Raw genomic sequence first — 56,007 nt, forward strand, 5'->3', positions numbered from 1 at the left:
TCGGCGATGGACAGCGCCGAAGACACCAGCAGGTGATCGTAGGAACGGTTCGCCGCGCGCTGACCGTAGTCGCGCGCGGCGAACAACAGTGCCACCGCGAACACCGCCAGCAATGCACCGAGGTACAACAGCAGCGTGCGCCGCAGCGAGCCCGGTGCCGCGTTCGCAGCGCCTACGTCAGCCATCGGCGTCGGCACTGCCATCACTGGCTTCCAGCAGGTAGCCGACACCGCGCACGGTGGTGATGCGCAGCGGTGCGCCCGCCAGTTTCTTCCGCAGGCGACCGACGTACAGTTCGATGGCATTCGGACCGGCTTCGTCGTCGAAGCCGAACAGGCCGTTGCCGATCTCGTCCTTGCCCACGACCTGGCCCATACGGCCGACCAGGATCTCCAGCAGGCGGTATTCACGGTTGGGCAGCTCGATCGGTTCGCCGTCGAGACTGACCCGGTGCGCCGCGTTGTCGAACTGGAAACCACCAACCTGCATCACCTCGCTCGCCTGGCCACGCGCACGCCGCAGCAGCACGCGGCAGCGCGCTTCGAACTCGCGGAAATCGAACGGCTTGCCCAGGTAGTCGTCGGCGCCGACATCCAGCGCCTGCACGCGGTCCTCGATGCCATCGCGTGCGGTCAGCATCAGCACCGGCGTGCTGTCGCCGCGCTCGCGCATGCCGGCCAGCACGCGCAGGCCGTCCAGCTTGGGCAGGCCGATATCCAGCACCACCAGGTCGAAGCTCTGGTAGCGAAGCACGCTGGCAGCGGCCAGGCCGTCGGCCTGCCAGTCCACGGCATGGCCACTGCGACGCATGCGACGGATGATCGCATCGGCCAGATCCGGGTTGTCTTCGACCAGCAGCAGGCGCATGGGCACGACGGTGGGAGGGGAAGCGAATGCTACCGCATGACGCCGGGGCCGCCCGCCGGGCCATGCCTGGCGACCATTTACGCTGCACCGCACAAACCGCTGACAGGACGATGACAGCTACGGCGACCCAGACTGCGGCCGCGCACCGTCCGGTGCCCACGATTGCCGCGCGCCTGGCGCGCACCTGGGAGGGTTTGTGGAATTCACGTTTGCCTGGCGGCGTCCTGCCGCCATGATGGCGCTGGCTGCCCTGTCGGCGCCGGCCTTCGCCGCCGAAGACGACCGTCCGGTCACCGCCACCCTCGGTGGTCGCCTGCACCTGGACTTCGCCACCTTCGATAACGACAACCGGGGCACCCCGAACAAGGACGACACCGAAATCCGCCGTGCGTGGGTTGACGTGTCCGGCAAGTTCTTCGTGGTCGACTACAAGCTGGAAGCCGATTTCTCCGGCGACCGCGTCGAGGCCAAGGACGTGTACCTGGCGCGCAGCTTTGGCAAGGCCGGCAAGCTGACCGTCGGCCAGTTCAAGCAGTACTTCTCGCTGGATGACCGCACCAGCTCCAACTACGGCAGCTTCCTGGAGCGCGGCAATGCCGGCACCACGCTGGCGCCGCTGTACCGCCTGGGCGCTTCGTGGCAGGCCAATCCGGGTGACTTCACCTGGGCTGCCAGCATCTACAGCCTGGAAAGCATCGACGCCTGGCAGGTGAAGGGTCGCGCCGCCGGTGGCCGCGTCACCTGGGCACCCTCGCCCAGCGATGGCGACGTGCTGCACCTGGGCCTGTCGCTGGCCCGCGAGGCCTACGACAACCCCGGCGCCAACGGCGTGCCCGGCCTGCGCATCCGCCCACGCCCGGCCGGCCATCTGTCCGACGAGAGCCGCCTGACCCTGGTCGACTTCTCCGCCGGCCGCGATACCGATGTCAACAAGTGGTCGCTGGAATACGCGCAGGTGCGCGGCCCGCTGTCGTGGCAGGGCGAGTTCAGTGGCGCCACCTTCGATGACGGCGCCCAGCGCGGCGACGTGATGGCCGCCTACGGCATGCTCAGCTGGTTCGTCACAGGCGAAAGCCGCGCCTACGACCGCAAGACCGGCCGCTTCGCGCGGGTGAAGGACATCCGGCACAAGGCCGGCGCCTTCGAAGTGGCGCTGCGCTACGACCAGATGTGGGGCGCGCAGCATCTCGATGGTGCGCCGGACCTGCGCCGCGGCAGCACCGAGGCGTGGACGCTGGGTGGCAACTGGTACCTGCGCGACAACCTGCGCTTCATGCTCAACGTGATCGAAAGCCGCAACCGTGACCGCCTTGCCGGGGTAACGGTCGACCGCACGCGCGCGGTCACCGGCCGCCTGCAGTACGACTTCTAAGTCCGAATTCCCGGGCATGCCGCCCGGGCCCCTTCCACTCCCCCACATCCTGTTTTCGCAAGGAGTCCGCAGATGATGCTGAGCATCCTCGGCTTTGGCATGGTCATTACGTTCATGTACTTGATCATGAGCAAGCGCCTGTCGCCGCTGGTGGCCCTGATCACCATCCCCATCCTGTTCGCGCTGATCGGTGGCTTCGGTGCCGGCATCGACGAGATGATGCTGGAGGGCATCAAGAAGATCGCGCCGACCGGCGTGATGCTGATGTTCGCCATCCTCTACTTCGGGGTGATGATCGACGCCGGCCTGTTCGATCCGCTGGTGCGGGTGATCCTGCGCTTCGTCAAGGGCGACCCGATGAAGATCGTGCTGGGCACCGCCGTGCTGGCGATGCTGATCTCGCTCGATGGCGATGGCTCGACCACCTACATGATCACCGTCTCGGCGATGCTGCCGCTGTACCAGCGGCTGGGCATGAACGCGCTGAACATGACCTGCGTGACCATCCTGGCCGGCGGCGTGATGAACCTGACCCCGTGGGGCGGCCCGACCGCACGCGCGGCCACCGCGCTGCACGTGGACCCGGCCGATGTGTTCGTGCCGCTGATCCCGTCGATGGTGATCGCCTGTGCCGGCGTGCTGCTGCTGGCCTGGTACCTGGGCCTGAAGGAACGCCGCCGCCTCGGCGTGGTGACCCTGCCCAAGGGCGGCAGCTGGATGGACAGCAGCGTGTCCGACGACAGCAATGCGCTGCCGACCGTGGAAGACGCCGAAGACATCAAGCGCCCGAAGCTGCTGTGGGTGAACCTGGCGCTGACCGTGGCGCTGATGACCGCGCTGATCATCGGCGTGCTGCCGATGCCGGTGCTGTTCATGGTCGGCTTCGCCATCGCGCTGGTGATCAACTACCCGAACCTGGCCGAACAGCGCCGCCGCGTGGTCAACCACGCCGGCAACGTGCTGTCGGTGGTGTCGCTGATCTTCGCCGCAGGCATCTTCACCGGCATCCTCAACAACACCGGCATGGTCGAGGCGATGTCGCACAGCTTCCTGGCCGTGATTCCGGAATCGTGGGGCCCGTACCTGGCGGTGATCACCGCCGTGGCATCGATGCCGTTCACCTTCTTCATGTCCAACGACGCCTTCTACTTCGGCGTGCTGCCGATCCTGTCCGAGGCCGCCAGCAACTACGGCATCACCCCGGTGGAAATGGCGCGCGCCTCGCTGGCCGGGCAGCCGGTGCACCTGCTCAGCCCGCTGGTGCCGTCCACCTACCTGCTGGTGGGCCTGGCCAAGGTCGAATTCGCCGACCACCAGAAGTTCACCCTGAAGTGGGCCATCGCCATCTCGATGCTGCTGATGATCGGCAGCCTGCTGTTCGGCCTGTATCCCCTCGCCGCCTGACCCTTTGCCAAGGAGCCTTCTGCAATGACGCTTCGAATCGCTTACGTCACCAGTGGAATGGGCAGTGTCGGCACTGCCATCTGCCAGAGCCTGGCCCGCAGCGGCCACACCGTGGTTGCCGGCTGCGCGCCGAACTCGCCGCGCAAGTCCAACTGGCTGCGCGAGCAGCGCGAACAGGGCTTCGACTTCATCGCCTCCGAAGGCAACGCCACCGACTGGGCGTCGACCAGCGCCGCGTTCGCCAAGGTCCGCGCCGAAGTCGGTGAAGTGGACGTGCTGGTCAACAACTCCGGCGGCAGCCGCGACCTGCTGTTCCGGCAGATGACGGTGGAGGACTGGAACGCGGTGATCGCTTCCAACCTCAACTCGCTGTTCAACCTGACCAAGCAGGTGGTCGACGGCATGGCCACGCGCGGCTGGGGTCGCATCATCAACATTGGTTCGGTCAGCGCCCACAAGGGTCAGATCGGGCAGGTGAACTACGCCACCGCCAAGGCCGCGATGCATGGGTTCAGCCGGGCGCTGGCGGCGGAAGTGGCCTCGCGCGGAGTCACCGTCAACACGCTGTCGCCGGGCTACATCGCCAGCCAGGCGATCAGCAGCTTCCCGCCGGATGTGCTGGACCGGCTGGCGGCGTCGGTGCCGGTGCGTCGCCTGGGCCGCCCCGAGGAAGTGGCCGGCCTGTGCGCGTGGCTGGCCTCGGACGAAGCCTCGTACGTGACCGGCGCCGACTATCCGGTCAACGGTGGCCTGTACATGGGTTGAGCCCGTCTCCACGCAACGCGTGGACCGCCTCCCCCACGGAGTGCGCGGGGCCGGTGAACCTTCGCTTGTGAGGGTGATCCGGCCCCTTTTTTCATTCGGCTGCCGGACCTGCGCCGGTGCCCTGCACCGTTCGTTGGTTTTTCGTAAAGAAGGTTTCATGTTCCGTTCGCATAGTGGCCAAGCACCGCGCACGCGTGCCGGTGACCACCCCCAATGCAACGGACCACCATGCAGACCCGACACCTGACGATCGCCGTGGCGATCGCGCTCTCCGCCGCCAGCGCCCACGCTGCCACCACCGCCGATACCGGCGCCAGCACCGATGCCGCGCTGAGCGCGCAGACGCTGGATACCGTCTCCGTGATCGGCCAGGGCGAGACCCGCCAGGTGCAGCGCATCACCACCGTCGACAAGCAGGTGCTGCCGCCGGGTACCAGTGGCCAGAAGATCCTCGACCGCCTGCCGGGCGTGTCGGTGCAGTCCAACGATGCCTTCGGTGCCAACGAGGAATCGCAGACCATCAGCCTGCGTGGCTTCGACAAGAGCCGCCTCGGCTACACGCTGGACGGCATTCCGCTGGGCGACAACAGCTACGGCAACTACAACGGGCTGAGCATCGCCCGCGCAATCATCGCCGAGAACCTGGCCGGCGCCGAACTGTCGCAGGGCATCGGCTCGCTGGGCGTGGCCTCGACCAGCAACCTGGGCGGCACCATCCAGTATTTCTCGATGGACCCGTCCACCGAATTCGGTGGCCGCGCCAGCGTCACCGTCGGCGACAACAACCAGCGCCGTGGCTACCTGCGCGTGGACACCGGCGACCTCAACGGCTTCTCGGCCTACGTGTCCGGCGTGCACCAGGACCAGGACATGTGGGCCGCGCCGTACCAGAACCAGACCACCCGCCAGTTCAATGCCAAGGCGGTGTGGAATGTCGGCGACCACCGCTTCGGTGCGTTCGTGGCGACCTCGCGCGCCAGCCAGGCCAACTACGCCTACCTGTCCAAGGACATGCTGGCCCGTGGCCTGGGCTATGACTGGAACATCTATGCGCCGGACTGGGATCGCGCCGTCGCCGCCGCATACTGCGCGCCGGGCACCTACAACAAGGCGCGCTGCGCGTTCAGCGGCGGCGTCAACAGCATCGACGATGCGTACTACCAGAGCCGTGCGCTGCGCGATGACAACCTGTACTCGGTCGATGCCGACCTGCGCCTGGGTGAGCAGGGCCGCCTGAAGCTGCTGGCCTATCACCACGACAACCGTGGCCAGGGCCACTGGTGGGCACCGGGCCAGCCGTCCTACCCGGGCACCGACAAAATGCTGCCGATCTCCATCCGCAGCACCAACTACACGATCAACCGCGATGGCCTGACCGCCGCACTGTCGTGGACGGTGGGCATCCACGAACTGGAAGCCGGCCTGTGGTACGAGCAGAACGACCACAACGTCTCGCGCAACTTCTACTACATCAGCGGCCCGTTCCTGGACGACCTGTACCTGAAGAATCCGGACCGCCTGCTGTTCAACCAGGACTTCGACATCCGCACGCGCCAGTTCTACGTGCAGGACCGCATGCGCTTCCTGGACCAGCGCCTGACCGTGGACGTGGGCATCAAGAGCCCGAACACCCGCATGCGCGCCACCGCCCAGCCGGGCGTGGAAACCAGCATCGCCTCGGGCACGCTGACCGCCAAGAAGTCGGTGCTGCCGCAGGTGGGCCTGGGCTTCAAGCTCAACGCCAACAACGAGTTGTTCGCCTCGTACGCCGAGAACATCGCCGCCTTCGTCGGTGGCGGCAGCGGTGGCCCGCTGCAGGTGTCGCCGGAATCGTTCGCGGCCAGCGCCGGCCTGGAGCCGGAGAATTCCAAGAGCCTGGAAGCCGGCTTCCGTACCTTCGGCGAGAAGTACCAGGCCTCGATCGCCGCGTACAACGTGAAGTTCGACAACCGCCTGCTGTCGCTGAACCCGTGTTCCAGCATCGAAGTCGGCACGCGTCCGGAGTGCGTGACGCGCTTCATCAACGTCGGTTCGGTGAAGAGCCACGGTGCGGAGCTGACCTTCATCCTCAAGCCGATCGACGGCCTGCAGTGGTACAACGCGCTGTCCTGGAACAAGACCACCTACGAGGATGACTACACCTCGGGTGGCGCGATCGTGCCGGTGGCCGGCAAGATCACGGTGGATACGCCGCAGCGCATGGCCTCCAGCGAGATCAGCTGGAATCGTGACGGCTTCTTCGCCAGCCTGCGTGCCAAGTACACCGGCAAGCGCTACTACACCTACACCAACGACCAGTCGGTGCCGGGCGTGACCACCTTCGACGCTGGTGCGGGCTACGACTTCGGCCCGGGCCTGGGCCTGCGCAACGTGCGGGTGTCGTTGAATGCGACCAACCTGACCAACAAGCGCTATGCGGGCCAGCTGAGCTCGTTCGCACCGACCGATCCGAAGGGCACGCGCTATGCGATCCATGCCAGCGCGCCGCGGCAGGTGTTCATGACGGTGGCGGCGGAGTTCTAAGTCAGAAGCAGGCGCTGCGGCGCATTGAGTATTCCTGCATGGCGCGGGTAGGCAGGCCCATGCAGGACACGCCGTAAACCCGTCCTTGGGGGCTCGATGGCGCCATCCATGGCGCCAACGGTCCTGCATGGGCCTGCCTACCCGCGCTCGACAATTCCCCGCGCCGGCGCGGAGGCAATGGAAAGCAAGAGCAAGAGCAAGAGCAAAGAGCCGGGCATTGCCCGGCTCTTTGCTTTTCAAGCGCAATCCCTTCGGCGCGGTGATGTGTTGCCGCCCGCGCGGGAATCTGTCTGGCGGCGGTGGGGCACCCTGGCCAGGACCGTGAGGCGCATGGATGCGCCGATCGAGCCCCCATGGATGGGTTTACGGCGTGTCCTGGCCAGGGTGCCCCACCGCCGCCCAGCGATATCAATCAAGGCGCCAGCGCTTCATCCCGCCAACGCATTTCATTCCGGCGCCAGCTGGTCCATCCGTATCCGGTTGGCGAACAGCGAGAACGCCAGCATGCCAGCCAGGCCGTTCGCCCGGCTCACCCAATGCGGCAGCCAGCGCGGCGGCTTCAACACCCCCGCCTCGAACAGCGGCGCGAACGCGATCGCATCGGCCAGGCTCATCTTGCCGGCGAACAACCAGCGGCAGACCTGCAGGCGGTCCTCGGCCAGCATGTGGCGGAAGAAGGTGTGCACCGACACCAGGCCGCGCAGATACACCGTGTCCTTGGTGAACGCCAGGCCGCCATTGGGCGGCACGCCACGGAACACGCGCTGTGCCGAAGCGAAGCTCTCTTCCGCGTTCTGCCCGGCATCGCAGAAGTAGCGGAACACCTCGATGAAATCGGCACCTTCGCGCGCCATCGCAATCGCCTCGGTACGCAGGCTGATGCGCTTCAGGCGCTCGATGTCGATGCTGCCGGTGATCTGCTCGGCGAACGTCGCCAGCCCCTCCTGGGTTGCCGTCACCCGTGGCGAGGACAACGCCAGGCTCGGCAGCACCGGCTGTTCGCGGCCATTCAAGGCGGTCAGCGAATGCACCAGCGCTTCATGGTGGAACAGCTGCGCACGGTCGTAGGCACTGAAGCGCGCGCTGGTGCGCAGGCGGATGCGGGTCGGGCCGGCGGCGGCCTTGGACACCAGCTCCGGATCGAGCTGCACCTGGATGATGCGCGATTCGAAGAACGCATCGAGGTCATTCTGCAGCTGCAGCTGCAGGGCAATAGCCGAGACCGGCACCTGCTCTTCCGGCGCCAGCAGTTCATGATCGAGTTCGGCAGCAATCTGGATGAAGTGACGCGCCGCTTCGCGCGTGCTTGGGCCATTGCCAGGCAGCGGCTGCTCGGGGGCGCCGAACAGCTGCACCGAACAGGTATCGACCGCAGCCGTGCCCAACCCTTCCAGCAGCTGTGCGGCCAGGTCCCAGCTCTGCGCCGACTGCCGCACGTAGTTGCCCAGCGGATGAGTGTCATCGCAGTCGGCGGCGATTGCGGCAAGCGCACGGCGCTCCTCGCTGAAATCCAGCCTCGGGTAGTCCACCTTCGGCAGCACCGGTTGCCCACGTGCCACGCTGTCCAGGAACGGTGCCTGCAACGTCGCAGGCCAGCTGGTCAGTCCCAGCAGGCGGATGCCTCCCACGGCCTCGACCAGGCGCGCATCGAGCGCTGCATGGTGGGCCACGTCACGGTCCAGCGTCGCAGTCGGTTCCATGCGCGGACTATAACGCCCTGCCGTGTCCGGCGCCGTGCACCGCCGCCCGAGCATCGGCTCGGGCGCTACAGGGAATGATTCCACCGCGAACCAAGTGTAGAGCCGAGCCCATGCTCGGCTGCCTTGTTACCGCCTACGCGGCTTTCCGACCGGGCGGAACTGCTGGCCCTTGCCCTTCCTGCCACCACGCTCCTGCGCGGTCTCGGCCTGGCGCACGGCCAGCTTGGCAGCGGCGGCGGCCACTTCTTCCTTCAGCTTGAAGTAGTTCAGCAGCCGGCTCTCTTCGATCTCTCCGGCCTCGATCGCCGCACGCACGGCACAGCCCGGTTCCTGCTGGTGCTTGCAGTCGTTGAAGCGGCACTGTGCGGCCAACGCTTCGATATCGGCGAAGCCACCTTCGGACAGCGTCTCCTCACCGGTCGGCTTCAGCTCGCGCATGCCAGGGGTGTCAATCAGGCAGGCGCCCGTCGGCAGCGGCATCAGCGCGCGATGGGTGGTGGTGTGCCGTCCTCGCGAATCATTGGCGCGCACCGCGTTGGTCTTCATCCGCTGCTCGCCAAGCAGCGTGTTGGTCAACGTGGACTTGCCCGCACCGGAAGAACCGACCAGCACCACGGTGTGGCCCGGGCCGAGCCACGGCTGCAGCACCGCAACGCTGTCGGCATCCAGGCCGTTGATCGCATGCAGCGCGATGCCCTGCATCTCCAGCTCTTCCAGTACCGCCAGTGCGTCTTCGCTGTACTCGGTCTGGTCGGCCTTGGTCAGCACCACCACCGGTTCGGCACCGCCACCGCCGACCAGCAGCAGGTAGCGCTCGATGCGGCGCGGGTTGAAGTCGGCATCCAGCCCGCAGACGATGAACACCGTATCGATGTTGGCCGCGATCACCTGCTGGTGGTAATGCTCGCCTGCCGCACCGCGCTTGATCGCGGTACGCCGCGGCAGCAGCGCGACGATGCGGATGCCGTCGAGCAGCACCCAGTCGCCCACTGCGGGCCGTTCATGGCTGGGGAAGCGCGGGCGCTGCCATTCGGGCAGCGACTCGGCCTTGATCGAGGCATCCGGGCCATCGGCCACCACGTAGTGGGTGCGGTGCTGTTCGATCACCCGTGCCGGGCGGGCCTGCGGGTGCGCGGCCATCGCGGCCTGCCAGTCGGCCTGCTGCGGCGGGCCCGGCCAGGGCCAGCCGATGGTCTGCAGGGCGATGAAATCGGGGGTCTGGGTCATCGCCGCCATTCTACCTGTGCCAGCGCCCTGCCAGCCCAGCAGTGACGGGCCCGGAGCCCTTGCCATGCATTGCAGCAATTCCGGTAGGATGGAAGCCCCATGCCTTTCGACGGCCCAGCTCCCATGTCCACCAACTCGCCCAAGCCCCTGGCCATCCGCGAGCGCCTTTCCGAAGTGCGCTACGAAATCCGCGGAGAACTGGCGCGGCGAGCCCGGGAGCTGGAGGCGCAGGGCCGCAAGCTGATCAAGCTCAACATCGGCAATCCGGGTGCTTTCGGTTTCCGCGCGCCCGAGCACCTGCAGCGCGCGATCGCCGACGACATGGGCCGCACCGACCCGTACACCCACCAGCAGGGCCTGCCGGTGGCGCGCGAAGCCATCGCCAGCTACTACGCCCGTCGTGGCGCGCCCGATGCACACCCGGACCGCGTCTTCCTCGGCAACGGCGTCAGCGAGCTGATCGACCTGTCGCTGCGTGCGCTGCTCAACCCGGGCGATGAAGTGCTGGTGCCCTCGCCCGACTACCCGCTGTGGTCGGCTTCGACCATCCTCAACGATGGCCGCCCGGTGTACTACCGCTGCGCGCCGGAGAACGGCTTCCAGCCGGACCCGAGCGAGATCGAGACGCTGGTCTCTTCGCGCACCCGCGCCATCGTGCTGATCAATCCGAACAATCCCAGCGGCGCCAGCTACCCGCGCGAACTGCTGGAGCGCGTGGTCGAGATCGCGCGCCGCCACAACCTGCTGCTGCTGGTCGATGAGATCTACGACCAGATCCTGTACGACGACGCGGTGTTCCAGCCGGTCGCGCCGCTGGCCGGCGACCATCCGTGCCTGACCTTCAGCGGCCTGAGCAAGGTGCACCGCGCCTGCGGCTGGCGCGTGGGCTGGGCCCACCTCAGCGGCGACGATGCGCGCCTCGGTGACTTCCGCGCCGCGCTGGACCTGTTGGGCGCGCTGCGCCTGTGCGCCAACGTGCCGGGCCAGTACGCCATCGAGGCGGCGGTGAACGGCCCGGACACCATCTCCGAGCTGTGCACGCCGGGCGGCCGCCTGTATGAAACCCGCCGCGCGGTGATCGAGGCCTGCGAAGCCAGCGAGCACCTGTCGCTGGTCGCGCCGGCCGGCGCGCTGTACGCGTTCCCGGCCGTGGTCGGCGCCGCTGCCAAGGGCTTCGACGACCACAATTTCGCGCTGGACCTGATGAACAACGAAGGTGTGCTGGTGGTGCCGGGCTCAAGCTTCAACGTGCCCTACCGCCATCATTTCCGCGTGACCCTGATGCCGGAAGCCTCGGTGATGCGCGATGTATTCGCCCGCATCGACCGTGTGCTGGCGCGCCGTGCCGAGGATGCGACCAAGGTCGTGCCGCTGAAGCCGCGCCGTTCGGTGGCCTGAGCCGTGGCGTTGTCCTACCTGGCGCTGGGCGATTCGTACACCATCGGTGAAGCGGTTGCAGTCGAAGGCCGTTGGCCGCACCAGCTGGCCGCCGCGCTGCGCGCGCAGGACGTGGCGATGGCCGACCCGCAGACCATTGCGACCACCGGCTGGACGACCGACGAGCTCGATGCGGGTATCGACGCGGCTGCACCGCAGGGCCCGTTCGATTTCGTCAGTCTGCTGATCGGCGTCAACAACCAGTACCGCGGGCGTCCGCTGGACGAGTACCGCAGCCAGTTCCAGGCCCTGCTGCAGCGGGCGATCGGCTTTGCCGGCGGTGATGCCGGCCGTGTGCTGGTGCTGTCCTTCCCCGATTGGGGCGCCACCCCGTTCGGTGCCGGCAGTGGCCGCGACCTGGCCGCGATCGAGATCGAGACCGACGAGTTCAATGCCGCCGCCGAGGTGATCAGTACCCGGCACGGCGTGGCCTTCGTCGACATCACCGACATCAGCCGCGCGCAGGGCGAAGACCCGACGATGATCGCCGAGGACGGCCTGCATCCTTCAGCGCGGATGTACGCGCTGTGGAGCGCGCGCGCGCTGCCGGTTGCCGCGCATCTGCTTGGCGGCACGGACTGAGGCGATGGACGGCATGCCACGGAACGGCCCGCCCCTGCCCTGTGCTCCCCTGACGGCCCCGCAGGCCCGCTTGATCGCCGAAGCGTTCCGCCCGGCGCAGGCCTGGGGCAGCCGCCGCGACTACTACTACACCCGCGGCAAGCTCGGCAGCGATCCGCTGTACGACGGCGTGCTGCAGCATCTGCCTGACGACGGGCAGCCGGTGCTGGACCTCGGCTGCGGGCTGGGCCTGTTCGCCCATGTACTGCGCCAGCGCGGCGGCACCCAGCGCTACCTGGGCGTGGACGTGGATGCGGGCAAGATCGCCCGCGCGCAACGTGCCGCCGTCGAGCTGCATGACGTGCGCTTCGACTGCGTGGACGTGCAGGCGCCACTGCCGGCGCAGGCCGGGCACGTCCTGCTGCTGGACGTGCTGCAGTACCTGGACGCGGACCCACAGCAGGCACTGCTGCGCGCGGCCAGTGCACGGGTGGCCCCCGGCGGCTGCCTGCTGCTGCGCACGCCGCTGGCCACCGGCGATGGCCGCGACCGCACCACGCGGGTGGCGGATCGGCTGGCCTGGCTGGTCGGCTGGATGGGCACGCGGCCGCGCCACTATCCTGACCCGCAGGTCCTGCAGGCGACACTGACCGAAGCGGGATTGCAGGTGGCCGCCCCCCGGCCACTGCACGGGCGTACCCCCTTCAACAGCTGGCTGCTGGTGGCCGAACGCCCCTGACGTGCCTCCCACCCGGGCATCGGCTCGGGCGCTACAGGATGATCACCCCCCCTTGTAGAGCCGAGCCCACGCTCGGCTGCTCTCCGATGTTTTCCGGCGCTGCGCACCGCCGCCCGGGCATCGGCTCGGGCGCTACAGGATGATCACCAGCCCCTGTAGAGCCGAGCCCACGCTCGGCTGCTCCACGCGGCCAGAACCCGGTGCTACGAGTCAGGCAGCTGCGCCTTCAAGCCGCGCTCGTCCAGCGCCTGCAGCACGCGCTCGATGATCGCCAGATTGTGGCCGTGGGCGGCGCCCTCGTGCAGCAGCACGATGGCCCCTGGGCGCAGGTCCGGCAGCAACCGCGCCAACACGCCCTCCGGCGTGCAGCCGACGCCGTCGTAACCGCGGGCACTCCAGCCCACGCGCACCAGGCCCAGCGCCTTCAACACCGGCGCCACGAACGGGTTGGTCATGCCCACCACCGAGCGATACCAGCGCACCGGATGCCCGCTCAGCGCCTGCAGCGCATGCTGGCAGCCTTCGATCTCGGCCCGCATCGCCGCTGGGCCCAGGCGCCAGAAGCGGGCCTGCGGGTGGCTGAGACTGTGATTGCCGAGATCGTGGCCACGGCGCAGGATCTCGGCCACCAGTTCCGGCTGCGCCAGTGCACGGTCCCCCACCAGGAAGAAGGTCGCACGCGCCTGGTGGCGGTCCAGGAGGTCGAGCACGGCACGGGTTTCCGGGCCGGGGCCGTCATCGATCGTCAGCCAGACACTGTTGCCAGCGTCCGGCACCCGGCTCAATACCGGCGCGTAGAAACGGCTGTTGGGCAGGAATATCGGCACCATGAACAGCGCGTGGCTGGCCACCATCAGCGGCAAGCCCCAGTGCCAGCCCGCCAGGGCCCAAACCAGGATCACCGCCAGCTGCGACGCCACCAGCCAGGGCAGCCAGCGCCAGGGCCGGGTCGGGATGCGATGCAATGTTCCTGCGTTGCTCATCCCCCATGATGCCATGGGGGGTAGAATTGATGATTCGAATTCCCGGAACCCCGACGTCCATGTCCCTCGATCCCGCCCTGCGTTCGCGCATCGAATCCATCCTCAACGCCAACCGCGTCGTGCTGTTCATGAAGGGCCAGCCGTCGATGCCGCAGTGCGGCTTCTCGGCCAAGGCCGTGGGCGCGCTGCAGGACCTCGGTGTCGAGTTCGCCCACGTCAACGTGCTGGCCGACCAGGAGATCCGTGAAGGCATCAAGGCCTACGGCGACTGGCCGACCATCCCGCAGCTGTACATCGACGGCGAACTGGTCGGCGGCAGCGACATCGTGCTGCAGATGGCCGCCAGCGGCGAACTGAGCAGCGTGCTGGGCCTGGCCGCACCGGACCGCACCCCGCCGAGCATCACCGTCACCCCGGCCGCTGTGGAAATGCTCAAGGGCGCGCTGGCCGACGCCCCGGGCGCTGCCCTGCAGCTGACCATCGACGCCGGCTTCCAGCCGAACTTCCAGCTGGCCCCGCATGACGAAGGCGCGATCGCTGCCGAGTCCAATGGCCTGCGCGTGCAGTTCGACCTGTCCAGCGCCCGGCGCGCCAACGGCATCACCATCGACTGGGTGGACGACATCCGCGGCAAGGGCCTGGCGATCGACAACCCGAACGCGCCGAAGCCGGTACAGGAAATCAGCGTGCGTGATGCCGACGACCTGGTGCGCGCCGGCAACATCACCCTGGTGGACGTGCGCCCGGCCGACGAGCGCGCCATCGCAGCCGTCGGCGTGCCGTTCAGGAGCTTCGACGGCAACGGCCGTGCGGAGCTGGAAGCCCTGCCGAAGGACACCGCGCTGGCCTTCATGTGCCACCACGGCGGCCGCAGCGCACAGGCTGCCGAGCAGTTCCGTGCACTGGGCTTCACCAAGGTGTTCAACGTCACCGGCGGCATCAATGCCTGGTCCGAAGACGTGGACAACGGCGTGCCGAAGTACTGATCGGCCCCGGCATGGGGTCGACTTGGGGTCGGATCCCTTTCCGCAGGAAAGGGCTCTGGCCCCAGCACAGAAAACGCCGGCATTCGCCGGCGTTTTCTGCATCCACGCATGGCGTGGACCTACCCGGCGAAGCCGCCTTCGGCCAGGTAATCCAGCTCTTCCGCCGTGGGCAAGCGACCGAGCACGGCATTGCGATGCGGGAAGCGCCCGAAGCGGCGGATGATGTCGCGGTGCAGTTCGGCGTACTGCAGGTACTCCTTGTCACCCAGCACGTCGAACATCGCCACCGAACGGTCCTGGTCCATCGGATCCTCGGAGTGCTCGAACGGCAGGTAGATGAAGGCGCGCAGCTTCGGTACCAGCTGCAGGTCCAGGCCTTCCTCGATGGCGCGCATGGCGTAGTGCCGGGCCAGGCCATCGGTGGCGTAGGAATGGGCGGTCCCACGGAAGCAGTTGCGCGGGAACTGGTCCAGCAGCAGCATCAGCGCCAATGCCCCTTCGGCACTGCCCAGCCAATGCTCGCGCGCGCGCGAAGCGGCGGCGAAATGCTCATCCAGGAACAACTGGCGGAACTGCGCGTCGAACGCATCGTCGCGGGCGAACCACTTCGCAGGGCCCGCTTCTTTCCAGAATTCCACCACTTGCGCGGCAACGTCCATCACCTACTCCCCAGGGCCGGCGCGCCGCGCCAGGCCATCATCATCATTCGTCGAAGCGCAGGTGGCGGACCGACTTGCCGTTGCGCCGGATAAGCTTAAGCGCCTCGATACCGATCTGGATATGGTTTTCCACGAACTGGGAGCTGACCTTGGCATCGGAGGCCTCGGTCTTGACCCCATCGGGGATCATCGGCTGGTCCGAGACCAGCAGCAGCGCGCCACTGGGGATGTGGTTGGCGAAGCCGGCGGCGAACACCGTGGCTGTTTCCATGTCGATGGCCATGCAGCGCATCGCCCGCAGCCGCTCCTTGAAGGCCTCGTCGTGTTCCCAGACCCGGCGGTTGGTGGTGTAGACGGTTCCGGTCCAGTAGTCGTGGCCGAGGTCGCGGATCATGGTCGAGACCGCACGCTGCAGCGCGAACGCCGGCAACGCCGGCACTTCCGGTGGCAGGTAGTCACCCGAGGTACCCTCGCCCCGGATCGCAGCGATCGGCAGCACCAGGTCGCCCAGCTGGTTCTTGCGCTTGAGGCCGCCGCACTTGCCCAGGAACAGCACCGCCTTGGGCATCACCGCCGACAGCAGGTCCATGATGATCGCGGCATTGGGGCTGCCCATGCCGAAGTTGATCATGGTGATGCCGTCGATCGTGGCACTGGCCATCGGCCGGTCCAGGCCGATGACGGGCGCACCGGTCAGCTCGGAAAAGGTGTGCAGGTAGCCACCGAAGTTGGTCAGCAGGATGTGCTGGCCGAACTGGTCCAGTGGCACGCCGGTGTAACGCGGCAGCCAGTTGTCGACGATTTCCTGCTTGCTCTTCATGGGCGGTCCGGTACGGCGTGGGGCCGCCATTGTAGGCGTGCACAGGCCATCCCACACCTGGGCCGGCAACGAAGAAGGGCGGCCCTGCGGCCACCCTCCTGGGTCTTCCCGGTGTCCGGGAAGCAAAGGTCAGAAACGTACCGACCAGCGCAGGTTCGCACTGTGATCGCGGCTTTCGTCGCCATACTGGCCGCTATAGCCCAGCTCCAGCTGCTGGCGCGCGGTCAACCATGCCGACAGGCCCAGTTCGGCAACCACCGTCCTGTCAGCAATCGGGGCGCCGCTGACCACGAAGCTGTCGCTACCCGTGGCGAAGGCGAAGCGGGCCGCCGGGTCGCGATCACCGCTGGCCTGGCGGTACCCGACGCCACCGCGCAGGTGCAGCCAGCTGTCCTGTTGGAACGAAGCCTTCAGGCCCTTGTCGAATCGCAGGCCGGCCGTGGCGACCGTGGTACGCAGATCGTCCACCTCGCCCTGCAGTGCGGCAGCGCCACCACGTTCGTTGATACGCTTCATGTCCACTTCCACACGTGCGAGCTGCAGGTAGGGTTCCAGCCCCGCCTCGCGGTCGCCGAAGCGATAGCTCGCCTCGATGAACGCCTGCCGGGTACGGCCGTCATAGCGGGCCGCCAGCGTATCGGTGTAGCCGGAGAAGCCCAGCTCGCGGGTGCTCTTCACCTCATGCTCGCTCCAGGCCAGGCCACCACGCAGGCCGAAGGCGCCCCAGTCGTGACTGGCATAGGCCCCCAGGTGCGTGTTGTCGACCTTGGCACGCGCACGGCGTCCTTCCTGCTGCTTGGCATCGGTACGTCCGGTACCGGCCAGCACGCCCACCTGCCAACCGTTGATCTCGCGGTCCACGCCTACCAGCAGGCCGCTGCTGTTGGCTTCGGTGCGTGCGGTGTTGCCATTGCCGTCCAGCGTGGTGCTGCCACCGATGGCCTGTACCCAGACCCCCGTGGCGGCTTCGCCGTCTGCGCCCGGGGCACGCGCACCGACGCGACGCGACAGCGCGGCGTCACGCACGTAGCGGCTGCCCTCGACCAGGGCCATTGCGGTGGCCGCATGCAGCTCGCCGCTGAGGCCATCCAGTGCAGCGCCCACCTGCTGAGGGAACAGCAGGGTCAGCGGTCGTGGCAGGCCCTGGTTGACCGCCAGGCCGTCGGCCACAGTGGCGACCGCGCGCTGGTTGTCGGTACTGGCGGCACTGGCAAGCGGATTGCCACGGGTCACTTCAATGCGCGCGCCACCCGTGCCGTAGGCCAGGCCGAACTTCAGGAACGGCGAGAACGCACTGAAGTCAGTGGTGGCGAACTGGCCACTGATTCCGCCGTCGGCACGGATGAAGTTGAACTGCTCCCCAAGGTAATAGGTGCCCGCTTCCGGTAGCGCGATCAGGGTGCCTCCCAGGGTCGCGGTACCGGTGACACGCAACTGGTCGCTGCGCCCGCCCGGAGCCAGCTCGGCCTGGTACACACCGGTGGCGGTCTGCACGTAGTTGCCGTTGATGGTCAGCGTACCGATCGAATTGCCCGGTGCAACGATACCGGCCACGGTGGTATCGCCCAGCTGGCCGATGCCCTTCAGCGTGCCCTTCGGGCCAACGAGGGTGTGACCACCGGTCTGCGTGCCGTTGAACGACAGCACGCCGCCGTTGACGGTCAGGTCGGAACCCGCAAGTACGCCGCCCGCGTTCACGCGGCTGTTGCCCAGGCTGGTCAACGTGCTGCTGTCCAGCCTTCCGTTCAACTCGAACGTTCCCAGCTCGGCCACCAGGGTGTGGGCGCCGCGCTGCGCACCGTCGAAGGTCACCACGCCGCCGTTGACGGTCAGGTCCGAGCCATCCAGCACACCGCGGGCATTGATTTGGCTGGTGCCCCCCAGGCTGTTCAGCGCGGTGTTCTTCAACGTGCCATTGAGCAGGAAGCTACCGCCGGCCACGTCCACCGCTCCGGTGAGCGTATTGACGCCATCCAGTTCCAGCATGCCCTCGCGCACCAACGCACCGTTGAAGCTGTTGTCACCGCTCAAGCGCAGCCAGCCGATGCCGCTCTTGGTCAGCTTGCCGGGGCCGCCGATGTCGTTGGTCCAGTTGTCCCAGGCATCGCCTTCCCACACTTTCAGGCCACCTGCACGCTGGTTCATCACCACGTTGGTGTCCACGCGCAGCGAACCGTAACCCTCGATGGCCTTGGCCAGGTTCAACAGGCCCCAACCGTAGATGTCGTCGATGCCGGGCGCGCCCAGATCGGTGGTCGTGGTCAGCAGCACATCGCGCACCTGAGCGCTGTCCAGATAAGGGAAGCGTTCAAACAGCAGGCCCAGCGCGCCGGTGACGTGGGGGGCGGCCATCGACGTTCCACTCAGCAGTGCATAGCCATAGGTAGGCACGCGCTGCTGGATGTCCAGGCTGACGTTGCCGTTGGCGTCGATGCCGATGCTGCCGGACAGGCTGGAATCATCACCATAGGCGGTCGATACGATGTCCGAACCCGGCGCGGCAAGACACCAGTTGGCACTCAGGCCGCACTTGTTGGAGCGATTGCTCAGGGTCAGATTGGTACCGACGTTGACCACGCTCAACCAGTACGGCTCGATGTCGGCGAACGCGCGCGGCAGCGTGGCGTAGAGGCCGGCGATGGGGCTCTGCGCAGGCGTCGGAATGACCGAACTGGTATTGCCGGCCGCCCACACCTGGATCATCCCGCGCGCACGCGATCCGTCGGCAAAGGTGTTCAGGTACTGGCGGTCGTCCGGGTCGTTGTAGATCGCGTCCATGTCCGTCGCTGTCGACGGTTCCGTGACCAGGCCCCAGCTGTGGTTGATGGCACGCACGCCCTGCGCGTTCATCTGAGCATACAGATCCTGGAAGGCGCTGACTTTCGGACCGATCGCGCCCAGCGTCACCACCGAATAGCCCGTCGCGGTCCGCTGCCACTCCCTGATGCTGTCGGAGAACAACCGGCCAACGGTCAGGTCCGAGCCGAAGGACACGCCCTGCATCCCGTTGCCGTCCCGGTTCGCCGCGATGGTGCCGGCAACGTGCGTGCCATGGATCTCGAACTGCATCCCCGGCTGCACATAGGGACCCGACTCGATGATCCTGCGGATGTTGTCGGGGACATTGGCGTTGTAGCCGACATAGCTGATCTGGACGTCATCACCATCACTGGCGAAGCAGGCCGCCGGCCCGCGCACTGCGCTGGTGTTGGTGCAACGCGTGCCGTCGGCCATCAGGTCTGCGATGCGGATGCTGCGGTTGTCCTTGCCGGCGAATTCCGGATGGTCCAGGCCCGTGCCGCTGTCGAACACGCCCAGGCGGATGCCGGCGCCGGTCAGCCCGCGCGCATAGGCCACGTCGGCATTGATCGCGGCCAGGCCCCAGTCGAGGTTGAATTCACTGGTACGCCAGCTCGCAGCATCACCGGGCTTGCCCATGACCGGCTCGACGGAAGAACCGACGCTGGGAGCCAGCGCCGCCACCGGGATCGCTACCGAGGGGGCGATCATTGCAGGAGCAGAGGCCGACACCCTGCCCGGCGCGGCGAACGCCGACTGCAGGCTGCGCTGCAACTGGTAACGGGTCAGGGCGTCGTCACTGTCCTGGGCCAGTACCGGCAGCGCGGTGGCCATCAGCAACGAACCGACAATCGCCGAAGCCAGCGGCGAGGGGAGGAAAGAACGGCGCGAAACGGTCGAACGGCAGAGCTTTGCAGCAGTCATCGGTTGCGTCCTTGATTCCATGAAGAGTGCGGGCCCGACTCCCCCTTGGAGCACGTGTGGGAGCTGGTGCTACAGGTCAGCGCAAGACGTAATCAGCCCATCGCTTCATCCAACGTTAATATTTCCTTCACAAATCCTCCATCAGAAAATTCCTACCCCTACTCCCCTGTCCAAGGTCACTTGGCAAGCCGCATCGACCCCGGCTAGCGTCGGTGGATTCATGTTTCAGGCGAGGGGAACTGCATGGCATCGACGTTGTTGCGCGCCGGGGTGGCCCTGGCGCTGCTTTCATTGACCACGGCACCGGCGGTGGGCGCCTCGCGCTTCGTCGCCGATCCCTACCCCAGCACCTACCAGGCGCATCCCGATGCGCCGGTGCTGATCCAGAATGCCACGGTGCTGACCGGTACCGGCCAGCGCCTGGACAACGCCGACGTGCTGCTGCGCGACGGCCGCATCGTCGCCGTTGGCCGCCAGCTGCAGGCCGATGCGGGCGTCACCCGCATTGATGCACAGGGCAAGTGGGTCACCCCCGGCCTGATCGACGTGCATTCGCACCTGGGCGTGTACCCCAGCCCCGGTGTCGGTGCGCACAGCGACGGCAACGAGATGACCGCACCGGTCACCGCCAATGTCTGGGCCGAGCACTCGGTGTGGCCGCAGGACCCGGGCTTCGCCACGGCGCTGGCCGGCGGCGTGACCAGCATGCAGGTGCTGCCCGGCTCGGCCAACCTGGTCGGCGGTCGCGGCGTGACCCTGAAGAACGTCCCGGCCATCACCTACCAGGCGATGAAGTTCCCCGGCGCACCGTGGGGCCTGAAGATGGCCTGCGGCGAGAACCCCAAGCGGGTCTACGGCGAAGGCAAGGGCGTGGCCCCGGCCACGCGCATGGGCAACGTGGCCGGCTACCGTGCCGCCTTCATCGATGCCGCCGACTACATCGCCAAGACCAAGCCCAAGCCGGCCAAGCGCAAGGGCTGGTTCGGCAGCGACAAGGGCGACAGCGCCGGGGATGCCGGCGGCAAGCGCGATCTCAAGCTGGACACGCTGGCCGGCGCCATCGAAGGCGACATCCGCGTGCACATCCACTGCTACCGCGCCGACGAGATGGCCACCATGCTCGACCTGGCCAAGGAGTTCGGCTTCAAGGTAGCCGCCTTCCACCACGGCGTGGAGGCCTACAAGCTGGCCGACCGTCTGGCCGCCGACGGCGTCTGCGGTGCGCTGTGGGCCGACTGGTGGGGCTTCAAGATGGAGGCCTTCGACGGCATCCAGGAAAACATCGCGCTGGTTGACCGGCCGAAGAACAGCTGCGCCATCGTCCATTCCGATTCACCCGAGGGCATCCAGCGCCTGAACCAGGAAGCAGCCAAGGTGATGGCCTCGGCGCGACGTGCTCGCATGGCGGAGATCACCCCCGAACATGCCATCACCTGGATGACCGCCAACGCCGCCCGGGCGCTGGGCATCGAGTACCAGACCGGCACCCTGGAGGCTGGCAAGATGGCCGACGTGGTGGTGTGGAACGGCAACCCCTTCAGTTCATACGCGCTGGCCGAGCAGGTCTTCATTGATGGCCGCCGGCTGTACGACCGAAGCGCGCCGGCGAGCATGCCGCGTTCCGATTTCCAGCTTGGCCAGGAGGTGCGCTGATGGGCGTGTTGAACAAGCGTCGCCGGGCATGGCCCGGCGCTACCGTGGTGGCATTGCTGTTGCTGGCAACCACGGCATCGGCGCAGGACCTGCTGGTGCGCAACGCGACGGTGCACACCGCCAGCGCACGCGGCAGCCTGCACAACGCCGATGTGCTGGTCCAGGGCGGCGTCATCCGCGCAGTCGGCACCGGCCTGTCCGCACCGGCCGGAGCGACCGTGGTCGAAGCCAATGGGCGGCCGCTGACCCCGGCCCTGTTCGGGGGCATCACCGAGACCGGCATCGAAGAGGTCTCGGGTGAATCGAGCACGGTGGACAGTTCGCTGAAGCTCGGCGAGCAGCCGTTGCGCCCGGAATTCGACGTCACCCTGGCCTACAACCCGGCCTCGGTGCTGATCCCGGTGACGCGGCTGGAGGGCTTTGGCTTCACCGCACTCGGCGCCGCCACCGGTGGCGGCTTCGTGGCCGGCCAGGGCGGCGTGATGCGGCTGGATGGCAGCGTCGACCCGATCGGTCCGCGCGCGCTGTTCCTGCGCCTGGGCTCGGCGGCATCGGAGCTGACCGGGCATTCGCGCGCCGCGCAATGGATGCTGCTGCAGCAGATGGTCGACGAAGCACGCGGCCAGGTCGCTGCGGATTCGCCGCACGCGCTGTTGACCCCGGCCGGGCGCCGCACGCTCAGCCGCTACCTGGCCGGCCAGGGCCGCATCGTGGTGGAGGTCGATCGTGCCTCGGACATCCGCCAGCTGCTGCGCTGGGCCGCGCGCGAGAAGGTGAAGATCGCGATTGCCGGTGCCGGCGAAGCCTGGCAGGTTGCGCCGGAGCTGGCCGCCGCACAGGTGCCGGTGTTCGTTGACGTGCTGGCCAACCTGCCGGCCAGCTTCGATCAGATCGGCGCCACCCTGGAAAACGCCGCACGCCTGCAGCGCGCCGGCGTGCCAGTGTCGTTCGTGCAGCGCGGCGACGCCACCCACAACGCGCGCAAGATGCGCCAGCTGGCTGGCAATGCAGTAGCCAACGGCCTGCCCTGGGCCGACGGCCTGGCCGGGCTGACCCGGGTGCCGGCACAGGCGTTCGGCGTGGCCGACCAGATCGGCAGCATCGAGCCAGGCAAGCGCGCAGACCTGGTGCTGTGGGAGGGCGATCCGCTGGACGTGGCGCACTATGCCGAACAGGTCTGGCTGGGCGGCCGTGCGATGCCGATGCGCTCGCGCCAGACCGAACTGCGCGACCGCTACCTGCAGCGCAACGCGCAGCCCTGACCGCACACGAGGACATACGGATGGCAACGCTGCGCTGGTACTTCGATTTCGTCTCGCCCTACTCCTACCTGCACTGGCAGAAGCTGAAACAGCTGCCGCAGTTCGCGCAGATCCAGACCGTGCCGATCGCCTTCGGCGCGGTGCTGCATCACCTGGGCAACCTGGGCCCGGCGGAAATCCCCGCCAAGCGCCGCTTCGCATACCGCCACCTGCAATGGACCGCGCAGGCCGAGGGCACCCCGATGCGCTTCCCGCCCGGCCATCCGTTCAATCCGTTGTCAGCACTGCGCCTATGCCTGGCTGCCGGGGCCAGCGCCCAGGTGGTGGACGTGCTGTTCGACTGGATCTGGCGTGAGGGCCACGCCGGTGACAGCGCCGAGGCCCTGCGCGAACCGGGTGCGCAGCTGGGTATCGAGGATGTCGCGACCGCCATTGCCGATCCGGCGGTGAAGGAGCAACTGCGGCGCAACACGGAAGCCGCCATCGGCGCGGGCGTGTTCGGGGTCCCGACCCTGGCCATCGACCAGGAACTGTTCTGGGGCAACGACGCCCACCCACTGATGGCCGCCGTGCTGGCCGATCCCGCCCTGCTGCAGCAGCCCGAATGGCAACGCCTGGACAGCCTGCCGGTGGCGGTGCAGCGCAATCGCTGAACAGGGCGTGGCGCGTTTCCCTCGCGCGCCCGGCCAGGTTTTGAGATAGTTTTCACATTTCCGAACCTACAACCGCCCTGGAGGGGGAGCCGCGGATGCGCATCGGAATCGTCGTCGACTCGGCCTGCGACCTGCCGCAGGACTTCATTGCCGAGCACAACATCGTGCTGCTGCCGATCACCGTCCGCATCGGCGAAGCCGTGCTGGCCGATCATCGCGATGAGCAGGCCACGCTGAGTTTCCTGCACGCGCACGTGGCCGAGCATGGCGCTGAAGCGGAAACCATTCCCTTCAGCGTCAACCAGATCCGCGACCTGTTCCTGCAGCAGCTGGTGATCGATTACGACCACGTGTTCTGCATGACCATCACCAAGACCCGCAGCCCGATCCATGACAACGCGCTGCAGGCCAGCTTCGCCATCCTCAATGACTACAAGCCGGTGCGGCAGGCTGCAGGCTACAACTCGCCGTTCGCGCTGCGCGTGCTGGACACCCAGAACCTGTTCGCCGCCCAGGCGGTGACCGCGGTGGAAGCCGTGCGCCTGCGCGAGAGCAACGCCAGCGTGCAGCAGATCCGCGAACGGCTGGAGGAGCTGGCCGGCAACGTGCACGGCTACATGGTGACCCGTGACCTGTACTACATGCGTGCGCGCGCACGGCACAAGGGCGACCGCAGCGTTGGCCTGCTCAGCGCGGCGCTGGGCAGCGCACTGGACATCAAGCCGGTGCTGCACGGCTACCGCGGCGAGACCGGACCGGTCGCCAAGATCAAGGGCTTCGACAACGCCGTGCAGAAGCTGTTCGCGGTGGTTGGCCAGCGCGTACGTGCCGGGCTGATGACGCCGACGGTGTGCGTCAGCTACGGCGGAGAACTGGACGAGCTGCGCACCCTGCCCGGCTACGCCCAGTTGAAGGAGGTCTGCGCCACCCACGGCGTGGCCGTGTACGAATCGGTGATGAGCCTGACCGGCATGGTCAATGTCGGCAAGGGCGCGGTCACCGTGGGCTTTGCCGATGGGCCGCATCGGTTTGAATGAAGGCCGACCGTGGCTGGAATCTGCACATCGATTCCACCGCCACTGTGCCAGCCTTGCCGCACTTCAAGGAGAACTCCATGCCTGCGCAGTACCACATCAGCCTGCCCGATCCCTCCAAGGCCCGCGGCAACGACCCTGACTTGTCCTTCCATTCGCAGGGCGCCGCCGGCTTCGCCGAGGAACTGCAGGACGCCCTGCGCAGCGGCACGCTGTTCGAGCGCTGGAAGGCCAAGCAGCCCGATCCCGATGCAGTGGAAGTGCAGTGGGGCGCAACCGATCCGGAGGCCACCGTGACCGGCGAGCAGAAGGATCTGCGCATCAACCTGGTGGCCACCACCCGCATCGACAGCGACGTGTTCAAGCAGCGCCTGCGCCTGCTGGCCGGCCACCACTGGGAACTGCGCGACGTGCGTTGAGGCCTGGATCTGGTAGTGCCGGCCGCTGGCCGGCAACCGCAACAGCCACGAAGGTGCCGGCCAGCGGCCGGCACTACCCCGACGACTCCCTACCAGCCGCCACCCAAAGCCGTGCGCTGGTAGAGGCGCCGGGCATGGCCCGGCGTTTCCATATCGTTACCAGCCGCCGCCCAGCGCGCGGTACAGCTCCACACGCGCGATCGCGGCCGTGGCCTGGCTGTTGGCCAGCGCTGCCTGGTTGTCCAGCGCGATGCGCTGGGTGGTCAGCACGTCCAGCATGTCGACCACGCCGGCCTGGTACTGCCGGCGCGCCGCACCCAGCGCGGTCTCGCTTTCGTCCACCGCCACGTGCAGCTGCACGGTGCGCTGCTGTTCGGCGGCGTAACCATCGATGGCGTCGTCCACTTCATGCCAGGCCTGCAGCACCGTGCGCTGGAACTGCAGCGACGACTGCTGCTGCTGCAGCTTGCTCAACGCGAGGTTGGCCTTCAGCCGGCCGCCCTGGAAGATCGGCAGGCTGATCGACGGCCCGATGCTGAAGCGGTGTGCGTTCCAGCCATCCAGATCATCCAGCTGCTTGGCCTGGAAGCCAGCGTCGCCATTCAAGGTGATGCGCGGCAGGAAACTGGCCTTGGCCACGCCGATGCCGGCCGTTGCGGCATGCAACGCCGCTTCGGCACGACGGATGTCCGGGCGACGCTCGGCCAGTTCGCTGGGCAGTCCCACCGCCACGGCCGGCAGTGCGGGCCAGTCACGGCGTGCATTCTGAAGCTGCGTATCCAATGCCTGCGGAGGCTGCGCCAGCAGGAACGCCAGTGCATTGCGCAGCTGCGACTCACGGTGCCGCAGCGGCGCGATGCGTGCCTGCAGCGATGCCACCTGCGCGGACGCGCTGGACACCTGCAGCGTACTGGCAACGCCCTGCTGCTGGCGTGCCTCGGTCAGGCGCTTGATGTCGAGAGCGATGCTGAGGTTGTCCTCGGTGATCGCCAGCAACTGCCGCGTTTCACGCAGCTGCAGATAATCACGCGCGGTTTCCGCCAGCAGCGCGATGCGCACTGCATGTGCGTCCTCCTCGGCCATCTGCACACGCGCATCGGCGGCTTCCACCTGACGGCGCACGCGGCCCCACAGGTCCAGCTCCCAGCTCAGGCCGATGCCGGCCTGGAACAGCCCGTAGTCATCACGGCCGCCGTTGCCGGACGGATCATTCAGGCCCACCTCGCTGTTGCGTGCACGCACGCCACTGGCGCTCGCGCTGACGCTGGGCAGGCGATCGGCGGCGGTGATGCCGCGTGCGGCACGGCTCTGCTGCACGCGGTTGGCGGCCAGCTGCAGGTCCAGGTTGGCCGCCAGCACCTGGTTGGCCAGCTGCCCCAGCAGCGGATCGTCGAAACCGGCCCACCAGGCCGCGTCCTGGTCGATGGCATTACCGGCGACGGCCTCACCCTGCCAGTGGCTGGGCAGTTCCGCCTGCGGGCGTACGAAGTCCGGCCCCATCGTGCAGGCAGCCAGGGCTGTGCACAGGCTGGCCGCAACGAAGGTGCGGAACACGATGACTGCGCTCATGCGCCCTCCCCGGCCGCATGGCCCGGACTGTGCTGCACGCTCTGCGCGCGTGCGCGGCTGCCCAGGTCAACGCGGGCTTCCACCGACATGCCGGCACGCAGCTGGTCCAGCAGCGGCTGGCCCGGCTCCAGCACGATCTTCACCGGAATGCGCTGCACCACCTTGGTGAAGTTGCCGGTGGCGTTCTCCGGTGCGACCGCGGCGAAGGTGACGCCAGTGGCCGGCGCGATGCTGTCGATGTGCCCGCGCAGTGGCTTGCCCGGGAACACGTCCACCTTCAGTTCGACCTGCTGGCCGGCCTGCATGCGGGTCATCTGGGTTTCCTGGAAGTTGGCGACCACGAAGGCCCGCTTCAACGGCACCACCGCGGCCACCGCGGTGCCCGGGGTCAGGTAGGCACCGACGCGCACTGCACGACGACCGACCATGCCGTCGATCGGTGCACGCAGCACGGTGTGCGACAGATCCAGTTCGGCGCGGGCCTGCGCCGCTTCCGCGCGTTGCACCGCGGCCTGCGCGGCCTGCACACCGGCGGCCAGGATGTCGGTGCGCTGGCGCGCGGTCGACAGCGCCGCCTGACCCTGCTGCAGGTGGGCACTGGCCACGGCCTGCTTCGACTGCGCCTGCTGCGCGTTCTGTACGGTTCCGGCGCCATCACGGGCCAGTTCGCGGTAGCGCTGCTGGTCGGCGCTGGCCAGGGTCAGTTCGGAACGGCTGACATCGACACTGGCCTTGGCCTGCTCGATCAGCGAATCCTGCTGGGCCAGTGCGGCCTGTGCGTTGGCGAGCTGTGCGCGGGCATTGGCAAGGTCGGCACGCGCCGCCTGCAGTGCCACCTGGTAGTCGCGGTCGTCGATGCGGGCGAGCACGTCGCCGGCCTTCACCGACTGGTTGTCCTCGACTTCCACGGCACTGACGAAGCCGGGAATCTTCGGCGCCACCAAAGTGTAGTCAGCCACCACGTACGCATTGTTGGTGCTCTGGTGGCCAGAGTCGCGCAGCAGCAGCCAGGCGCCGATGGCCAGCGCCAGCACGCCCAGGCCCAGCCCGGTGTTGAGAGTGGTTCGATTGATCGTCATGAGGGGGTTCCTGCGAAATGTTCAGGCCACGGCACGTGGCGGATGGATGCGGGTGGGCATCCAGGCAATGAGCGGAATGAAGGCCAGCGCCACCAGCGCGACCACCCAGTACAGGTCAGCCGAGGTCAGTGCCTGCACCTGTGCATGCAGGCGCGCGCCGAGCTGCGGGCCATCGGCCAGCCACGGTTGCTCGCCCAGGCGGTCGACCAGCACGGTGGAATGGAAATGACGGCGGCCCTGGGCGACGGCGTCGAGCACGCCGCTGGCAAGCACCGCAGCGAAACCCTTGACCGTGTTGAACCACGCCGAGGCGAACGGGCCGTCCTGCGGCGCCAGGCCGCCGGTGGCCAGCATCAGCAGCGGCAGCACCGCCATCGGTTGTGCGAACACCTGCAGCAGCTGCACCCACAGGAAGTTGTCACGGATCCAGGCCACGTCCAGGTGCGAGCCCAGCCAGCAGGCCAGCGCCAGCATCGCCAGGCCGGTGGCCTGCACCCAGCGGCAATCCACCGCGCGGATGTTCAACAGGGCCGCCACCAGCGGCAGCGCGATCACCTGTGGCAGTGCCACCCACAGCAGCATCGGTGCCGTCTGCAGCGGCCGGTAGCCCTGCACGCTGGCCAGGAAGCCGGACGGGATCGAGATCACCGCCAGCAGCACGAACAGCACGCCGCCCAGCGTCACCAGCGAGTAGCTGAGATTGCGGTTGGCCAGCAGCTGCAGCTTGAAGAACGGCAAGGGGTGGAACCATTCATTGATCATGAACAGCACCATCAGGCCGGCACCGCCACCGATCATCAACGTGATCATCGGCGAGTCGAACCAGTTCAGCCGCGGGCCCTGCACCAGGCCCAGCACCAGCAGTACCAGCGCCGGCAGGCCGAGCAGCAGGCCGACCGTATCGAACTGGGCGAAGCGTTCGAGCCGCAGCGGGTCCTGCGGCAGGCCCCAGCCGACCATCGCCATCGCCGCCAGGCAGTACGGCACGATCTGCCAGAACGCCCAGTGCCAGCCCACCTGCTCGACCCAGAACGCAGCCAGCGGCGTACCCATGCTCGGGCCGAAGGTCGCGGTCAGCGCATAGCCGGCCAGGCCATACAGCTTGATGCCCGGTGGCAGGAAGCGCAGCGCCACGCTCATCAGCAGCGGCGGCAGTGCACCACCGCACAGGCCCTGCAATGCACGCAGCAGCAGGAAGACCTGCAGGTTCGGGGCCAGCGGGCACAGCACGCCCAGCACCATGAAGCCACCGATCATCGCCAGCGCGAAACGGCGCAACGAGAAGGTGGCGGCACACCACGGTGCGAAGGCCATCGCGCTGACCGACATCGCGCTGTAGAGGGCGACGATCCAGCTGCCGTCATCGACGCTGAAACCCATCGCCCCGCGGATGTCGGCCAGCGCGACCTTGGTGATGTTCTCGTTGAAGCCCGACACCAGCACCGCCAGCAGCACGCCACACAGGCCGACCAGGACGCGGCGGTCGAGCCCGGGGGCGGCGGCAGGACGGGGCGCTGCAGCGGCCGGGACAGCGGCGGCCGGCGTACTCATCGCCGGGCACCGATCCGTGCAGTACACGGCATGTTGAGGGTCATTGGAATGCGCTCAGTGAAACTCCGGGGAGCGCAGTCTAGGGAGCAGGTACCCTGTGAAAAATGGCGTCGCCGGCATCCCAGGCGTGCGTCCGGCGCACGCCTGCGGCTGTCAGCGGTGGGCGTCCTCGACGCGCTCGCACATGGTCTTGATCGAGCGGCGCAGCCACTGGTGCGCGGCATCGTTGTCCAGCCGCGGATGCCAGGCCTGCACGATGGCCGCGGTACGCACCGGGATCGGCAGCGGGAACAGGCGCAACGGCAGGCGCATGCTGACGATCCGCTCCAGCATCACGCTCGGCATCTGCGGCAGGATCAGGTCTGATTCGGCCGCCGCGAAGATCGCACCGTGGAAGGTCGGGCTGATCAGCGCCACGCGGCGCTGCAGGCCGAGGGTGGCCAGGTCATCATCGATCGGCCCACGTGGCAGGCCACGGCGCGACACAGCGATGTGGTCGCAGGCGGCAAAGCGCTCGGCGCTGATCTCCTCATCGAACAATGGATGGTCCTCGCGCGCGGCGCCCATGAACGAGGTACTGAACAGGTTCTGCACCTTGGTGTCGGGCGCGTGCTTGCCGGCGGTGCTGATGTACAGGTCGATCCGGCCCTGCGCCATCGCATCGTCGTCGGTATCGCCCTCGGGCACGAAGCGCAGCACCGCGCGCGGCGCCTGCTGGCGGAACAGTTCACGCAGGCGTCCGCCGAATCCGCCGATGAAGACATCATTGGCGCGGACATTGAAGGTGCGCTCCAGGGTGCGCAGGTCGATCTCGCGACCGGCATTGAAGACGCGGTGGGCCTGCTCGATCACGTCGCGGACCTGCTCACGCAGCTGCAGGGCGCGCGGCGTAGGCGCCAGCCCGCGGCCGGCACGCACCAGCACCGGGTCGCCCAGGGCGGTGCGGATCCGGCCCAGGGTACGGCTCATCGCCGGCGCGCTCAGGTTCATCCGCCGCGCGGCGGCGGCCACGCTGCATTCGTCGATCAGCACGTCCAGTGCCAGCAACAGGTTCAGGTCCGGCAGGGGCATGACAGTCTCCAGTAAATCAGATGAATCTACGGCACTCCTGGCCTCAGTGGATTGCGTTTGACGCATTCATTGACTGCCGTGCACGGCATGGGTGCGCGCGATGACATCGGCGACCATCCCCGGCCTGCAAAGGAGACATCCATGTTCAATACCCTGCTGGTCGCCCTGGACGGTGGCCCCCAGCACGCGCGCGTGCTGGACCTGGCCGCGGCCATTGCCGGCCCCCGCAGCCGCCTGCACCTGCTGTGCGTGCTCGCCCCCGAGTTCGCGCTGGCCGCCGATGCCAGCGAAGCCGACCGCATCGAGTATCCGGAAGCCGCCCGCCAGCGCTCCCGCGCCGAGGCGGTGCTGGCCGAAGCCCTGGCCGATCTGCGCGAGCGCGGCGTCGATGCCATCGCGCAGATCCCCTCAGGCGACCCCGGCGAAGTCATCAGCGACCAGGCCAGGCGCCTGAAGTGCGACCTGATCGTGATCGGCCACCGCCACCTGTCCCGGCTGGAACGCCTGTTCGAACCCTCGATCGGGCAATGGACCATCGATCACGCCCCCTGCCCCGTGCTGGTGGAAACCCGCGACCCACACCCCTAGCTGCCATGGCTTCCCGTTCCCCCTTGTTTCCCACCCGGGTCAGCTACCGTGCCTTCGGCCGCCAGTTCGGCCGTGGCGAGCAGGCGCTGCTGGCGGCGATACGCCAGCTGCGTGACCCCGATCTCGTGGCCGATGGACTCGCACAGCTGAGCGGCCTTGGCCTTGATCCTGAAGGCTGCGACGCGTTCATCAACCTGCTGCCGCTGCTGGCCACGCCCGCGGCGCCGATCGACCTGCTGCCCGCCGGCTCTCCCTTCATTGCCGCCAGCGAACTGGACCTGCTGGTCTGCCTGCTGCGCATCGCCCAGTGGCGGCATGCACGGCCCCGCGAAGACGACACGCTGGCACCGCTGCGGCAGCAGCTGGCACGCTGTGCTGTGGCCGTGCAGGCAGCGAAGCTGCCGTTGCGGCAGCGATCATTGTCACCTGTCGGGCTGAGGCTGCTCGATCCCACCGGCTGGCTGCGGCAACGATGACCGCTCGGCACCGCAGGTGCGCGATGCCGCATCAGGGCTGATCACGCGTCGCCCTCAGCAATCCATCGTGCCGTGCGTGCTGCCTTCGTCATCGAGCACGTGCGCGTGCAGGATCACCTGATTGCGGCCGGCACGCTTGGCCGCGTACAGGCCGGCATCGGCGTCCGCCAGCAGCTGGTCGGCGCTGGCCAGGGCCGGCGGGTGCAGGTAGCCCACGCCGATGCTGATGCTGACCGAACCTTCCGGCAGTGGCAGTGCTTCCACCGCTTCGCGCAGGCGTTCGGCCAGCGCCAGCACGCCCGACAGCGGGCTTCCGGGCACGATCACCGCGAATTCTTCGCCGCCATAGCGCGCAACACTGTCGCCTGCACGGCCGGCGCTGACCTTCAGGATCGCCGCCACGGCCTGCAGGCAGCGGTCCCCGGCAGGGTGGCCATGCCGGTCATTGAAGGCCTTGAAATGGTCGATGTCCAGCAGCAACAGGCCCAGTTCGCTGCCACTCCGCCGCGCACGGTTCCATTCGGCCAACAGCAATGCGTCGAACTCGCGCCGGTTGGCCACGCCAGTCAGGCCATCCTGTCGTGCCAGCTGGTCCAGCGATGCCTGCCGCTCCATCAAGTCCACCTGCAGCAGGATGCTGCGCAGGCCGAAGCCCAGCGTCGCAACCACGAACCCTGTGACCGCCAGTGGTCGGGCATGGTCGACCACCAGTGTCCCCACCACCAGCAGCAGCAGCGGCAGGATCATCGGACCGGCCGCCTGCACCGTGCGTGCCAGCCGTGGGTGCAGCACGAAACTCGGCGCCGGTGCCCGGCTCAGCGCCAGCAGTGCCAGCAGCAGGAACGGTAGGTCGATCAGCAGGTCGTTGTAGGCACCGAACGACTGCTCTGCGGTGTAGTGGTTGATGTAGTAGGCCACCAGCAGATAGGCCACCGCGTACTTCGCCAGGGCGCGGAAGAAGTTGCGCCGCTCCGGAACGTCGCCGACCAGCCAGCGCACCACAGCGAACGCCGCAATGCACAGGTTCTGGATATCGAACATGCGCTGCATGTTGGCCATTGCATGGTCATCAACGTCGATGCGGGCGGCAAACGACTGCGCGTGCACGAAGAACAGCACACCCAGCAGCGCGGCCATGGCCGCGTCGATCAGACTGATGCTGAGCCGTTCGCGGCGTGCACGGGCCAGGATGAACACCAGCGGCACGCCATAAAGCACATACAGGAACAGACTGACCTGCGGCGTGACGTCGGCACGGCCGGCGCCCAGCGCATCGACCATGTTGAAGGCCATGCCTCCGCCCCACAGCAGCAGGGCCAGCGCGGTGGCACGCCAACCCAGCGCGGCGCCATCGCGGCGGGCCCGCCACAGGCAGGCGGCGGCGGCCAGCAATGGGGCGCCGGTCAGGAACACGAAGGAACCCGCACCGACGGGCCCCGGCCACATGGCCAGGACCAGGCCATGGCACAGCACATACAGCAGCGCCAGCACTACCGGCATGCATCCCCCGATCGGCAAGGCCGTATGGGCGCACGATAGCCCGGGGCGGCGCCACGATGGTGTGATCCATCGCTGAAAAAGGGGATGGAGCGGGTCAGTCCTCCAGCGCGCGGGCGTGGTGAGCGATGTGCTCGCCAATGAAGCTGGCAATGAAGTAGTAACTGTGGTCGTAGCCGGGCTGCAGGCGCAGGGTCAGCGGATGTCCGGCCGCGTCGCAGGCCGCCTGCAGGCGCTGCGGCTGCAGTTGGGTCTGGAGGAACTCATCCGCCTCGCCCTGGTCGACCAGCAGCGGCAACCGCTCTTTGGCGCTGGCCAGCAGCGCGCACGCGTCCCACTGCGCCCAGTCGGCCGGGTTGTCGCCCAGATAAGCCGTGAACGCCTTCTGCCCCCACGGCACGTGGCTGGGCGCGACGATCGGCGAGAACGCCGACACACTGCGGTAGCGCCCGGGGTTGCGCAGCGCGATCACCAGCGCACCGTGGCCGCCCATGGAATGCCCGCTGATGGCGCGCGCAGCGTTTACCGGGAACTGGGCCTCGATCAGTGCCGGCAGCTCCTGCGCCACGTAGTCGTGCATGCGGTAGTGCGTCGCCCACGGCGCGCGGGTGGCATTGAGATAGAAGCCAGCGCCCTTGCCCAGGTCGTAGCCTTCGGCATCGGCCACATCCTCGCCGCGAGGACTGGTATCGGGCGCTACCAGGATCACCCCATGCTCGGCCGCATAGCGCTGCGCGCCGGCCTTGGTGATGAAATTCTGCTCGGTGCAGGTCAGCCCGCTCAGCCAGTACAGCACCGGCAACTTCTGCGCTTCCGCCTGCGGCGGCAGGTACACGGCGAACTGCATGTCGCAGCCCAGCGTGGTCGAATGATGGCGGTAGACGTCCTGCCAGCCACCGAAACAGGCGCGGTGTTCAATGCGTTCCATGGAACTCTCCTGCGTGCCGGCGTCAGCCGTCACGTGTGTTGATCAACTCATCCAGCTGCGACAGCAGGCGCAGCAGCGGCTCGACGCCGCGCTGGCCATCCAGGTTGCGGTACGCGGCCACCGCCACATCGCTGCGCGGTGGCCATCGGCCGTCGGCGCGTGCCTCGTGCAGCCGCGGCAGGAAGACCTGCGCCAGCCAGTGCTCGAACGGCATCTCATCGATGCCGAACGGTGAATCCACCGGCCGCGGTGCACCGACCTCGCCTTCGACCCAGCCCAGCGCGCGCAGCGCCTGCTCGATCGGGGCGACCAGGGCCGCGCGCGGGTCTTCCGCACGCGGCCGGCGCAGGGCATCCAGCCAGCCCATGCCGTGGCTCAGTAATGCACGACCGAACGGATCGACTTGCCTTCATGCATCAGGTCGAAGGCTTCGTTGATCTTGTCCAGGTCCATGGTGTGGGTGACGAACGGGGCCAGTTCGATGTCGCCCTTCATCGCATCCTCGACCATGCCCGGCAGCTGGCTGCGGCCCTTCACGCCACCGAAGGCGGTGCCCATCCACTTGCGGCCGGTCACCAGCTGGAACGGACGGGTGGAGATCTCCTGGCCCGAACCGGCCACGCCGATCACCACGCTCTGGCCCCAGCCACGGTGCGCGCATTCCAGCGCCGCGCGCATCACGTTGACGTTGCCGATGCACTCGAAGCTGTGGTCCACGCCCCAGGTGGTCATTTCCACGATGACCTGCTGGATCGGCTTGTCGTAGTCCTTCGGGTTGATGCAGTCGGTGGCACCGAATTCGCGGGCCAGTTCGAACTTGGACGGGTTGGTGTCCACCGCGATGATGCGGCCGGCCTTGGCCTGGCGCGCGCCCTGGATTACCGCAAGGCCAATGCCACCGAGGCCAAACACGGCCACGCTGTCGCCTTCCTGCACCTTAGCGGTGTTATGCACCGCGCCGATGCCGGTGGTGACGCCGCAGCCAAGCAGGCAGACGTGTTCCGGGTTGGCGTCCGGGTTGATCTTGGCCAGCGAGACTTCAGCCACCACGGTGTACTCGCTGAAAGTCGAGCAGCCCATGTAGTGGTACAGCGGCTCGCCGTTGTAGCTGAAGCGGCTGGTGCCGTCGGGCATCACGCCCTTGCCCTGGGTCGCGCGCACGGCCACGCACAGGTTGGTCTTGCCGCTCTTGCAGAACAGGCACTCGCCGCACTCGGCGGTGTACAGCGGAATCACGTGGTCGCCGGGCTTGACGCTGGTCACGCCCTCGCCCACTTCCACCACGATGCCGGCGCCTTCATGGCCCAGCACCACCGGGAACAGGCCTTCCGGATCATCGCCGGACAGGGTGAACGCATCGGTGTGGCAGACACCGGTGTGGGTGATCTTGACCAGCACTTCGCCCTTCTTCGGCGGGGCGACATCGATCTCGACGATCTGCAGCGGCTGGCCGGGACCAAAGGCGACGGCGGCACGGGACTTCATGGTGGATTCTCCAGGAAAACAAGGGAAACAGGATGCGCGGCGCTACGTTGCGCCAACGTTTACTTCAGGTACGAGCGGATCAACGCACTCATGTCGCGCACGCGCTCGGCGCGTTGTTCATCAGAGGCCGCGGGCTGGCCGAACTCCTCGCGCAGATGGGCCTCCATCACCTCGGACATCAGGCCGTTGACCGCGCCACGGATGGCCGCGATCTGCTGCAGCACCGGCCCACAGTCGGCACCGGCTTCCAGCGCGCGGTCCAGCGCATCGCACTGGCCGCGGATGCGGCGCACGCGGGCCAGGACCTTCTTTTTCTCTTCGGGGGAGTGCGGCATGGCGAGGCCATCCAGAAACTATACTGGGGGATAGTATACACATCCCCTTCCCGACTCAATGAACGGCGTTCAGTCGAACACGCCTTCCCGCGCCAACCGGGTCAACTCATCCACCACATAGCGCACCTTCGGCCGCAGGTGGCGGGTCGGTGGCCACAGCGCATGGATGTCGATATGCCGCTGCATGTCTGCGTCCAGCACCGAGTGCAGCGCGCCGGATTCCAGATGTCGGCGCACCAGTGAAATGGGCATCTGGCAGATACCCAGCCCGGCGATGGCCGCGTCGATCACCGCGTCACCGTCGTTGAGCTGGTAGGCCGCATTTGGAATGAAGGTTCCTTCCGCATCATCACTGCCGATCCGCCACGCCACCGGCTGGCCGTGGCGGAAGCCGACGATGCTGCGGTGCTGTGCCAGTTCCTCAACGGTGTGCGGGGTGCCATGTGCCTGCAGGTACGCTGGCGATGCACAGGTGACCAGCCGCTGGCGCCCCAGCCGGCGTGCCACCAGATGCTCGGCCTGGTGCAGCCCACCGAAGCGGATCAGCAGGTCGATGCCTTCCTCGACCGGATCGATGAAGTGATCGGTGAAGGTCATCGTCAACTGCAGGTCCGGGTACTCCCGGCACAGCCGCAGCAGCACCGGCAGCACCACCAGCCGCCCGAACGAGGACGGCATGTCGATGCGCAGCCGCCCGCTGGGCAGCCCGGCCGACCCCAGGCAGGCCTCGGCCGCGGAAATCTCTTCCAGAGCCGCCGCGCAGGAGGCGTAGTACGCCTCGCCATCGCTGGTCAGCGCAATGCGCCGCGTGGTGCGATGGAACAGGCGCACGCCCAGTCGCGCTTCGAGCCGCGCGATGGCCTTGCCCACCGCCGAGCGCGAAATGCCCAGCGCATCGGCGGCTTCAGTGAAGCTGCCCGAGCGTGCCGTGGTGACGAAGGTCACCAGGCCATTCAAGGATTCCAGTGGCAACATCTTTACACGCTCCATTGGGGACAAATAGTCCCGCTCAACGGGAAATCGAAGCGCTTTATGCACCCGCATGTCAACGCCATCCTGTGTCCATCGCGCCGCTGGCGCCTCCCCGCACCGAGATGACCGACATGACCGCCGCCCTCTTCCACCCCTTCGACCTTTCAGGCACCGCCCTGCGCAACCGCATCGCGATGGCCCCGATGACCCGTGCCCGCAACCCCGGTTCGGTCGCCAATGAGCTCACCGCGCAGTACTACCGGCAACGTGCCAGCGCCGGCCTGATCATCAGCGAAGGCACGCCGGTCTCGCCGCAGGGCCAGGGTTACATCGACGTGCCGGGTATCTGGTCGGCCGAACAGGTGGCCGGTTGGACGCTGGTCACCGAGGCGGTGCATGCCGCTCAGGGCACGATCTTTGCCCAGCTCTGGCACGTGGGCCGCATGTCGCATTCCTCGCTGCAGCCCGATGGTGGGCAACCGGTCAGCGCCGGCACGCGCCCGGTGGCCAGCGCACCGAAGAACACCTCGTTCGTCTATCTGGAAGACGGCAGCCGCGGCCACGCAGATCCCACCCCGGCACGTACGCTGGCCACCGACGAAATCCCCGGCATCATTGCTGACTTCGCACGGGGCGCCGACAACGCGATCGCCGCCGGCTTCGACGGCATCGAGCTGCATGCCGCCAATGGCTACCTGTTCGAACAGTTCCTCAACCCGCTCATCAACCAGCGCGACGACCGCTACGGCGGCTCACTGCCCAACCGTGCGCGGCTGATCCTGGAGACGGTCGATGCGATGGCCGAACGCATCGGTGCACACCGCATCGGCGTGCGCCTGGCGCCGAGCAACCTCACCTTCGACATGCCGTTCTACCCCGACAACGAAGCCACCTATCTGTACCTGGCCGAAGAACTGGGCAAGCGCGGGCTGGCCTACCTGCACCTCAACGACAACCTGCAGCAGGGTGAATCGGTGCTGGGCAGCGCGTTCCTGAAGCAGTTCAAGCAGGCCTACGGTGGCACCGTGATCCTGGCCGGTGGCATGACCCGCGAACGCGCGCTTGAACTGGTCGAAGCGGGCACCATCGACCTGGCCGCGTTCGGCCAGCCCTTCATCGCCAACCCGGATCTGGTCGAACGCCTTCGGCACGACGTCGCGCTGGCCACGCCTGACCGCAGCACCTATTACGGTGGCGGCGAGGCGGGCTACCTCGATTACCCACGCGCACAGTAGATCCACGCCATGCGTGGATGGGGGCATACACTGCCCACCCGCATCCACCGGATCTGACCATGGATACGCCCACCGCAGCGTTCATCGTCAACCTCGACGTCCCCGACCTGGCCGCCGCCGAAGACTTCTACATCCGGGCCTTCGGCCTACGCATCGGCCGCCGTCTCGGCCCGGGCTCCGTGGAGCTGCTCGGTGGGCCAACGCCGCTCTACCTGCTGCACAACGACGCCGGCAGCGCTGCCACCGAAGACGGCGACGTGCGCGACTACGAGCGCCATTGGACGCCGCTGCACCTGGATTGGGTGGTGGATGACATCGAGGTCGCACTGGCCCGTGCGGTTGCGGCCGGGGCGACGCTCGAACAATCCGTGCGCGAGCGTCGCTGGGGCCGCATCGCCGTGCTGACCGATCCGTTCGGCCACGGCTTCTGCCTGATCCAGTTCAGTGGCGAAGGCTACGACGCGCTGGTCGAATGAATTGCTGGCTGCGTCGCGGGCACCCATCCACGCATGGCGCGGATCTACTGCCCCGCTTCAAGCAACGCGTGGAGGCTGTCGTTCCGCAGTGGATCCACGCCATGCGTAGATGCAAACCACCGCACCTCACTCGCGCAGCATGTCCACGAACGCGCGCAGCGCACCGGGCATCTGCCGCTGCTTCGGGTAGTACAACGCGAAGCCGGCGAAGGGCTCGCTCCAGTCTTCCAGTACCGCCACCATCTGCCCCGAGTCGATATACGGCCGCGCGGTGTCCTCCAGCACGTAGGCCAGGCCGATGCCATCAAGCACTGCACCGACCACGGTGCCCTGCTCGCTCAACGTGAGCCGGCCCGGCACGTCGATCTCCAACGCTTGCCCGCTACGCTCGAACTGCCATTTGTACAGATGCCCGCTGGCAAAGCGGAAGCGGATGCACTCATGCGCGACCAGATCACGCGGATGCTGCGGCGCCGGATGCCGCCGCAGGTAGTCCGGCGAGCCGACAATCAGCCCGCGCAGCGGCGGCCCCATCGGCACCGCCACCATGTCCTCGGGCACGAACTCGTGCAGGCGCACGCCCGCGTCGTAGCCCTCGGCGACGATATCGACCAGGCCATCGTTCTCGGTCAGCTCGACGCGCACGTCCGGATGGGCGTGCAGGAAGCGCGCCAGCCGCGGCCCCAACTGGGTCGCCACCGCCGCGCGGGTGGCATTGATGCGCAGGAGGCCGGCCGGGGCGGCGCGGAACTGGTTCATCTCTTCCAATGCGTCATGTACCTGGCCCAGCGCCGGCTGCAGGCGCTCCAGCAGGCGCTGCCCGGCCTCGGTCAGGGCCACGCTGCGGGTAGTGCGATGGAACAGGCCCACCCCCAACCGTTCCTCCAGCGCGCGGATCGCGTAGCTCACTGCCGAGGTCGACAGCGCCAGCTCGGCGCCGGCACGGCGGAAGCTGCGGTGGCGGGCGACTGCGGCGAACGCGGCCAGGTGGGTGAGGTTGTCAGTGGCCATGATTGTCCAGTTTCACTTGATGAATCATGCCGATATCCGCGCTTCATGACGCTGGGAACGGGGCGTATTGTAAAACGCCTTTCGACAAACCCTGCCAAGGATTCCCCATGTCCCTCGCCCGTGGTTACGCCGCCCATTCACATACCGACCCGCTGATTCCATACGAGTTCGAACGCCGCGCGGTCGGCCCGGACGACGTACGCATCGAGATCCTCTACAGCGGCATCTGCCACTCCGACCTGCACCAGGCCCGCGACGACTGGGGTGGCTCGATCTACCCGATGGTGCCGGGCCACGAGATCATCGGCCGCGTGACCGAGGTCGGCAGCAACGTCACCCGCTTCAAGGTCGGCGACCACGCCGGCGTCGGCTGCATGGTCGATTCCTGCCGCCACTGCGACGCCTGCGAGCACGATCTGGAACAGTACTGCGCCGAAGGCGCGACCTGGACCTACAACGGCCGCGAACGTGAAAGCGGTGCGCCGACCTACGGCGGCTATTCCGACCACGTGGTGGTCGAGCAGCGCTTCGTGGTGAAGGTGTCCGACACGCTGGACCTGAAGGCCGCCGCGCCGCTGCTGTGCGCCGGCATCACCACCTGGTCGCCGCTGCGCCACTGGAAGGTCGGCCCGGGCCAGAAGGTGGGCGTGATCGGCCTTGGCGGCCTCGGCCACATGGGCGTGAAATTCGCCAAGGCACTGGGCGCGCACGTGGTGATGATCACCACCACGCCGGAAAAGGGTGCCGATGCCAAGCGCCTGGGCGCCGATGAGGTACTGGTCTCGCGCGATGCCGCGCAGATGAAGGCGCACGCCGGCAGCTTCGACTTCCTGCTCAACACCATTCCGGTCGGCCATGACACCAACCCGTACATGGGCCTGCTCAAGCGCGAGGCCACCATGTGCCTGGTCGGCGTACTGACCGAACTGGACCCGCCGCTGACCGGTGGCAGCGTGATCTTCGGCCGCAAGCACCTGACCGGCTCGGCGATCGGCGGCATGGCCGAAACCCAGGAAATGATGGACTTCTGCGCCGAGCACGGCATCGTCAGCGATGTCGAGATCATCGACATCAAGAATGTCAACGAGGCTTGGGAACGCATGGCGAAGAACGATGTGCGCTACCGCTTCGTGATCGACATGGCGACGATGAAGGACGCCGCCTGATCCAAGGCAGGTGTGGAAATGAAAAACCCCGGCAGTGCCGGGGTTTTTCTTCTGGGATTGCCGGCCAGAGGCCGGCACTACCGCATGGCGATCAATACGCGAACTCGCGGAACACCGGATCCACATCGCCGTGCCAGCGGCCATGGAACAGCGCCAGCTTGCGCTCGGCCGGGGTCAGTCCGGATTCGACGATCTCCTGCAGCACGTCCAGAAACTTGCTCTCGTCCTGGCCGTCGGCATTGCGCGCCGCGCGGCGCTTGAGGCCTTCGACGGAAATCTTCACCGCTTCGCGGGCCAGGTCGCGCACCGTGCCATCGCGGAAAGGCAGGTTCATCGCATGCTTCGGCACGCCGTCGCGCAGTGCCTGGCGCTCGGCCAGGGTGAAGTCACGCACCAGGTCCCAGGCGGCATCCAGTGCGGTGTCGTCGTACAGCAGGCCCACCCAGAACGCCGGCAGCGCACACAGGCGGCTCCACGGGCCACCGTCGGCGCCGCGCATTTCCAGGTACTTCTTCAGGCGCACTTCCGGGAACGCGGTGGTCATGTGGTCCGACCAGTCGCGCAGCGTCGGCAGCGCGCCCGGCAGCACCGGCAACCTGGCCTGCATGAAATCGCGGAAGCTCTGCCCGCTGGCGTCGTGGTAGATCCCATCGCGGTAGGAGAAATACATCGGCACGTCGAGCAGGTAGTCGACATAGCGCTCGTAGCCGAAGCCATCCTCGAACACGAAGTCGAGCATGCCGGTGCGATCGGCATCGGTGTCGGTCCAGATGTGCGAGCGATAGCTCAGGTAGCCGTTCGGCTTGCCTTCGGTGAACGGCGAATCGGCAAACAGCGCGGTGGCAATCGGCTGCAGCGCCAGCGACACGCGGAACTTCTTCACCATGTCCGCTTCGGTCGCGTAGTCCAGGTTCACCTGCACCGTGCAGGTGCGGGTCATCATGTCCAGGCCAAGCGAACCGACCTTGGGCATGTACGCGCGCATGATCTTGTAGCGGCCCTTCGGCATCCACGGCATCTCATCGCGCTTCCACTTGGGCTGGAAGCCCATGCCGAGGAAGCCCAGTTGCAGTTCGCCAGCCACCTGCGCCACTTCGTTGAGGTGGGTGCCGGTCTCCACGCAGGTCTGGTGGATGGTCTCCAGCGCGGCACCGGACAGTTCCAGCTGGCCGGCCGGTTCCAGCGTCACCGAGGCCCCATCGCGCAGCAGGGCGATGGTGTTGCCATTCTCCTGTACCGGCTCCCAGCCGAAGCGAACCAGGCCATTGAGCAGCGCTTCGATGCCGCGCTCACCCTCGAAGGTCGGCGGGCGCAGGTCATCCAGGCGGAACCCGAACTTCTCGTGCTCGGTGCCGATGCGCCACTGCGCGCGGGGCTTCTCGCCGGAGGCGATCACCTCCACCAGCTGCGAGCGGTCGGTAATGGGGGTATCGGCGACGTGGCTGGGGCTCGACAAGGGGAAGGCTCGCTGGACGGTGGCGGGGGATGTGGGGCTCGCGGCCTTACATCGCAAGGGCGCACTATAGCGTGGCACCTCGTTGCGTCATGCGACGGTGACGGGTTTCAGCATCCTACCGACGCCCTCTTGACCCTCGTACACTCAACGACATGAGCCGCCATTCACGACACCCCGAACTGCACCGCTCCGAGCGCGTCGGCTGGCTGCGTGCCGCCGTGCTGGGCGCCAATGATGGCATCGTCTCGGTGGCCGGCCTGGTGGTCGGCGTGGCCGCCGGCGGCGCCTCCGCTACCACCATCCTCGCCACCGGCGTGGCCGGCACCGTAGCCGGCGCGATGTCGATGGCCGCCGGCGAGTATGTCTCGGTACAGACCCAGGCCGACACCGAAGACGCCGACCTGGCAATGGAAAAGCGCGAACTGCGCGAAGATCCGCACAGCGAGCTGGAGGAGCTGGCCGCGATCTACCGCCACCGCGGCCTGGAGCCTGCGTTGGCACGGCAGGTGGCCGAACAGCTCACCGCCCATGATGCACTGGGTGCCCACGCCCGCGACGAACTGGGCATCACCGATACCCTGCGCGCCCGCCCGCTGCAGGCAGCGCTGGCCTCGGCCGGTGCGTTCACCTGCGGTGCGGCGCTGCCGGTGCTGACCGCCCTGCTCGCGCCGGTCGATAAGGTCGCACTGATGACCACGGCCAGTACCCTGCTCGGCCTGTGCCTGACCGGCGCGGTGGCGGCCAGGGCCGGCGGTGCACCGCCGGTTCGCGGCGCGATCCGGGTGATGTTCTGGGGCGCATTGGCGATGGCCGCGGCGGCCGGCGTCGGTCGCCTGTTCGGTGCCCACGTGTCATGACCGCCATGCTGCCACCGGCCACCGCACTGCTGGCCGAGATGGCCAGCCTGGCCGGCTGCGCACGCGCGGAAGGTTATGCGTGCATCACCGCTCGGCGGGAACATGGCGCCAGCTCGGTGGAGATTCCACAACCACAGTTCGCGATCCTGCTGGAAGGCCGCAAGCAGGTGCGTACCGCACACCAGTCGCTGGAGTTCATCCCCGGCGACATCCTGCTGCTGACCCAGCGCTGCCGCATCGATGTGGTCAACACCCCCGACCCACGCAGTGGCCGCTACCTCAGCGCCATCGTGCCGCTGTGTGCCGAAGTGCTGGCGGCCGCACGCGCGCTGTGGAGCGAGGAGCTTCCCGCCGCTGGTCATGCGATGGCGCGACTGCCGTTGATCGACCATGGCGCGGTGCTGCGGCAATGGCGGCAATCGCTGCAGGACGGCCGTTACAGCGAAGCGCGGCTGGCCCTGGCCTCGTTGGTACTGACCCTCTGCCGGCAGGGCCACGGCAGCCTGCTGCTGCCGCAGGCCCCGAGCCTGGGCGAACAGATCCGCGACCGCATCGCCGCCGAACCGGCACGCGACTGGCAGTCGCGCGATGTGGAAGAACAGTTCGCGCTGAGCGGCGCGACCCTGCGCCGTCGGCTCGCCGCCGAGGACACCAGCCTGCGCCAGCTGCTCACCGAGGCACGGCTGGCGCATGGCATGCAGCTGCTCTACACCACCGACCTGCCGCTGAAGACCGTGGCAGCGCGCGCGGGCTACCGGTCTACGGCGAGTTTCAGCAAGCGCTTCGCCGAGCAGTACGGGCTGGCTCCGACAGACATCTGAGGGGGTTCGGCAGGGCTGCGCCCTGCACCCGCCGAGGCGAGTGCAAGAGCCGTAGCAACAGCAACAGCGTGCATTCCGTGGGATGGCGGGGCACTGTGGGTTTGCGGGGACGCCGTAAACCTGTGGTGGTCCAGTATTTTTGGACACTCCCAAAGGGAGTTCAGGCCACCTGCTCTTCACAAAGCGCAGGTGGCACAAGGCCGTTGGCACTGTGTAGCCGACGGTGGTTGTACCAGTCCACGAACTGCTCGATGTCTGCTGCCGCCTCCTGTCGAGTAGGGTATTTGGAGTAAAGCCATTCCCCTTTGAGGGTGGCGAAAACCCGTTCCACCACCGCGTTGTCCCAGCAGTTGCCCTTCCGGCTCATGCTCTGGGTGATGCCGTTGTCACGCAGGATTTCGGCCATGGCATGGCTGGTGTACTGCCGACCTTGATCCGAGTGGAAAAGTAGTCGCCCGTTGGGACGACGCTGTTTCAGCGCCCCGCGCAGGGCTCTGACGGCCAGCCAGGCATCCCCTTCGTGAGAGTGGGCCCAGCCCACGATCCGGCGGGCAAACAGATCCACCACGATGGCCAGATAGAGCCAGCCTTGCTGGGTCGGGATGTAGGTGATATCCCCTGCCCAGACCTGGTTGGGGGCCGCCGGGTTGAATTGGCGTTCCAACACGTTGGGCGCCGTCAGTGCCTGCGGCCCAAGGCTGTGGTACTTGTGCCGCCGGTGCTGTCGCGCCCTGACACCGGCTCGGCGCATCAGCGTCCGGGCGCGGTAGCGCCCCATGGGTAGGCCGCGGTTGGTCAGCTCCCTGGCCATCTTGCGAGAGCCACAGCTCCCCCGATGGGACTGATGAATGCGACGAACCAGATCAACCTGGGCCAGCAGCGCCCGGTCAATCCGGGGCTCCCGGTGCAGCCAGGCGTAGTAGCTGCTACGGGGATAGTCCATCAACTGACACACCAACCGGATCGGAGCGACCTTCCCCAATTCCTGGATCACCTGTTCCGGTGATCGCTGTCCCGAATGAAGAAGGCGATGGATTTTTTTAGCAGGTCGCGCTCCTCCTTGAGCCTGCGATTCTGGGCCTCCAGCTCGGCGATTCTGACTTGGGCATCCACGGGCGGTGCCTCGGCCTGAGGGTCATGCTTCCGACGCCATTGCTCGATCCAGCGCCTCAGCGCCGTCGGGCCGACATCCATCAGCTGGCAGACGTCCCTGACTGTCTGCCCCTCCACAACGACAAGGCGAACCGCCTCATCCCTCATGCCCTGAGTGATCTGTTTTGCCATGGGTCTACCTCGATGCTCGAAATTGATCCTATCGAGTGTCCAAGTTGATTAGACCACCACAACCCGTCCATGGGGGCTTGGTCGCCGCATCCATGCGGCTCACACCCCGCAAACCCACAGTGCCCCGCCTTCGACAGATTCCGGCGGCTGTAGGTAGGTGTCGACCTTGGTCGACACATCTGTCAGATATCGATACACAAAAATGGGGTCAGATCCGTTTTTCTGCGGAAAACGGATCTGACCCCAAGAGCATTTCCAACAGATCGCGGAAAAATGTCGAAGGCGGGGTGGGTCCGGTTGCGGGAGTGTCCGCGGCATGGATGCCGCGGCCAAGCCCCCATGGATGGGTTTACGGCGTCTCCCGCAACCGGACCCACCCCGCCATCCCACAGGAAACCAGCTTTTGCTTCGGCCGTTGCCGTTGCTGTTGCCTCTGCGGGTGCAGGGCGCAGCCCTGCAGCCCCCCCCTTCCCTGAGCATTCCGCGCAGTGGTTTGAGCGCCGCGCACACGCCGGCCACGGCACGCTATGCAGCAACGGAACCGCCCGTCATCCACCGAGAACCATCATGCCCCTGCGTCCCCTGCCGCTGCGCACCGCCCTGCTGCTGGCCCTGTCCGCCCTGCCACCGGCCGCGCTGGCCGAAGCCACCTCGCCCGCTCCCACCCAGCAGGTGCCCGGCGTCTATCACCAGCGCATCGGTGCGCTGCAGGTCACCGCCCTGTTCGACGGCGTGGTCGCGCTCGGCCGGCAGGAAGTGGTGGACGTGCCGCCGACGCTGGTCAGCCGCTTGCTGGAAGGTCGTTACGTGCCCGAAGACAAGAAGGGCCTGCAGACCGCGATCAACGCCTTCCTGATCCGACAGGGCAACCACCTGACCCTGGTCGACACCGGCACCGCGCAGTGCTTCGGCCCCGGCCTGGGCCAGGTGCGGGGCAATCTGCGCGCCTCCGGCGTGGACCCGGCCGAGGTGGATGAGGTGCTGCTGACCCACGCCCATCCGGACCACCTGTGCGGCGTACTCGACGCGCAGGGCAAGCCGGCCTACCCCAATGCCACGGTGTGGCTGTCCAAGGCCGATGCCGATTACTGGCTCAACCCGGCCAGCGAGGCCACCGCGCCGAAGGGCGTGCGCTTCGCCTTCCCGCTGGCACGCAATGCGGTCGCGCCATACCAGGCCAGCGGCCACCTGCGCACCTTCAGCCCCGGCGACGCCCTGCCCGGCGGCGCAGTGGCGATGGACACCCATGGCCACACCCCCGGCCATGTCTCCTACCGGTTCGACAGCCAGGGTCAGTCACTGCTGGTATGGGGTGATGTGCTGCACTTCCATGCAGTGCAGTTCGCGCACCCGGAGGCGGCATTCGAGGCCGATTCGGACCGCAAGGCGGCCACCGCCAGCCGTCGCAGCCTGCTGCAGCAGGCCACCGCCCACGGTTGGTGGGTGGCCGGTGCACATCTGCCGTTCCCCGGCCTGGGCCATGTGCGCAGCGAAGGCCAGGCATTTGCCTGGGTGCCGGCGGAATATTCGCCCTTGTGAGGGTGTGCCGACCAAGGTCGGCACCCACCGATCCGGTAGCGCCCGGCTGCCAGCCGGGCGACCGGCAATGCCTTATTCCAACCCCAGCCAGCCGCCGATCACGCCGCGGGCTTCGTCCACGCCGGTGCGGTCTTCGCCGGAGAACACCTGCACGCTGACGCTGTCGCCGTAGGCTGAGTGCAGTTCCTTGCGCACCTTCTGCAGGGTCTGCATCTGCTGGCTGCGGCTGAGCTTGTCGGCCTTGGTCAGCAGCGCGTGCGCCGGCATGCCGCGCTGTACGGCATAGGACAGCATCTGCCGGTCGTAGTCCTTCAGCGGATGACGGATGTCCATCACCACCACCAGCCCCTTCAGGGCCTCGCGGGTGCGGAAATACCGGTCGATGAAGGCCTGCCAGTGCGCCTGCAGGTCCAGCGGCACCTTGGCATAGCCGTAACCGGGCAGGTCGACCAGATGGGCTTCCGGGGTGATCTGGAAGAACACCAGCTGCTGGGTGCGGCCGGGCGTCTTGGAGACACGGGCCAGCGCGTTCTGGCGGGTCAGCGCGTTGAGCGCACTGGACTTGCCGGCGTTGGAGCGGCCGGCAAAGGCCACTTCAGCCCCTTCATCGGGCGGCAGCTGCCGCACGTTGTGGGCCGAAAGGTGGTAACGGGCGCGTTCGATGAGCAATGACATGTGCCTAGGATCGCATGTTGCGGCGCCGCGCGCCCGTGCCGGCGGCCGTTGCGGGCATTTTGCTGCACTGCTGCGTTGACCGTGCGCGGAAACGCCGTTGATAATCCGGGCGATGCCGGCGGCCACCGCCCGGCCCGGTCCATACGGAGCTTCAGCATGCGCCACGCTCGCGTTCTTGCCGTATCCGCCTTTGCCACTGCCGTAGTCGTTGCCGCTGCTGCGTTCGCGCAGACCACGCTGACCCCGCTGCCCGACAACGGGCCGATCAACACCGCCTCGCTGGAGGTGGACTTCAGCAAGACCCATTGGGGCGATGCCAAGGCTGGCCAGACCAAGGCTTCGGCCTGTGCGGCCTGCCATGGCGCCGACGGCAATTCCACGGTCGAGATGTATCCGTCCATCGCCGGCCAGAGCGAACGCTACGTGGCCCAGCAGATGGCCCTGATCGCCAACGGCCAGCGCAGTTCCGGCGCGGCGGTGGCGATGGTGCCGTTCGTGCAGAACCTCACGCCGCAGGACATGCGAGATATCGGCGCGTTCTTCGCCACGCAGAAGGCCACCGCCGGCATCGCCGATGACACGGCAGTCACCGACGGCCCGTACAAGGGCATGAAGTTCTACGAGATCGGCCAGCAGCTGTACCGTGGCGGCGACGCCAAGCGCGGCCTGCCGGCCTGCATGGCGTGCCACGGCCCCAGCGGTGCCGGCAATCCGGGCCCGGCCTACCCGCACATCGGTGGTCAGCACGCCAGCTATGTCGCGCGCCGCCTGCAGGAATACCAGGCCGGCCAGACCAACGAGACCGACAAGGCCCACTTCCAGATCATGGCGACAGTCGCGCAGAAGCTGAGCGAGCAGGAGGTGCAGGCGCTGTCGAGCTACCTGCAGGGCCTGCACAACAAGGCCGACGATGTGGCCACTGCCCCCCCGGCGGCGCAACCGGCTGCCGCCCCCTGACCGCCACTGGTCGGCCCGGGCCGCCACCACGGCCCGCGCCTGCGGTATGTTTCCTTCACGCCGGCGACCGCGCCGGCGTTGCTTTTTTCAACGGAGATGCGTGTCGATGAGGTTGATTTCCCGCCTGCTGTTGTCCGTGCTGGTGCTGCTGCCGCTGGCAGCCTGCGCCGCTAACCCCGCCAACGCCCCGCTGGTCGAGGGCAAAGACTACGAGCGTATCGCCCAGCCGGGCCCGTTCCAGCCGCTGGCCGGCAAGATCGAGGTGGTCGAGGTCTTCGGCTACACCTGCCCGCACTGCGCCCACTTCGAGCCACAGCTGGCGGCGTGGGCGGCCAAGCTGCCGGCCGACGTGCGCTTCACCCCGGTCCCGGCCGCCTTCGGTGGTGCATGGGATGCCTGGGCGCTGGCGTACTACGCCGCCGACGAAGTCGGCGTGGCCAAGCGCAGCCACGCGGCGGTCTTCAAGGCACTGCACCAGGATGGTTCGCTGCCCATGCAGAACGTCTCGGCCGATGAGCTCGCCACCTTCTACAAGGCCTACGGCGTGACCCCGGACCGTTACCTGCAGGCCCTGCGCGGCGATGCCGTGCAGAAGAAGGTGGACGCCGCCCGCGCCTTCGCCCAGCGCACCAAGGTGCCGGGTACCCCGGCCATCATCATCAATGGCCAGTACCTGGTGCGCGGCAACAGCTTCGACGACCAGCTGCGCATCGCCTCGGCGCTGATCGCCCAGGCCCGCGCAGCGCGCGGCCGCTGAACCAACACCCACCACCGACACGGCGCTGTCGCCGCCGCGTGTCATCATTTCCCCTTGGCCGGCGCCTGACGCCGGCCCCACCTTTCCAGATGCTGGAGACGTTTCCATGAAGATCCGTTACGCCCTCGCCCTCGCAGCGCTGCTGCCGATCCTGGCGGCCTGCAAGGCCGACGACGGCAGCACCAACACCACCGCGGCCCCGGCTGAACCGGCTGCAGCTCCGGCGACCACCGAGCCGGCCGCTCCGGCCGCGGGTACCGAAGGCACCGCTCCGGCGGCTGCCGAAGGGGAAAAGGCCCCGGCCGAAGCTGCACCGGCTGCCGCCGCACCGGCTCCGACCACCGCCGCGCTGACCGGCCCGGCCCCGGTGGAAGGTGCCGACTACCAGGTGATTCCGAACGGCCAGCCGTTCCAGCCGGCCGCCGGCAAGATCGAAGTGACCGAGATCTTCGGCTACGTCTGCCCGGCCTGCGCCGCGTTCCAGCCGCTGGTTGGCCCGTGGAAGGCCGGCCTGCCGAGCGATGTGAACTTCGTCTACGTGCCGGCCATGTTCGGCGGCACCTGGGATGACTACGCCCGTGCCTTCTACGCCGCACAGACGCTCGGCGTGCAGGAGAAGACCCACGAAGCGCTGTACGCCGCCATCCACTCGCAGAAGACCCTGAAGGGCGAGCGTGGCCGTGACTCGGTGGACGACATCGCCAAGTTCTACGGTGCCTACGGCGTGGATCCGAAGCAGTTCGCCGCCACCATGGGCAGCTTCGCGGTGAATGCCAAGACCAACTCGGCCAAGCAGTTCGCGCAGCGCAGCCAGATCAGCGGCACCCCGTCGATCATCGTCAACGGCAAGTACCTGGTGAAGGGCAAGAGCTTCCCGGACATGCTGCGCATCGCCGACCACCTGATCGCCCGCGAACGCGGTGCGGCCCAGGCTCACTGATCCAAGAGAAGCGTTTCCCGGCCGTGAATTCCCCCCGTACACGGACCCTGCGCTTGCTGACGGCCAACATCCAGGCCGGCTCAAGTACCCGCCGCTACAGCGACTATGTGACCCGCAGCTGGTCACATGCGCTGCCGGCGGGTCGCAAGCGCAGCAGCCTTGACGCGATCGCCACCCTGGCGCGCGAACACGACATCGTCGGCCTGCAGGAGGCCGATCCGGGCAGCCTGCGTTCGGGCTTCACCAACCAGACCCACTACCTGGCCCAGCGCGCCGGCTTCAATTACTGGAGCCACCAGCCGAACCGGCGCATGGGCGGGGTCGCCTCCAGCGCCAACGGCCTGTTGAGCAAGCTGGAACCGGTTGAAGTGCAGGATCACGCGCTGCCCGGCCGCATCGGCGGGCGCGGCGTGCTGCTGGCCAAGTTCGGCGACGGCGCCGACGGCCTGGCAGTCGCAGTGGCGCATCTGTCGCTCGGCGCGGGCTCGCGGATGTCGCAGCTGGGCTTCATCGCCGAGCTGTTGTCCGACCACCCCAACGCGGTGCTGATGGGCGACTTCAACTGCCTGGCCGAGCGCCCGGAAATGCAGGTGCTGTACCAGAAGACCCGGCTGCAGCCGCCCGGTTGCATCGTGCCGACCTTCCCCAGCTGGCGCCCGGACCGCGCCATCGACCACATCCTGGTCAGCAGCGGGCTGCAGACCCGCACCGTGGAAGCCGTACCGGCCGCGTTCTCCGATCACCTCGCCCTGGCGATGCAGATCGACGTCCCGGCCGACGCCCTGCGCTGACCGCACCTGGTAGATGCCAACCTTGGTTGGCATGTTGCCCAAGGGCTGCGGACAGCTGCTCTTGTGGGTGCGGGCCGTTGGTCCGCACGCTCTCCGCCGGGCATGGCCCGGCGCTACCCGGCCTGCGCGATCGGCCCCTTCAACCGCCTTGCCGTCATCGTGCTGCCCACCGAGGCAAGCACCGTGCAGCCGATCGCCAGCCACTGCAGCCCGTGCAGGTGCTCGTGCAGCAGCAGCATCGCCCACAGCGCGGCCACCGCCGGCTCCATGCTGATCAGGATGCCGAAGGTCTCCTTCGGCAGGCGCTTGAGCGCCATCATCTCCAGCGACATCGGGATCGCACTGGACACCAGTGCCACCAGCAGGCCCGCCACGAGGATCTTCGGATCGAGCAGCGCGGCACCGGCATGCACCACGCCCACCGGCACCACCACCAGCGATGCGGCCAGCAGGCCCAGCGACACCGAATGCCCCGCGTGCAGGTGGCCGGCGCGTTTGCCGAACACGATGTACAGGCCCCAGCACGCCGCTGCGCCCATCGCGTACAGCACACCGGCCGGGTCCAGCGCCGGGCCACCACCGATCGGCAGCAGCAACAGCAGCCCCACCGCCGCGCAGCCCACCCAGAGGAAATCGATCGGACGTCGTGATGACAGCATCGCCACCGTCAGCGGCCCGGTGAACTCGATGGCCACCGCGATGCCGAAGGGAATGGTGCGCAGGGCCATGTAGAACAGCAGGTTCATCAGGCCCAGGGTGAGCCCGTAGCGCAGGATGGTGATGGCATCCGGGCGGCTGGTCTTCCAGCGCCATGGCCGCCAGAACAGCAGCAGCAACAACGCTGAAAAGCCCACGCGCAGCGCGCTCGTGCCCTGCGCACCGATCAGCGGGAACAGGTGTTTTGCGTAGGAGGTGCCGATGGCCAGCGAGGTGACCGAGCCGAGCACCGCCAGCGCCGGCAACATCGGCGCGAGTCGTGAGGTCTGCATGCGCAAAGTCTATTGCGCCGGCGCCGAGCACTTGGCTCAATTGACAGCCTGTTCGTGCAACTTCTGCTCGCCATGGCCATCGCTCCCGTGCTCGACAGCTTCGACCGCGCCATCCTCGACCTGCTGCAGCGGAACAACACCCTGCCGCAGCGCGAAATCGCCGAGGCCGTGCACCTGTCCACCCCGGCCGTGCAACGCCGCATCAAGCGCCTGCAGGACAGTGGCGTGATCGCCGCCAACGTGGCGGTGGTCGCCGCGGCCAAGGTCGGGCGGCCACTGACCATCATCGTCGAGGTGCGCGTGGTCAGCGAGCAACGTGAACGCGTGGCGCCGTTCAAGCGCCGTGTGCAGGACGACCCGGCGGTGCAGCAGTGCTATTCGATCACCGGCGACGGCGATTTCCTGCTGCTGCTTTCGGCCGCGTCGATGGAAGAATACGAGGCCATCACCGAGCGGTTGTTCGGCGGCGATGACAACATCGAGCGCTTCCGCACATCGGTGGCACTGGGCACGCTGAAGCGGAGTTTCGAGGTGCCGCTGCTGCCGGTGCCGTAGCGTCGAGCCATGCTCGATGGCTTTGGGACCGCAGGGCAACAGCAGTCGAGCATGGCTCGACTCTACAATCGAGAACCATGAGCACAACGCCGTCCCCCGCCCGTCGCCTGCGCCGCTGGTTGCTGCGCGGCCTGTGGCTGGCCATTGCCCTCGTTGCCGCGTTGATGCTGTGGAACAGCCCATGGGCGGCCGCGCCGAAGATGCTGTGGGCACTCTCGCGGATGCCGCCGGCCACCGAACTTCCGGTGCCGGTGGAGGGCGTCCGTCCCCGGCAGATCGCCGATACGTTCGGCGCTCCGCGCGGCCGTGACCGCTCCCACGCCGGCATCGACATCTTCGCCAGGCGTGGCACACCGGTGCGCAGCGCCACGGCCGGTGTCGTCGCGGATGTCAGCGAACGCGGGCTCGGCGGGCGCCAGGCCTGGGTGATCGGGCCGGCGCACGAACGCTACTACTACGCCCACCTGGACGACTGGGCCGAAGGCCTGGCACGCGGCCAGGTGGTGCAGCCCGGCGATCTGCTCGGGCATGTCGGCGACAGCGGCAACGCCAAGGGCACTCCGCCGCACCTGCACTGGGGCATCTACGGCACCGACGGCGCGCGCGATCCACTCCCGCTGCTGCGCTGACCCAGCCCGCATCCGGATCACCGGATCGATTCGTTCATGATTTGTAAATAGGAATAGTTCGTATTACCATTTCTTTCGTTTCCGGTAGCGCCAGGACGGCCTGCCCGCCCTCTCCCTACCCGTAGCGCCTCGCCTCCTGGATGCCGGCCGATCGCGCGTGCTCGCCCAGGACCCCCATGACCCGTTCCGCCTTCCGTACCCCGCAGCCGCAACGGCTGTCCGTTGCCGTGCTCGCCGTTCTCTGCGCCGTGGCCCCGGCCGCCTTCGCCGAAACCGCCGCCGATCCGACCACCCTCGACAAGGTGGTGGTGAAGGGTGAACGCGCCGAAGGCTATTCGGTGCGCCGCACCTCGGCCGGTACCCGCTTCGACCTGGCCCCGCGCGAGATCCCGCAGTCGATCAGCATCATCAGCCACCAGCGCATCGAAGATCAGAACCTGGACGACATCATCGACGTGCTGGCCAATACCACCGGCGTGACCAGCACCCAGTCCGACAGCGAGCGCACCGAGTTCTACGCGCGCGGTTTCTACATCGATGCCTACCAGTTCGATGGCCTGCCCACGCAAATGGTGCAGAACTGGAGCTACGGTGATTCCGGCCTGGACCTGGCGCTGTACGACCGCGTTGAAGTGGTGCGTGGTGCCACCGGCCTGCTCAGTGGTGCCGGCAATCCGTCCGCATCGGTGAACCTGATCCGCAAGCACGCCGACAGTGCCGAACTGGCTGGCAGCGTGTCGGTGAACGTCGGCAGCTGGGGCCGTACCCGCACCACCGTTGACGTGGGCAGCGCGCTGAACGCCAGCGGCACCGTGCGCGGCCGCGTGATCGGCAGCTATCTGGACACCGACGGCCAGATGGACCGCTACAACCAGCGCAAGACGCTGGGCTATGCGGTCATCGACGCCGACCTGACCCCGGACACGCAGCTGAGCGTGGGCTACGACTACCAGCAGAAGCGCGCCAATGGCGCCACCTGGGGTGGCTTCCCGATGTGGTACGCCGATGGCAGCCCGACGAATTACCCGACCTCGTTCAATCCGTCGCCGGACTGGACCTACTGGGACACCACCAGCAAGCGCGCGTTCGCCACCCTGCAGCACGCCTTCAGCAACGGCTGGAAGTTCAGGATCGGCGCCACACACGACCGCACCAACGCCGATGACAAGTTGTTCTATCCGTCTTACACCGCATTCGACAAGACCACGGGCACCGGCGTCACGCCGATGGCCGGCTTCTACAACACCGAGCGCAAGGTCGATGGCATCGATGGCTACATCGACGGTCCGTTCCAGCTGTTCGGCCGCGAGCACCAGTTCATGGCCGGCCTGAGCTACAACAAGCGCGAATTCGCCAACTACGGTGACTTCCAGATGGGCGGCCCCGGCACCGGCTGGAACCCCTTCAGCACCTATCTCGACTGGACCGGCAACATTGCCCAGCCGAACTGGAACCCGCTGGCGCTGGCCAGCCAGGGCACCATCACCCAGAAGGCCGGCTATGCCGCCACCCGTCTGTCGCTGGCTGATCCGCTGAAGCTGATCCTCGGTGCGCGCTACACCAACTGGAAGAGCGAAGGCGAGAACGACGACCGCGAACACAAGGTGACCACCCCGTACGCCGGCCTGGTGTATGACATCAACGACACCTACTCCGCGTACGCCAGCTACACGGAGATCTTCCAGCCGCAGACCGCCCGCGACCGCAACGACCGCTATCTCGACCCGGTCGACGGCAAGAGCTACGAGGTGGGCGTCAAGGGTGCCTGGTTCGACAACCGCCTGAATGCCTCGCTGGCGGTGTTCCGCATCGAGCAGGACAACGTCGCCCAGGTCACCAGCGAGCCGATCATCGGCCGCCCGGGTGAGTTCGCCTCGATCGCCGCACGCGGCACCGTCAGCCGTGGCTTCGAGTTCGAAGTGAACGGCGAACTGGCACCCGGCTGGAACGCGACCTTCGGTGCTTCGCGCTATGTGGCCAAGGACATCAATGGCGCCGACATCAACACCAACCTGCCGCAGACCGCACTGAAGCTCTTCACCAGCTACACCCCACAGTCGCTGCAGGAACTGACCGTCGGTGGCGGTGCCAACTGGCAGAACCGCATCTACTACGCTGCGCCGGTGGTGGGCCGCTTCGAGCAGCAAGGCTACGCGCTGGTCAGCGCCTTCGTGCGCTACCGCATCTCGCCGGAGTTCAGCGTGCAGGCCAACCTCAACAACCTGCTGGACAAGAAGTACTACTCGCAGATCACCGGCTACGGCGCGTACGGCGATGGCCGCAACGGCTCGCTGACGTTCACCTGGTCGTTCTGATGTAACCGGCTTCTGTGGAGTCGAGCCATGCTCGACTCGGTCACAGAGCGCAGTCGAGCACGGCTCGACTCTACAACGGGGGGCGCTCAGCGCCCCTCGTTGCAGCGGCGCCCCGGCAGGTGTAGCGTCGCGGACGCGGTGGCCTGCAGCTTCGCCCCGTGCCATACGGACACCTCGCGCCTCCCCCTTCAAGGACGACCGGCCATGCGCACCCGCCCGAAACTCGGTCTCTCGCTCGTGGCGCTGCTCTCGTCGCTGCCGCTGATGATCGGCACCGGCAACGGCTACTTCATCCTGCTTCTGCTGATCGGCCTGCCCGCCGTCATCCTGTTCTGGTTCGATCTGGGCCGGGAACTGCGTGCCATCCCCAGCCCCACCCATACCGAGCGCGCGCTCGGCCTGGCAATGGGCGTTCCGCAGGTGCTGTTCGGGCTGATGTGTGCGGGCATCGGCCTGCTGCTGGTCGCCTGGATCCTCTACAACCTGCTGATCGAGCACCAGTCGCAGTTCCGTATCCCGTCACTGCCCGCCTTCGCGGTGGGGCCGATGATGATCGTGGTCGGGCTGGGTTGGGCGCGCACGGCCTTCCGCCGCGCGGCCCTTGAGCAGGAAGATCCGGAGCAGGACGATCCGGAGCAGGACATTCCGGATTGATCCCTGATGGCCGGTGCCGGGATGTTCCCGGCACCGGCCCTTCATCAGAAGCGCAGATCCGCGCGCAGGTACCAGTAACGACCACGCGGGATGTCGTAGGTCGAGGCGTCGTAGCCGTTCAACGAGCACGACAGGCAGATCGGCGGATCCTTGTCGAACACGTTGTTCAGGCCGGCGGTCAGCTGCAGCCCCTTCATCCAGTCGATCTTGTAGCCCACCTGCATGTCATGGAAGGTGGTGGCCGACAGCGTGTTGGTGCCCGCAGCCTGGTTGCTGCACACCGGGAAGGCCGCAGCATCGCCGCAGTTCTCGGTCAGCTCGGAGATGTGCCGCACCGTCCAGTTGGCGCTCCAGCGGTCCATCGTCCAGCCGATGCTGGCGTTGCTGGTCCACTCCGGAATCGAGCTGTCGGCCACTTCCACGCCCGGCTTCTGCGGCTGCTTCTGCCCGGCCGCACCGGTGGCCTCGTAACGGCCGACGAAGGTGTTCTTCCACGCCAGCTTGAACTGGCCGATGGAGGTCTGCGGCAGCGTCCAGAACAGATCCACGTCCCAGCCGTCGG

At 67.4% G+C, this 56,007-nt stretch carries 54 protein-coding genes (2 of these 54 running past the window's edge); 29 read left to right on the forward strand and 25 right to left on the reverse strand.

Going from position 1 to position 56,007, the window contains the following annotated elements:
* Positions 1–185, reverse strand: partial view of a sensor histidine kinase N-terminal domain-containing protein gene (locus tag ACZK29_RS18255; protein ID WP_459048124.1) — the 5' portion only. 1,207 nt of this gene lie to the left of the window's left edge; the window shows 185 of its 1,392 coding nt (coding positions 1–185); it begins with the start codon at positions 183–185; the stop codon falls past the left edge of the window.
* Positions 178–867: a response regulator transcription factor gene (locus tag ACZK29_RS18260; protein ID WP_111204113.1), complete on the reverse strand. Its 690-nt coding sequence runs from the start codon at positions 865–867 to the stop codon at positions 178–180. Before ACZK29_RS18260 ends, ACZK29_RS18255 begins: the two co-directional genes overlap by 8 nt.
* A gap of 232 nt (positions 868–1,099) precedes the next feature.
* Here ACZK29_RS18260 and ACZK29_RS18265 point away from each other — a divergent pair, with 232 nt between their 5' ends.
* The 4 genes from ACZK29_RS18265 (at position 1,100) to ACZK29_RS18280 (ending at position 6,931) form a co-directional block, all read left to right on the forward strand.
* On the forward strand, positions 1,100–2,239 hold the full coding sequence (locus ACZK29_RS18265) for an OprO/OprP family phosphate-selective porin (RefSeq protein WP_282256329.1): 1,140 nt from the start codon (positions 1,100–1,102) through the stop codon (positions 2,237–2,239).
* A gap of 75 nt (positions 2,240–2,314) precedes the next feature.
* The gene (locus ACZK29_RS18270; RefSeq protein ID WP_043400203.1) at positions 2,315–3,643 is read left to right on the forward strand and encodes a CitMHS family transporter; all 1,329 of its coding nucleotides are present in this window, start codon (positions 2,315–2,317) and stop codon (positions 3,641–3,643) included.
* A gap of 24 nt (positions 3,644–3,667) precedes the next feature.
* Positions 3,668–4,408 (forward strand): acetoacetyl-CoA reductase, encoded by a 741-nt coding sequence (gene phbB / locus ACZK29_RS18275; RefSeq protein ID WP_111204112.1) that lies wholly within the window; start codon positions 3,668–3,670, stop codon positions 4,406–4,408.
* Positions 4,409–4,636: 228 nt separating this feature from the next.
* Positions 4,637–6,931: a TonB-dependent receptor gene (locus ACZK29_RS18280; protein WP_478446332.1), complete on the forward strand. Its 2,295-nt coding sequence runs from the start codon at positions 4,637–4,639 to the stop codon at positions 6,929–6,931.
* A gap of 446 nt (positions 6,932–7,377) precedes the next feature.
* Here ACZK29_RS18280 and ACZK29_RS18285 read toward each other — a convergent pair whose 3' ends face one another.
* Both ACZK29_RS18285 and rsgA read right to left on the reverse strand, forming a co-directional pair.
* On the reverse strand, positions 7,378–8,631 hold the full coding sequence (locus ACZK29_RS18285) for a flavohemoglobin expression-modulating QEGLA motif protein (protein ID WP_111204110.1): 1,254 nt from the start codon (positions 8,629–8,631) through the stop codon (positions 7,378–7,380).
* A 126-nt stretch (positions 8,632–8,757) separates the two neighbouring features.
* Positions 8,758–9,867 (reverse strand): ribosome small subunit-dependent GTPase A, encoded by a 1,110-nt coding sequence (rsgA, locus tag ACZK29_RS18290; protein ID WP_111204109.1) that lies wholly within the window; start codon positions 9,865–9,867, stop codon positions 8,758–8,760.
* A gap of 114 nt (positions 9,868–9,981) precedes the next feature.
* Here rsgA and ACZK29_RS18295 point away from each other — a divergent pair, with 114 nt between their 5' ends.
* Genes ACZK29_RS18295 through ACZK29_RS18305 form a run of 3 tightly spaced genes read left to right on the forward strand, consistent with a single transcriptional unit; the run spans position 9,982 to position 12,595 of the window.
* The gene (locus ACZK29_RS18295) at positions 9,982–11,256 is read left to right on the forward strand and encodes a pyridoxal phosphate-dependent aminotransferase (RefSeq protein WP_005414441.1); all 1,275 of its coding nucleotides are present in this window, start codon (positions 9,982–9,984) and stop codon (positions 11,254–11,256) included.
* A 3-nt stretch (positions 11,257–11,259) separates the two neighbouring features.
* On the forward strand, positions 11,260–11,877 hold the full coding sequence (locus tag ACZK29_RS18300) for an SGNH/GDSL hydrolase family protein (protein ID WP_478446333.1): 618 nt from the start codon (positions 11,260–11,262) through the stop codon (positions 11,875–11,877).
* A gap of 4 nt (positions 11,878–11,881) precedes the next feature.
* Positions 11,882–12,595, forward strand: a complete 714-nt coding sequence (locus ACZK29_RS18305; protein WP_478446334.1) for a class I SAM-dependent methyltransferase — start codon at positions 11,882–11,884, stop codon at positions 12,593–12,595.
* A 203-nt stretch (positions 12,596–12,798) separates the two neighbouring features.
* On the opposite strand, the gene ACZK29_RS18310 is transcribed toward ACZK29_RS18305, so the two are convergent.
* A complete protein-coding gene (locus ACZK29_RS18310; protein ID WP_111204107.1) occupies positions 12,799–13,578 on the reverse strand; it encodes a polysaccharide deacetylase family protein in 780 nt (259 codons plus the stop codon).
* Between the two features lie 59 nt (positions 13,579–13,637).
* On the opposite strand from ACZK29_RS18310, the gene grxD reads away from it, so the two are divergent.
* Positions 13,638–14,564, forward strand: coding sequence for a Grx4 family monothiol glutaredoxin (gene grxD / locus ACZK29_RS18315; protein WP_024956044.1), 927 nt, complete (start codon positions 13,638–13,640; stop codon positions 14,562–14,564).
* Positions 14,565–14,683: 119 nt separating this feature from the next.
* Here grxD and ACZK29_RS18320 read toward each other — a convergent pair whose 3' ends face one another.
* The 3 genes from ACZK29_RS18320 to ACZK29_RS18330 form a co-directional block, all read right to left on the reverse strand.
* Complete coding sequence (locus ACZK29_RS18320) at positions 14,684–15,223, reverse strand: DUF924 family protein (RefSeq protein ID WP_024956045.1); 540 nt, start codon at positions 15,221–15,223, stop codon at positions 14,684–14,686.
* Positions 15,224–15,266: 43 nt separating this feature from the next.
* A complete protein-coding gene (locus tag ACZK29_RS18325) occupies positions 15,267–16,043 on the reverse strand; it encodes an AMP nucleosidase (RefSeq protein ID WP_005414446.1) in 777 nt (258 codons plus the stop codon).
* Between the two features lie 129 nt (positions 16,044–16,172).
* Positions 16,173–19,766, reverse strand: a complete 3,594-nt coding sequence (locus ACZK29_RS18330; RefSeq protein WP_111204106.1) for an autotransporter domain-containing protein — start codon at positions 19,764–19,766, stop codon at positions 16,173–16,175.
* A 243-nt stretch (positions 19,767–20,009) separates the two neighbouring features.
* Between ACZK29_RS18330 and ACZK29_RS18335 the strand changes: the two genes are divergently transcribed.
* The 5 genes from ACZK29_RS18335 to ACZK29_RS18355 all read left to right on the forward strand — a co-directional run bounded on the left by ACZK29_RS18335 (position 20,010) and on the right by ACZK29_RS18355 (position 24,787).
* A complete protein-coding gene (locus ACZK29_RS18335) occupies positions 20,010–21,419 on the forward strand; it encodes an amidohydrolase (RefSeq protein ID WP_478446335.1) in 1,410 nt (469 codons plus the stop codon).
* The gene (locus tag ACZK29_RS18340) at positions 21,419–22,681 is read left to right on the forward strand and encodes an amidohydrolase family protein (protein WP_111204104.1); all 1,263 of its coding nucleotides are present in this window, start codon (positions 21,419–21,421) and stop codon (positions 22,679–22,681) included. The genes ACZK29_RS18335 and ACZK29_RS18340 overlap by 1 nt, the downstream gene beginning before the upstream one ends.
* Before the next feature lie 20 nt (positions 22,682–22,701).
* Positions 22,702–23,334: a 2-hydroxychromene-2-carboxylate isomerase gene (locus ACZK29_RS18345; protein ID WP_111204103.1), complete on the forward strand. Its 633-nt coding sequence runs from the start codon at positions 22,702–22,704 to the stop codon at positions 23,332–23,334.
* Positions 23,335–23,429: 95 nt separating this feature from the next.
* Entirely contained in the window at positions 23,430–24,371 is a 942-nt protein-coding gene (locus ACZK29_RS18350) for a DegV family protein (RefSeq protein WP_049428227.1), read from the forward strand.
* A gap of 77 nt (positions 24,372–24,448) precedes the next feature.
* Positions 24,449–24,787 (forward strand): hypothetical protein, encoded by a 339-nt coding sequence (locus ACZK29_RS18355; protein ID WP_111117776.1) that lies wholly within the window; start codon positions 24,449–24,451, stop codon positions 24,785–24,787.
* Positions 24,788–24,943: 156 nt separating this feature from the next.
* On the opposite strand, the gene ACZK29_RS18360 is transcribed toward ACZK29_RS18355, so the two are convergent.
* The 4 genes from ACZK29_RS18360 to ACZK29_RS18375 form a co-directional block, all read right to left on the reverse strand.
* Positions 24,944–26,356 carry an efflux transporter outer membrane subunit gene (locus tag ACZK29_RS18360; RefSeq protein WP_478446336.1) on the reverse strand — a complete coding sequence of 471 codons (1,413 nt, stop codon included), beginning with the start codon at positions 26,354–26,356 and terminating at the stop codon, positions 24,944–24,946.
* The gene (locus ACZK29_RS18365; RefSeq protein ID WP_478446337.1) at positions 26,353–27,435 is read right to left on the reverse strand and encodes an HlyD family secretion protein; all 1,083 of its coding nucleotides are present in this window, start codon (positions 27,433–27,435) and stop codon (positions 26,353–26,355) included. Before ACZK29_RS18365 ends, ACZK29_RS18360 begins: the two co-directional genes overlap by 4 nt.
* A gap of 21 nt (positions 27,436–27,456) precedes the next feature.
* Entirely contained in the window at positions 27,457–28,986 is a 1,530-nt protein-coding gene (locus ACZK29_RS18370; RefSeq protein WP_478446338.1) for an MFS transporter, read from the reverse strand.
* 153 nt (positions 28,987–29,139) lie between these two features.
* Positions 29,140–30,057: a LysR family transcriptional regulator gene (locus ACZK29_RS18375; RefSeq protein ID WP_111112416.1), complete on the reverse strand. Its 918-nt coding sequence runs from the start codon at positions 30,055–30,057 to the stop codon at positions 29,140–29,142.
* Between the two features lie 141 nt (positions 30,058–30,198).
* Between ACZK29_RS18375 and ACZK29_RS18380 the strand changes: the two genes are divergently transcribed.
* Both ACZK29_RS18380 and ACZK29_RS18385 read left to right on the forward strand, forming a co-directional pair.
* Positions 30,199–30,645 (forward strand): universal stress protein, encoded by a 447-nt coding sequence (locus tag ACZK29_RS18380; protein ID WP_111204099.1) that lies wholly within the window; start codon positions 30,199–30,201, stop codon positions 30,643–30,645.
* 5 nt (positions 30,646–30,650) lie between these two features.
* Entirely contained in the window at positions 30,651–31,121 is a 471-nt protein-coding gene (locus tag ACZK29_RS18385; protein WP_111204098.1) for a hypothetical protein, read from the forward strand.
* Positions 31,122–31,175: 54 nt separating this feature from the next.
* Here ACZK29_RS18385 and ACZK29_RS18390 read toward each other — a convergent pair whose 3' ends face one another.
* From ACZK29_RS18390 to ACZK29_RS18415, 6 genes are all read right to left on the reverse strand, one after another.
* A complete protein-coding gene (locus ACZK29_RS18390; protein ID WP_111204097.1) occupies positions 31,176–32,621 on the reverse strand; it encodes a GGDEF domain-containing protein in 1,446 nt (481 codons plus the stop codon).
* Positions 32,622–32,715: 94 nt separating this feature from the next.
* Positions 32,716–33,546: an S-formylglutathione hydrolase gene (gene fghA, locus ACZK29_RS18395; RefSeq protein WP_459048113.1), complete on the reverse strand. Its 831-nt coding sequence runs from the start codon at positions 33,544–33,546 to the stop codon at positions 32,716–32,718.
* Between the two features lie 22 nt (positions 33,547–33,568).
* Entirely contained in the window at positions 33,569–33,913 is a 345-nt protein-coding gene (locus tag ACZK29_RS18400; protein ID WP_478446339.1) for a YqcC family protein, read from the reverse strand.
* Positions 33,914–33,921: 8 nt separating this feature from the next.
* Positions 33,922–35,031: an S-(hydroxymethyl)glutathione dehydrogenase/class III alcohol dehydrogenase gene (locus ACZK29_RS18405; RefSeq protein WP_459048115.1), complete on the reverse strand. Its 1,110-nt coding sequence runs from the start codon at positions 35,029–35,031 to the stop codon at positions 33,922–33,924.
* A gap of 59 nt (positions 35,032–35,090) precedes the next feature.
* Positions 35,091–35,366, reverse strand: a complete 276-nt coding sequence (gene frmR / locus ACZK29_RS18410) for a formaldehyde-responsive transcriptional repressor FrmR (protein ID WP_005411009.1) — start codon at positions 35,364–35,366, stop codon at positions 35,091–35,093.
* Positions 35,367–35,435: 69 nt separating this feature from the next.
* Positions 35,436–36,341: a LysR family transcriptional regulator gene (locus ACZK29_RS18415; protein ID WP_459048116.1), complete on the reverse strand. Its 906-nt coding sequence runs from the start codon at positions 36,339–36,341 to the stop codon at positions 35,436–35,438.
* Positions 36,342–36,469: 128 nt separating this feature from the next.
* Here ACZK29_RS18415 and ACZK29_RS18420 point away from each other — a divergent pair, with 128 nt between their 5' ends.
* Together ACZK29_RS18420 and ACZK29_RS18425 are read left to right on the forward strand one after the other, a co-directional pair.
* Entirely contained in the window at positions 36,470–37,573 is a 1,104-nt protein-coding gene (locus tag ACZK29_RS18420) for an alkene reductase (protein WP_459048117.1), read from the forward strand.
* A gap of 59 nt (positions 37,574–37,632) precedes the next feature.
* The gene (locus ACZK29_RS18425; protein ID WP_478446340.1) at positions 37,633–38,049 is read left to right on the forward strand and encodes a VOC family protein; all 417 of its coding nucleotides are present in this window, start codon (positions 37,633–37,635) and stop codon (positions 38,047–38,049) included.
* Positions 38,050–38,175: 126 nt separating this feature from the next.
* Here the strand turns inward: ACZK29_RS18425 and ACZK29_RS18430 are convergent, their stop codons facing one another.
* Positions 38,176–39,060, reverse strand: coding sequence for a LysR family transcriptional regulator (locus tag ACZK29_RS18430; protein ID WP_111204091.1), 885 nt, complete (start codon positions 39,058–39,060; stop codon positions 38,176–38,178).
* Positions 39,061–39,167: 107 nt separating this feature from the next.
* On the opposite strand from ACZK29_RS18430, the gene ACZK29_RS18435 reads away from it, so the two are divergent.
* Positions 39,168–40,226 carry an NAD(P)-dependent alcohol dehydrogenase gene (locus ACZK29_RS18435; protein WP_111204090.1) on the forward strand — a complete coding sequence of 353 codons (1,059 nt, stop codon included), beginning with the start codon at positions 39,168–39,170 and terminating at the stop codon, positions 40,224–40,226.
* A 91-nt stretch (positions 40,227–40,317) separates the two neighbouring features.
* Here ACZK29_RS18435 and ACZK29_RS18440 read toward each other — a convergent pair whose 3' ends face one another.
* The gene (locus ACZK29_RS18440) at positions 40,318–41,682 is read right to left on the reverse strand and encodes a glutamate--cysteine ligase (RefSeq protein WP_478446341.1); all 1,365 of its coding nucleotides are present in this window, start codon (positions 41,680–41,682) and stop codon (positions 40,318–40,320) included.
* A 152-nt stretch (positions 41,683–41,834) separates the two neighbouring features.
* Between ACZK29_RS18440 and ACZK29_RS18445 the strand changes: the two genes are divergently transcribed.
* Together ACZK29_RS18445 and ACZK29_RS18450 are read left to right on the forward strand one after the other, a co-directional pair.
* A complete protein-coding gene (locus ACZK29_RS18445; RefSeq protein WP_164147111.1) occupies positions 41,835–42,539 on the forward strand; it encodes a VIT1/CCC1 transporter family protein in 705 nt (234 codons plus the stop codon).
* Positions 42,536–43,360: a helix-turn-helix domain-containing protein gene (locus ACZK29_RS18450; RefSeq protein ID WP_111204087.1), complete on the forward strand. Its 825-nt coding sequence runs from the start codon at positions 42,536–42,538 to the stop codon at positions 43,358–43,360. The genes ACZK29_RS18445 and ACZK29_RS18450 overlap by 4 nt, the downstream gene beginning before the upstream one ends.
* Positions 43,361–43,520: 160 nt before the next feature.
* On the opposite strand, the gene ACZK29_RS18455 is transcribed toward ACZK29_RS18450, so the two are convergent.
* On the reverse strand, positions 43,521–44,354 hold the full coding sequence (locus ACZK29_RS18455; protein ID WP_459048440.1) for an IS3 family transposase: 834 nt from the start codon (positions 44,352–44,354) through the stop codon (positions 43,521–43,523).
* Complete coding sequence (locus ACZK29_RS18460; RefSeq protein WP_019338990.1) at positions 44,351–44,644, reverse strand: transposase; 294 nt, start codon at positions 44,642–44,644, stop codon at positions 44,351–44,353. Before ACZK29_RS18460 ends, ACZK29_RS18455 begins: the two co-directional genes overlap by 4 nt.
* A 567-nt stretch (positions 44,645–45,211) precedes the next feature.
* Here ACZK29_RS18460 and ACZK29_RS18465 point away from each other — a divergent pair.
* The gene (locus ACZK29_RS18465; RefSeq protein WP_478446342.1) at positions 45,212–46,183 is read left to right on the forward strand and encodes an MBL fold metallo-hydrolase; all 972 of its coding nucleotides are present in this window, start codon (positions 45,212–45,214) and stop codon (positions 46,181–46,183) included.
* 72 nt (positions 46,184–46,255) lie between these two features.
* Here the strand turns inward: ACZK29_RS18465 and yihA are convergent, their stop codons facing one another.
* Positions 46,256–46,858, reverse strand: coding sequence for a ribosome biogenesis GTP-binding protein YihA/YsxC (yihA, locus tag ACZK29_RS18470; RefSeq protein WP_111128274.1), 603 nt, complete (start codon positions 46,856–46,858; stop codon positions 46,256–46,258).
* Positions 46,859–47,014: 156 nt separating this feature from the next.
* Between yihA and ACZK29_RS18475 the strand changes: the two genes are divergently transcribed.
* The 4 genes from ACZK29_RS18475 to ACZK29_RS18490 all read left to right on the forward strand — a co-directional run bounded on the left by ACZK29_RS18475 (position 47,015) and on the right by ACZK29_RS18490 (position 50,303).
* Complete coding sequence (locus tag ACZK29_RS18475) at positions 47,015–47,815, forward strand: c-type cytochrome (RefSeq protein ID WP_164147263.1); 801 nt, start codon at positions 47,015–47,017, stop codon at positions 47,813–47,815.
* 106 nt (positions 47,816–47,921) lie between these two features.
* A complete protein-coding gene (locus ACZK29_RS18480; protein ID WP_459047415.1) occupies positions 47,922–48,572 on the forward strand; it encodes a thiol:disulfide interchange protein DsbA/DsbL in 651 nt (216 codons plus the stop codon).
* 106 nt (positions 48,573–48,678) lie between these two features.
* On the forward strand, positions 48,679–49,512 hold the full coding sequence (locus ACZK29_RS18485) for a thiol:disulfide interchange protein DsbA/DsbL (protein ID WP_099551127.1): 834 nt from the start codon (positions 48,679–48,681) through the stop codon (positions 49,510–49,512).
* 53 nt (positions 49,513–49,565) lie between these two features.
* Positions 49,566–50,303 (forward strand): endonuclease/exonuclease/phosphatase family protein, encoded by a 738-nt coding sequence (locus tag ACZK29_RS18490; RefSeq protein ID WP_005419292.1) that lies wholly within the window; start codon positions 49,566–49,568, stop codon positions 50,301–50,303.
* A 113-nt stretch (positions 50,304–50,416) separates the two neighbouring features.
* On the opposite strand, the gene ACZK29_RS18495 is transcribed toward ACZK29_RS18490, so the two are convergent.
* Complete coding sequence (locus ACZK29_RS18495) at positions 50,417–51,292, reverse strand: EamA family transporter (protein ID WP_111204400.1); 876 nt, start codon at positions 51,290–51,292, stop codon at positions 50,417–50,419.
* Positions 51,293–51,364: 72 nt separating this feature from the next.
* Between ACZK29_RS18495 and ACZK29_RS18500 the strand changes: the two genes are divergently transcribed.
* The 4 genes from ACZK29_RS18500 to ACZK29_RS18515 all read left to right on the forward strand — a co-directional run bounded on the left by ACZK29_RS18500 (position 51,365) and on the right by ACZK29_RS18515 (position 55,445).
* On the forward strand, positions 51,365–51,847 hold the full coding sequence (locus ACZK29_RS18500) for an Lrp/AsnC family transcriptional regulator (RefSeq protein ID WP_106550148.1): 483 nt from the start codon (positions 51,365–51,367) through the stop codon (positions 51,845–51,847).
* 77 nt (positions 51,848–51,924) lie between these two features.
* Entirely contained in the window at positions 51,925–52,476 is a 552-nt protein-coding gene (locus ACZK29_RS18505) for a M23 family metallopeptidase (RefSeq protein WP_164147262.1), read from the forward strand.
* 176 nt (positions 52,477–52,652) lie between these two features.
* The gene (fhuE, locus tag ACZK29_RS18510; protein WP_478446343.1) at positions 52,653–54,791 is read left to right on the forward strand and encodes a ferric-rhodotorulic acid/ferric-coprogen receptor FhuE; all 2,139 of its coding nucleotides are present in this window, start codon (positions 52,653–52,655) and stop codon (positions 54,789–54,791) included.
* A 204-nt stretch (positions 54,792–54,995) separates the two neighbouring features.
* Positions 54,996–55,445, forward strand: a complete 450-nt coding sequence (locus ACZK29_RS18515; protein ID WP_478446344.1) for a hypothetical protein — start codon at positions 54,996–54,998, stop codon at positions 55,443–55,445.
* 44 nt (positions 55,446–55,489) lie between these two features.
* Here ACZK29_RS18515 and ACZK29_RS18520 read toward each other — a convergent pair whose 3' ends face one another.
* Positions 55,490–56,007: the 3' portion of a TonB-dependent receptor plug domain-containing protein gene (locus tag ACZK29_RS18520; protein WP_478446345.1), read on the reverse strand. It continues 2,344 nt past the right edge of the window; 518 of the gene's 2,862 nt are visible here — the last part of the coding sequence; its start codon lies beyond the right edge, outside the window; the stop codon is at positions 55,490–55,492.

The organism is Stenotrophomonas sp. 89682_Sma (assembly GCF_056481405.1).

Coding starts and splice junctions, on each gene's coding strand:
- ACZK29_RS18280 (WP_478446332.1), top strand. CDS start 4,637: ATGCAGACCCGACACCTGACGATCGCCGTGGCGATCGCGCTCTCCGCC.
- ACZK29_RS18460 (WP_019338990.1), bottom strand. CDS start 44,644: ATGGCAAAACAGATCACTCAGGGCATGAGGGATGAGGCGGTTCGCCTT.
- ACZK29_RS18390 (WP_111204097.1), bottom strand. CDS start 32,621: ATGCCGGTAGTGCTGGCGCTGCTGTATGTGCTGTGCCATGGCCTGGTC.
- ACZK29_RS18500 (WP_106550148.1), top strand. CDS start 51,365: ATGGCCATCGCTCCCGTGCTCGACAGCTTCGACCGCGCCATCCTCGAC.
- ACZK29_RS18305 (WP_478446334.1), top strand. CDS start 11,882: ATGGACGGCATGCCACGGAACGGCCCGCCCCTGCCCTGTGCTCCCCTG.
- ACZK29_RS18260 (WP_111204113.1), bottom strand. CDS start 867: ATGCGCCTGCTGCTGGTCGAAGACAACCCGGATCTGGCCGATGCGATC.
- ACZK29_RS18435 (WP_111204090.1), top strand. CDS start 39,168: ATGTCCCTCGCCCGTGGTTACGCCGCCCATTCACATACCGACCCGCTG.
- ACZK29_RS18405 (WP_459048115.1), bottom strand. CDS start 35,031: ATGAAGTCCCGTGCCGCCGTCGCCTTTGGTCCCGGCCAGCCGCTGCAG.
- ACZK29_RS18505 (WP_164147262.1), top strand. CDS start 51,925: ATGAGCACAACGCCGTCCCCCGCCCGTCGCCTGCGCCGCTGGTTGCTG.
- ACZK29_RS18335 (WP_478446335.1), top strand. CDS start 20,010: ATGGCATCGACGTTGTTGCGCGCCGGGGTGGCCCTGGCGCTGCTTTCA.
- ACZK29_RS18295 (WP_005414441.1), top strand. CDS start 9,982: ATGTCCACCAACTCGCCCAAGCCCCTGGCCATCCGCGAGCGCCTTTCC.
- ACZK29_RS18385 (WP_111204098.1), top strand. CDS start 30,651: ATGGCTTCCCGTTCCCCCTTGTTTCCCACCCGGGTCAGCTACCGTGCC.
- ACZK29_RS18270 (WP_043400203.1), top strand. CDS start 2,315: ATGCTGAGCATCCTCGGCTTTGGCATGGTCATTACGTTCATGTACTTG.
- grxD (WP_024956044.1), top strand. CDS start 13,638: ATGTCCCTCGATCCCGCCCTGCGTTCGCGCATCGAATCCATCCTCAAC.
- ACZK29_RS18495 (WP_111204400.1), bottom strand. CDS start 51,292: ATGCAGACCTCACGACTCGCGCCGATGTTGCCGGCGCTGGCGGTGCTC.
- fhuE (WP_478446343.1), top strand. CDS start 52,653: ATGACCCGTTCCGCCTTCCGTACCCCGCAGCCGCAACGGCTGTCCGTT.
- ACZK29_RS18515 (WP_478446344.1), top strand. CDS start 54,996: ATGCGCACCCGCCCGAAACTCGGTCTCTCGCTCGTGGCGCTGCTCTCG.
- ACZK29_RS18430 (WP_111204091.1), bottom strand. CDS start 39,060: ATGGCCACTGACAACCTCACCCACCTGGCCGCGTTCGCCGCAGTCGCC.
- ACZK29_RS18355 (WP_111117776.1), top strand. CDS start 24,449: ATGCCTGCGCAGTACCACATCAGCCTGCCCGATCCCTCCAAGGCCCGC.
- ACZK29_RS18400 (WP_478446339.1), bottom strand. CDS start 33,913: ATGGGCTGGCTGGATGCCCTGCGCCGGCCGCGTGCGGAAGACCCGCGC.
- ACZK29_RS18345 (WP_111204103.1), top strand. CDS start 22,702: ATGGCAACGCTGCGCTGGTACTTCGATTTCGTCTCGCCCTACTCCTAC.
- ACZK29_RS18330 (WP_111204106.1), bottom strand. CDS start 19,766: ATGACTGCTGCAAAGCTCTGCCGTTCGACCGTTTCGCGCCGTTCTTTC.
- ACZK29_RS18310 (WP_111204107.1), bottom strand. CDS start 13,578: ATGAGCAACGCAGGAACATTGCATCGCATCCCGACCCGGCCCTGGCGC.
- ACZK29_RS18480 (WP_459047415.1), top strand. CDS start 47,922: ATGAGGTTGATTTCCCGCCTGCTGTTGTCCGTGCTGGTGCTGCTGCCG.
- ACZK29_RS18265 (WP_282256329.1), top strand. CDS start 1,100: ATGATGGCGCTGGCTGCCCTGTCGGCGCCGGCCTTCGCCGCCGAAGAC.
- ACZK29_RS18365 (WP_478446337.1), bottom strand. CDS start 27,435: ATGACGATCAATCGAACCACTCTCAACACCGGGCTGGGCCTGGGCGTG.
- ACZK29_RS18420 (WP_459048117.1), top strand. CDS start 36,470: ATGACCGCCGCCCTCTTCCACCCCTTCGACCTTTCAGGCACCGCCCTG.
- ACZK29_RS18465 (WP_478446342.1), top strand. CDS start 45,212: ATGCCCCTGCGTCCCCTGCCGCTGCGCACCGCCCTGCTGCTGGCCCTG.
- rsgA (WP_111204109.1), bottom strand. CDS start 9,867: ATGGCGGCGATGACCCAGACCCCCGATTTCATCGCCCTGCAGACCATC.
- ACZK29_RS18425 (WP_478446340.1), top strand. CDS start 37,633: ATGGATACGCCCACCGCAGCGTTCATCGTCAACCTCGACGTCCCCGAC.
- ACZK29_RS18340 (WP_111204104.1), top strand. CDS start 21,419: ATGGGCGTGTTGAACAAGCGTCGCCGGGCATGGCCCGGCGCTACCGTG.
- ACZK29_RS18450 (WP_111204087.1), top strand. CDS start 42,536: ATGACCGCCATGCTGCCACCGGCCACCGCACTGCTGGCCGAGATGGCC.
- ACZK29_RS18485 (WP_099551127.1), top strand. CDS start 48,679: ATGAAGATCCGTTACGCCCTCGCCCTCGCAGCGCTGCTGCCGATCCTG.
- ACZK29_RS18325 (WP_005414446.1), bottom strand. CDS start 16,043: ATGAAGAGCAAGCAGGAAATCGTCGACAACTGGCTGCCGCGTTACACC.
- ACZK29_RS18415 (WP_459048116.1), bottom strand. CDS start 36,341: ATGTTGCCACTGGAATCCTTGAATGGCCTGGTGACCTTCGTCACCACG.
- ACZK29_RS18370 (WP_478446338.1), bottom strand. CDS start 28,986: ATGAGTACGCCGGCCGCCGCTGTCCCGGCCGCTGCAGCGCCCCGTCCT.
- ACZK29_RS18320 (WP_024956045.1), bottom strand. CDS start 15,223: ATGGACGTTGCCGCGCAAGTGGTGGAATTCTGGAAAGAAGCGGGCCCT.
- ACZK29_RS18285 (WP_111204110.1), bottom strand. CDS start 8,631: ATGGAACCGACTGCGACGCTGGACCGTGACGTGGCCCACCATGCAGCG.
- ACZK29_RS18375 (WP_111112416.1), bottom strand. CDS start 30,057: ATGCCCCTGCCGGACCTGAACCTGTTGCTGGCACTGGACGTGCTGATC.
- ACZK29_RS18475 (WP_164147263.1), top strand. CDS start 47,015: ATGCGCCACGCTCGCGTTCTTGCCGTATCCGCCTTTGCCACTGCCGTA.
- ACZK29_RS18350 (WP_049428227.1), top strand. CDS start 23,430: ATGCGCATCGGAATCGTCGTCGACTCGGCCTGCGACCTGCCGCAGGAC.
- phbB (WP_111204112.1), top strand. CDS start 3,668: ATGACGCTTCGAATCGCTTACGTCACCAGTGGAATGGGCAGTGTCGGC.
- yihA (WP_111128274.1), bottom strand. CDS start 46,858: ATGTCATTGCTCATCGAACGCGCCCGTTACCACCTTTCGGCCCACAAC.
- ACZK29_RS18445 (WP_164147111.1), top strand. CDS start 41,835: ATGAGCCGCCATTCACGACACCCCGAACTGCACCGCTCCGAGCGCGTC.
- ACZK29_RS18360 (WP_478446336.1), bottom strand. CDS start 26,356: ATGAGCGCAGTCATCGTGTTCCGCACCTTCGTTGCGGCCAGCCTGTGC.
- frmR (WP_005411009.1), bottom strand. CDS start 35,366: ATGCCGCACTCCCCCGAAGAGAAAAAGAAGGTCCTGGCCCGCGTGCGC.
- ACZK29_RS18380 (WP_111204099.1), top strand. CDS start 30,199: ATGTTCAATACCCTGCTGGTCGCCCTGGACGGTGGCCCCCAGCACGCG.
- fghA (WP_459048113.1), bottom strand. CDS start 33,546: ATGGAACGCATTGAACACCGCGCCTGTTTCGGTGGCTGGCAGGACGTC.